This is a genomic window from Bradyrhizobium sp. Ken01 (genome assembly GCF_055807355.1).
This window is the reverse complement of the sequence record NZ_JBVVPC010000025.1, coordinates 1-55323: the sequence shown is the minus strand read 5'-3', so window position 1 is coordinate 55323 and position 55323 is coordinate 1. Positions and strand designations below refer to the sequence as shown.

Genomic DNA, 55323 nt, shown 5'->3' with positions numbered 1-55323 from the left:
CGCCCGAGGCGCCCTCATACATCAGGAACGACGCCGGCCCGTTTGGCCCCGGCAAAAGCCGGCCACCGACGAGCTTCAGTCCACTCGCCTCCAGGTTCGGTGCAAACACGGTCCAGCCGCAGCGTCTGGTCAGCCAGGCCTGGAGGTGGTCGCGCTCGTTGCCGCCGACCTCGACGGGATGGCGAACCTCGACGACGTAGAGGCGGTGGGCGTCGAGCGCGTCGGTCGTAAAGCTCTGGAAGGTCGAGGGCGCGTTGGCGGCACCGTGCGCCAGCCAGCCGGCGGTGCCGCCGGCGACGAAGGCCACCAGCACGGCCGCGGCTGCGCCATACAGCCAGTGCCGCGGGCGGCGCTCCAGCCGTTCGAGCTCGAGCCGCGCCGGCACCGGCTCCTGGGCGACGGAATCGTAGCGGGCGTGCAGCATCTCGGCCATGGCGCGCCAGGACTGCACGCGCTCGGCATCCTCGGGCTGCGCGGCAAGCCATGTCTCGACGTCGGCGCGGCGCTCGGCCGGCAGCTCGCCGTCGACATAGGCGTGCAGTTCGTCCTCGGTCACTGGGATCTTGCGGTCGTTCATATCGATCGTCTCTGGCTCTGCGGCCCAAAATGTTCTTCGTGGTTCAATTGCGCCGCTTCCCATGCCATGCAGGAGAAACGACCGGCGCAATGCATCAATCCTGCCATCATTTCACCCGCCTGAGCGCCGGGCGCTCACCCTCCAGCGAGGCTTTAACGTGGGCGCGGGCGCGTGCCAGGCGCGACATCACGGTGCCGATCGGCACGCCCTGGATGTCGGCGACCTCGCGGTAGCTCATGCCCTCCAGCATCACCAGGAGCAGCACCGAGCGTTGCTCCTCGACGAGCGTCGCCAGCGCCCTCTCGATGTCGCGCCCTTCTGCTTCGGTCCCGCTGGCATCCGGGTTGTTCTCCGTCAGCTGCATGAATTGCGGCCGCCGTGCCAGCGAGCGCCGCCGGTTCTTGTTGAGGTTGGTCAGGATCGTATAGAGCCAGCTCCTGACGTCGCCCCCGAGGAACAGGCGCTCCGAACGCAGCGCCCGCACCAGCGTATCCTGCACCAGATCGTCGGCCGCGTCCGCTTCGCGCGTGAGCGCGCGGGCGTAACGGCGCAACGCCGGGATCATGGCTTCAACGCTCTGGCGAAACGCACTCATTGCGGTCTTGACGTCCTGCTGTTCGGCGCGAGCGCCACAACGATCATAACACCCGACCGGAACGGCTATTCCGGCGCTTGAAACAGCGTTAACGCCGCGTATTAGGACTGTACCGCAACGGAGGGCTGGTGTACCTCCAAACCTTACCGGGAGCTCGACGGGACGTTAGCAAATGGCGCAGAATTCAGGTCTGATGCAGGGCAAGCGGGGCGTGGTCCTCGGCGTTGCCAACAACCGCTCGATCGCCTGGGGCATTGCCAAGGCATGCCACGCGGCCGGCGCCGAGCTCGCCTTCACCTATCAGGGCGATGCGCTGAAGAAGCGCGTCGAGCCGCTCGCCGCCGAGATCGGCGGGCTCGTGCTCGGCCATTGCGACGTCACCGATGCCACGACCATCGACGCCGCCTTCGCGGTGCTGAAGGAGAAGTGGGGCAAGATCGACTTCCTGGTGCATGCGATCGCCTATGGCGAGCAGCTCGACGGCCGCTACGTCGACACAACGCAGGAGAATTTTTCGAAGTCCCTGCTGATCTCCTGCTATTCGTTCACGGCCGTGGCGCAGCGCGCCGAGAAGCTGATGACCGACGGCGGCTCGCTCATCACGCTCAGCTATTACGGCGCCGAGAAGTGGATGCCGCATTACAACGTCATGGGCGTCGCGAAAGCGGCGCTCGAAGCGAGCGTGCGTTACCTCGCCGCCGATCTCGGCGAGAAGAACATCCGCGTCAACGCGATCTCCGCGGGGCCGATCAAGACGCTCGCGGCGTCAGGCATCGGCGATTTCAGATATATCCTGAAGTGGAACGAGGCCAACGCACCGATGCGGCGCAACGTCTCCACGGAAGACGTCGGCGGCAGCGCGCTGTATTTCCTGTCCGACCTCTCGCGCGGTGTCACCGGCGAGGTGCACCACGTCGATTCCGGCTATCATGTGCTCGGCATGAAGCGCCCGGACGCGCCGGACATTTCGTTCGGCGGGAAGGACTAGTTTCTGAATCTGGAATGCCCGTGCCCACGATCTACTATCTGCGCCACGGCGAGACCGAGTGGAATGCGCTCGGCAGGCTTCAGGGCACCAGGGACATTCCGCTGAACGCGCGCGGTCGCGGTCAGGCCGTGCAGGCCGGCGGCATTCTCGCCGATCTGTTCAGGCGCGAGGGCCGCGACAAGGCTGCATTACCCTACGTGTCGAGTCCGCTTGGTCGCGCGCGAGAGACCATGGAACTGGCGCGGAGCAAGCTCGAACTGCCGACTGCGGACTATGCGCTCGACGATCGCCTGCGTGAGATCGGTTACGGCACCTGGGAGGGACTGACGCTGGCCGAGAGCGAGGCCTCCGATCCCGACATCTACGCCCGGCGCCTCGCCGACAAATGGCGGGTAGGCCCCGCGGGCGGGGAGACTTACGCCGATGTGCAGGTCCGCGTGCGCGCCTGGTACGACCAGCTCCGGACCGACACCGTCGCGGTCGCCCATGGTGGGACCTGCCGGGCCCTGATGGTTTCACTCGGCCTGGAGACGCCGGCGAGCGCCGCCGAACTCTTTATCGAGCAGGGCGCCGTCTACGTGTTCCGCGACGGGCGGCTGGAGAAGTTTAGCTAAGCCGGTCTGCCGTCTTGCGTAGCGGCTGCGGGTTTGACCCCCGGGCCCCCGCGCGTTACCACACACGGGAACCGAGCCAGCGAGCAACGATGTCCTTCAACACCTTCGGCCACATGTTCCGGGTCACGACCTTCGGCGAGAGCCATGGGGTGGCGATCGGCTGCGTGGTCGATGGCTGCCCGCCCATGATCCCGCTCGTCGAGGCCGACATCCAGGGTGATCTTGATCGCCGCCGGCCCGGCCAGTCGCGCTTCACGACTCAGCGTCAGGAGCCGGACCAGGTCAAGATCCTCTCCGGCGTGATGGCGCATCCGGAAACCGGCCAACAGGTGACGACGGGCACGCCGATCGGTCTCCTGATCGAGAACACCGACCAGCGCTCAAAGGACTATTCCGAGATCAAGGACAAGTTTCGCCCTGGCCATGCCGACTTCACCTATGAAGCGAAGTACGGCCTGCGCGACTATCGCGGCGGCGGCCGCTCCTCGGCGCGCGAGACCGCAACGCGCGTCGCCGCCGGCGCGATCGCGCGAAAGGTGCTGCCCGACGTCAGGGTGCGCGGCGCGCTGGTGCAGATAGGGCCGCACAAGATCGACCGCGCGAAGTGGGACTGGGACGAGATCGCGAAAAATCCGTTCTTCTGTCCGGACAAAGACAAGGCCGCGTTCTTCGAAACCTATCTCGACGGCATCCGCAAGAGCGGCTCCTCGATCGGCGCGGTGATCGAAGTCGTCGCCGAAGGTGTGCCGGCTGGCCTTGGCGCGCCGATCTACGCCAAGCTGGACGCCGAGCTCGCCTCCGCAATGATGAGCATCAATGCGGTGAAGGGCGTCGAGATCGGCGCCGGCTTTGCTGCGGCCGAACTCACCGGCGAAGAGAACGCCGACGAGATGCGCACGGGCAATGACGGCACGCGTTTTCTGTCCAACAACGCCGGCGGCGTGCTGGGCGGTATCTCCACGGGTCAGCCGGTGGTGGTGCGTTTCGCGGTGAAGCCGACCTCGTCGATCCTGCAGCCGCGTCTCACCGTCGATCGCAACGGCGCCGACACCGAGATCATGACCAAGGGCCGCCACGATCCCTGCGTCGGCATCCGCGCCGTGCCCGTCGGCGAAGCCATGATGGCCTGTGTGTTGGCCGATCACTTCCTGCGCGACCGCGGCCAGGTCGGGCGCTAGCGTTGCGCGAGGCGCTTGTGTCGCGCCACTAGCTCACCGCGCAGCTTGACGATCCCACAACTTCGTCCGCAAATGCGAACATGGAAAGCTCCGAGCTCCAACGTATCACCAGCTGGCTGATCGACGGCGCCTGGTCGTCGAAGGCCCCAGCCGAGATGACGGCGGAAGCCTGCGAACGGATGGTCGCAGCCGGTCTGCCGCTATGGCGGTTCGGCATCTTCATCCGCACGCTGCATCCCGAAATTTTCGGTCGCAACTTCATCTGGCGGGAGGGCGAGGAGGTCGAGATCGGCACGGTCGATTTCGAGATCCTGGAGACGCCGGAATTCGCCAGAAGTCCGCTGCGGGTCGTGTTCGAACAGGGACTTGAGGTGCGGGGACGCATGGACGATCCCGGCAGCAAGCATTTCCCTTTTTTCGACGACATGCGAGCCGAAGGCGTAACCGACTACGTCGCGACGCCAATGCAGTTTCTCGACGGCTCGGTCCACGCGGCGAGCTGGACCACGCGCCATCCAGGCGGCTTCACCGATGAACATATCGCGGCGATTCACGCCATCGTCAAACCGCTCGCGCGCATCACCGAGATCATCAGCCTGCGCCGCACCGCCGAGATGCTGCTCGACACCTATGTCGGCAATCGTGCCGGCGCGCGCATTCTTGGCGGTCAGATCCGCCGCGGCCACAACGACACTATGCAGGCTGCGATCTGGCTCTCCGATCTGCGCGGCTTCACCGCACTGTCGGACCGGCTGCCGGCCGAGACCGTGGTCGAGATCCTCAACCATTATTTCGACTGCCAGGTCGCAGCGATCCGCGGTCATGGCGGCGAGGTGCTGAAATTCATGGGCGACGGCCTGCTCGCGGTATTCCCGATCGACGAATATGTCGGTGATGCCGCGCATGTCTGCACGCGCGTGCTGGAGGCGGCGCGCGAATCCCGTGCCAGCGTCGAGGCGCTTGCGTATCCTGTCGGCGACGTCATCGAGCGCTTCCGCTTCGGTGTCGCGCTCCACGTCGGCAACATCCTCTACGGCAATATCGGCGGCGGCAACCGCCTCGATTTCACCTGCATCGGCCCCGCCGTGAACCTTGCCGCCAGGCTCGAGAAGATCACGGGGCGCCTGGGGCGGACCGTCGTCGCCTCGGAAGGCTTCGCCAATGTCTGCCGCCAGGACTGGCACGAGCTCGGCGAATTCCCGATCGCGGGCTTTTCAAAGGCGCAGCGCGTGTACGGGCTGGCGGAGGAGACGCGGCGCTAGTCGACTGAGCGCTATTCCTCCGGCTCCGTGGTGAACAGCAGGGGATAGCCCTTGGTGCGGCCGGCATCCGTTGCGCGGGTAGCCTTGGTCTCGGCGACGTCCTTGGTGAAAACCGCGACCACGCAGGCGCCGAGCTTGTGGGCGGTGATCATCACCTTGTAGGCCTGATCCTCGGTCATCCGAAACTCGGCCTTGAGGAGCATCGTGACGAACTCGCGGGGCGTAAAGTCGTCGTTGATCAGGATGACCTTATGAAGCTTCGGCCGCTCGACCTTGGTCTTCGTCCTGGTTTTCGGTTTGGCAACGGTATCGTTCATTCCGCCTCCCGGATATGGCGGGCTCCGGTTCCTGCCGGCGCGCTCAGCGCGCGGCCTTCTCACCATATTGCAGGACCTGCACCTTCTCCAAGGTGATCAGGCCGCTCGACATCATGCCATCCAGGATGGGCAGGAATGCATTGATGTTGTCCTCGCTGTCGACGATCTCGACCAGCAGCGGCAGGTCTTCCGAGAGTCGCAGGATTTTGGACGTGTGGAGCCGGCTCGACTTGCCGAAGCCCATCGGGCCGCGCAGCACGGTGGCGCCGGCCAGATGCCGCTCGCGCGCCGTCAACACGATCGCTTCATAGAGCGGCTTGCCGTCGAAATGGTCGCTCTCGCCAATGAAGATCCGGAGCGAAACTGCCTGATTGGGGATTTGCATGGTGTCAGCTCCTTCGCAAGCGGTTGGTGCCGCTGGCCATCATATGGCCTGCCCATACCGACACCAGCCAGCAAATGACGGACGCCGCGATATAGGCGAGCGCCGTGTATTTCATGCCGCCGTGGAACAGGCGGAAGGTCTCGAGGCTGAAGGTCGAAAAGGTCGTGTAGCCGCCGCAGAACCCGGTCATGACGAACTGCCGGTGCTCGGGCCGCGCCAGCACCCGGCCGTCGGGGCCGGTCAGCGTCGCGTAGAAGCCGATGATCAGCGAGCCGGTGGCGTTGATGAACAGCGTCGCGACGGGGAAGCCGGGGCCGGTGTCGAGCGCAAGCCCAACCAGATAGCGCGTCAGCCCGCCGACCATGCTGCCGGCGGCAATCCAGGCATAGAGCGTCGCGGTGCGCCAGCGATCGGCAGAGGAGGAGGACTTCATCTGCCTCTAGCCTCCCAGAGTGTCCGCGAGGAGGAAGCCGCAACTGACTGCCGCGAGGCAGAGCACGACCGAGACCGCGACATTTCCGAGCGCGTGCATCGGCTCGCCGTTGCGCGCCAGCGTCAGCGTTTGCAAGCTGAACGAGGAGACCGTGGTGTAGCAGCCAAGAAAGCCGGTGACCGCGAACAACCATGGATCGGGCGCGGCGAAGGCCGAGCCGGGATGGGTCGCCAATGCGCCAAAAATGCCGATCAGAAAGGCGCCGGTGACGTTGATGGTCACGGTGCCCCACGGAAACGTCTCGCCCAGCCGCCGGGCGATCGCGCCGGAGATGAAATAGCGCGCGCAGCCGCCGAGCACGCTGCCGATCATGATCGCAAGCACTCCGCTCAGCACGGCGAACAGCCCCCCGTCATCGTTTCTCCTCCGTTGCCAGCCCGTCGCCGACGGCGAACAGCCCTATGAGCGCGACGAGGGCGAAGCCGAGCCCGGCCAGGAACGTGCCGGCCGGACCATAGGCATCCCACAAGGCGCCGGCGATCACGCTTGCGGCCAGCATGGCAAGGCCGGTGAACAGGTTGAAATAGCCGAACGCGGTGCCACGCAAGCCCGGTGGCGCTACGTCGGCGACGAGGGCCGAGAGCAGGCCTTGCGTCAATCCCATATGCAGTCCCCACAGCACGACGCCGAGGGCGAGGCCCCCAAGGTTTGGCAGCAGCGCGAGCGCGAGATCGGCGCCGGCGAGGAAGACGAGGCCAAGCGCGAGCAGGCCGGTGCGGTTGATCCGGTCCGAGAGCGCGCCGGCCGGATAGGCCGACAACGCATAGACGATGTTCATCAGCACCAGCACGGCCGGCACCCACATCGCATTGAGCCCGATGTTCTGTGCGCGCAGGATCAGGAAGGCCTCGCTGAAGCGCGCCAGCGTGAACACGACGCCGACCGCGACCACGCGCCAGTACACGGACCCGAGCTGGCGCATCGCGGCGGTATTCAGCGGATTCCTTGACGGCTCTCGGCTTGGGTCCGGCTCCGGCTCGCTCACCGCGAACGCGATCAGTCCGAACGACAGGAAGCCCGGCAGCACGGCCACCCAGAACACCATCGTAAAATTGTCCGCCGTCCACCACATCAGGCCGATCGCCATGAGCGGCCCGACGAACGCACCGATCGTATCGAGCGACTGACGCAGGCCGAAGCTCGCGCCGCGCAAACCGATAGGTGCGATATCGGCGATCAGTGCATCGCGCGGCGCGCCGCGAATGCCCTTGCCGACGCGGTCGATGAAGCGCGCGGCAACCAGCCATCCGACGCTGGGGGCAAGCGGGAATAGCGGTTTTGTCAGCGCGGCGAGCCCGTAGCCGAGCGCGGCGAGAAATTTGCGCCGGCCGAGCCAGTCGGACAACGCGCCGGAGAAGATCTTCGTGATCGAGGCGGTCGCCTCCGCAATGCCCTCGATGAAGCCGACGGTGAGCGTGGAGGCGCCGAGCACGGTGACAAGATAGACCGGCAGCAGTGCGTGGATCATCTCGGAAGAGACGTCCATCAGCATCGAGACGAAACCGAGCACCCAGATTCCCCTGGGCAGCCCCGCACGCGCAGCATTCGGTGTTGTCGTCGTCACGTCCAGGACTTCTCCTCGGCCTCTGCTTGACCTCTGCTCGACCTCTCCTCGGCCTTCGCACCAGGCAACAAAAAACCCGCCAGCGGCGGGTTTGTCCATGCTCCCGCCGAAGACAGAGGCCTGAAAATTGCCCCTCCTCAAGCAGGAGTCACCAGCCCACTACGGTCACAGGCAGCCGGGCGGTTGTCGGGGGACTCCATCCCCATCTGTGTCGTCAGCCTAGCATGGAAATGGCGCCGGACAAGTGGGCGGGGTGCTCTGTCCCGTGGCCCGTTCTTCCGGGAGCGCACGATCGCGCAGTCCGCGGCGCGAGCGCGGCAACATGGCGGCAGCTTTGCGTGATGCTTCGCAATCCCCGACCCGCAAGTCCTAACGCGCAAATCCCTAACTGGAATGTGAAGCGCAAGCGATCTTCGGACTTTGCGGCAAGGCGATTGCATGTCACCATCGCGTCATACGACGGGAGGCTGCGATGCGCTTGCTGTTCTCGATCGGGGCTGTGCTGGTGACCGGCATGTTTGCCGGAGGGGACGTCGCGGGCATCGCGGCACCAGGACCCAAATTCGAGTCGCCTAAAATTCAGCCGCAGCGGCAAGCAGCCGACAGGGACGCACAGACGGTCGATGTCGAGCTGATCCTCGCTGTCGACGTCTCCTACTCCATGGACATGGACGAGCTCGCAATCCAGCGTGAAGGCTATGCGCAGGCGATCCAGTCGAAGGAATTCCTGCAGGCGCTGAAGCTGGGTCCGAACGGCCGCATCGCGGTGACTTATTTCGAATGGGCCGCGTCGACTGACCAGAAGATCATCATTCCCTGGCGCCTGATCGACGGACCGGAGACCGCCGATGCCGTCGCCGCCGAAATCCTGAAGACGCCAATCCGGCGCGCCTCGCGCACCTCGATCTCCGGCGCGATCAGTTTCGCGATGCCGCTGTTCGACGAGGATCCCTATCGGGGCTTGCGTCGTGTGATCGACATTTCCGGTGACGGTCCCAATAACAATGGAACTCCGGTCGCGATTGCGCGCGACGCAGCGATCGAGAAGGGCATCGTGATCAACGGCCTGCCGATCATGGTCAAGGAGCCGTCCTATTCGACCATGGATATCGACAATCTCGATTTCTACTATGAGGATTGCGTCATCGGCGGCCCCGGTTCCTTCGTCATCACGATCAAGGACCGCGACAAGTTCAAGGAAGCCATCCGCACCAAGCTCTTGATGGAGGTTGCGGGCCGTATGCCGGAGCGCCCGGTGATGCGGGTTGCGGAGAAGGACAAGGAGCCGCGTGTGAACTGCATGATCGGCGAGAAGATCTGGTCGGACCGCTGGGGTCGCTGAGCGCTATCTCCGATCACGACATTTGTTGGCTTCGCCCCGCGGTTGAATTTAACCGTTCGTTAATCGGTGGGTGGCCCTAATCCAATTGTTTCCGTCAATGACCTGATATTGCTGGCCGGCGCGCAGACGAAGGCGGGTTTGTCAGACTGGTCCGCCGAGCAACCAATGGCCATCGTCACGCAGAGCACCAGCCAGATTTCTCCTGCCAGCGAGCGGGTCTATCACCAGAGCAACCTGCTCGGTGAATGGAAGGGCAATTGGGCGGGAAACAATCAGGCCGTCGGCTTCAAGGTCGTGAACATCCGCGGCGCCCGCGCGCAGGTGGAATACACCCATAACGGGCACACTGAACGTGGTTTTGGCAAGGTCGACGGTGCAACCATCAGCTTCGGTTCGGTCACGATCGGGACCAAGAACGGCAAGAATGCGGCGCTCGTGTTCTCCGCCGGCGGCGGTCAGGCCAGTGCATCACTTGAAAAACAGGCGCCGCCCGCCTCCGAAAGCCGTCTCATCGGAAGCTGGGGTGGCTATTCGGCCGACAACAACAAGAGCGCGAGCTTCCGGGTCGTCTCCATCACCGGCAACGAGGCGCTGGTCACGACCACCATCGACGGCGTCACCCGGCAGGGCACCGGCATCGTCTACAAGAACGTGGTCATGTTCGGACAAACGCAGATATCGACGGACGACGGAAAGAACGGCAAGGTCATCTTCCAGGTTGGAAACAAATCTTTCCAGGTAGGGGTGACGAAATTACCGCCGTCCGACACGTCGTCCTCGGTGGACAAGACGGCGTAGCCGATCACGGCTGCTGCGCGCTGGACCGCGTCAGCGCCTTCAATTGCCGGTCGATCTGACGCAAGACGTCGCAGGCGGGCGTCAAAGCGCCATTGCCGATCATTTGCGGCGGCCAACTTACGTCGCGGCGCGAGCGAGGCAAGGATGGCGGCGCCAGGCGTGGCTGTAGCATCGGCATGACCATATGCCGCAGCCACGCGCCGGAATGAGGAAGATCAGATCCGCGCCTCCAGAATCAGATTGAAGGGCGTTTCAGCAGCGCGGCGGAAGCGCGTCAGTCCGCCCTCTCGCGCGACGTTGCGCAGCCTTGCCTCGCCCGCTTGGGCGCCCAGTCCGAGGCCCACCTCCTGGTCGAGCGAGGCTGGCGTGCAGATCATGGTCGACGCCGCATAATAGACCCGCCCGACCGGGTTGAGATTGTCCTCGAGGCGGTCGCCTGCGAACGGCTCGACCAGCATGCAGGTGCCGTCCTTTGCCATGGTCTCGCGCACGTGGCCGATGGCGCCGACGGGATCGCCCATGTCATGCAGGCAATCGAAGAAGCAGACGAGATCATAGCCCTCGGCCGGATAGGTCTTGGCGGAATGAACAGCGAAGCTGACCCGGTCGCCCAATCTGGCTTCGGTGGCCGCCTTTCGCGCGGCCTCGATCGAACCCTCGTGATAGTCGAAGCCGTAGAAGCGGGAGTTCGGGAAGGCTTCCGCCATCAGCCGTGTCGAGACGCCGTGCCCGCAGCCGACATCGGCGACCTTGGCGCCGCGCTTCAGCTTGTCCACGACGCCATCGAGCGCAGGCAGCCATTCCTGCACCAGATGGTGCATGTACCCGGTGCGGAAGAAGCGGGCGGTGCCGCAGAACAGGCATTCGCTGCGCCGGTTCCAGCCGACGCCCTTGCCGGATTTGAATGCGTCCGAGACCTTCGGCTCGTCGAGAAACGCCGAGGCAATGACATTGCCGAACGCACCGAGGAACACCGGACTGTCCTCATCGGCAAGCGCCATCGCCTGCTCCGGCAGCATCGAGAATTTTGCCGAAGCGGAATCGTATTCGATGTAGCCGGACGCCGCCTGGCTTGCGAGCCATTCGCGGACGTAGCGCTCCGCCGTCCCGGTGGCGTTTGCGAGCTCGGACGAGTTCATCGGTCCCTTGGCGGCAAGGGTACGGTAGAGACCGAGCTTGTCCCCGAGCAGGACCAGCGACGCATTCATCGCCGCACCGAATTCGGTGACCATCTTGCCCATAAAGGCATTCAACCTGTCGGAATTGACCTCCATGACAGCCTCCGTGCTGACGCGCCCCCTTAGGTGGGTCAATCCGGCATGCGGGAAGTTCAAACTGGCAGGAAAACGTGATCCCGGAACTCAAGGGAAGACTGGTGTCGCTATGCTGGCATTCATGATGTCTGGTGGGTATAATTCGCAAGCTTTTCGACGGTTATTTGGATGTCCAGGCTTACACGCTCTTGCGGTCTCGCGGTTTTTCTTGCCCTGCTCTGCCTCGGCGAAGCGCCGGCTCATGCGCAAGGCGCACCCCTGCAATATTGGATCCCCGGCGGACCTTTCGGCTTCGGCGGCGTCGCCGGCCAGAGCGCCGACAGCTACGGCAATTTCCCGAGCTTCAATGGCGGCGACGCAAGCGGCCGCAGCAATTTTGCGAACGGCTTCTTTGTCGGCAGCCAGCATGGCAATCTCAACTGGAGCGGCCTCAGCCCGGCCGGACTGAGCGGCAATTTCAGCGCGCTCTCCTACGACAGCACGCAGTTCGGCTACAACACCAAGACGGCGGGCGGCATGCCTGTCACGTTCTTTGCCGGTTTCGACACCCTGAAATACGGCAACGGCATCGGCAGCTCGCTTGCGCCGCTCACCTCCAGCGCCTCGCCCGGCTACGGCGCATTTGCGGGTGTCGAGTTCAAGCCGACCTCCAACCTCAGCCTGTCGTTCGGGGCCGGGTTCACCCAGCAGGATTCGGGCCGCATGGATAGCGATCTCAGATCGAACATGCTGCCTGGCGAGTCGCCGGCGTTGAGTGGCCTTCGGCGCTAACTAGTCTAGCGCGTGAACTTCGCAACGAGCTCGACATGCGGCGTGTGGCGGAACTGATCCACCGGCACGACTACGTCGATGTTGTAGCCGCCATCGATCAGCAGCCGCGCGTCGCGGGCAAATGTCCCGACGTTGCAGGAGACCGCGACCACCACAGGCACCTTGCTGGCGGCGAGCTTCAGCGCCTGTGCCTGCGCGCCCTGGCGCGGGGGATCGAACACCACTGCATCGAAATCGCGCAGCTCCTGCGGCACCAGAGGGCGGCGGAACAGGTCGCGCGGCTCGCACCTGATCGGCTTGAGGCCGGGCGTGCGCGCGGCTTTCGCAAGGGTTGCGACCGCACCGGCATCGTTGTCGTAGGCCGTGACGCGCGCCTTCTCTGCAAGCCGCAGAGCGAATGGCCCGACGCCGCAGAAGAGATCGAGCACCTCCTTGGCCTTGCCGATGCGCTCCGCGACGAGCGCGGCCAGCGTCTCTTCGCCAGCAACGGTTGCCTGCAGGAACGAGCCCGGCGGCAGAGTCACTTCAGCACGGCCCATCTTCACGGTCGGCGCCAGGCGTTGCAGCACCAGTTCGCCATGCCGTGTCAGCCGCGCCAGACGGTGCTGCTCGGCGACGCGCGACAGCGCCGTCACGAGCGGGGTTGGCAGCGGACCGGAGCCGCGCACGTCGACGTCGAGACCGTTGGCGGTTGCGGTGACCTGGATGTCCAGCGGTTTCGTTACTGACATTTTGGACGTCAGCAGTTCGGCGAGCGCCCAACCGGCATCGAGTGCACCCTCGAGCCCGGGATCGAGGATCGGGCAGCGATCGATCGGGATGACGTCGTGCGAGCTGGCAGCCGAGAAGCCGACCTTGAGGATGTCATGGGTGCCGAACCGGCCGTGCAGCGTGATGCGCCTGCGCCCCGCACCATGGGCATCGACCAGCGACGCCACCTCGCAGTCGATGCCGGCCTGGGCCAGGATCTCGACCACGATGCCGCGCTTCCAGGCGTGATACGGTTCAGTCGCCCAGTGCTGGATCGCGCAGCCGCCGCAGACGCCGAAATGCGGACAGAACGGCGCGACGCGCTCGGGGCTGGCGACATCCACCGCCAGCAGCTTGCGGCGGTCGGGATGGTTGCCGACGACATGATCGACCTCAACGGTCTCGCCGCCGAGCGTGTAGGGCACATATATGGCGTCGCCGGCGTGGAGCGAGACGCCGTCGCCGCGATGGCCGACGTGATCGATCGTCACGCGCTCAACCACGGCGCGCGCCCAGGAAGAATTCGATGTTGCCGTCGCCGCCGGTGATCGCCGACGGGAACACCTCGATATCGGTGCAGCCTAGCGAGGCAGCAAAGGCTGCGATGTCCTCGCAGATCTCGCGGTGCACGGCGGCGTCGCGGACGATGCCCTTCTTGTTGTGCTTCCGCTCCGCCTCGAATTGCGGCTTGATCAGCGCCAGCAGGCTCATCGGCGCGGCGGCCAGCGACAGCGCCACGGGCAGCACCGTCTTGAGCGAGATGAAGCTGACGTCGATCACGACGACATCGGGCCGCGCCGGCAAACGCTTGCCGTCATAGGCGCGGATGTCGGTCTCTTCCATCGACACGATCTTGGAGTGCCTGCGCAGCGAGGGATGCAATTGGCTGGTGCCGACATCGACGGCAAAGACCAGACTCGCGCCGTTCGCCAGCAGCACCTCGGTGAATCCGCCGGTGGACGCGCCGACGTCGAGGCAGACATGGTCCTCGATCTCGATCGGGTAGCGCTCCAGCGCGCCGGCGAGCTTGACGCCGCCGCGGGAGACGTAGGGGTGCGCGGGCTCGGCCTGGATCACGGCGTCCTCGGCGATGGTCTCCGACGGCTTTGCGACCTGCTTGTCGTCGGCGGTGACGAGCCCGGCCTCGATCGCCGCGCGCGCCCGCGCCCGGCTCTCGAACAGGCCGCGCTCGACCAGCAGAACATCCGCGCGCTTGCGGGCAGGGGACATCATCTCTCCAAAGACGCCTGAGGCGCTTATGTAGCGATCAATCGCGCGGCCGCCATCCGGACGCAAGCCTCGAACGCGGCCAGATCGTGCCAGACGTCGATCGGCATCTGCGCCGGCGTCACCAGCGGGCAGCCATGCAGCTCCAGCGCGTGGATCATCATGAGATTGTCGACGAGGCCAAAATCCTCGACCGTCAGCCCCTGCGCGTCGACCAGCCGTCCCTCCTCGGACGTCACGTCCATGAAGCGACCGACACGATCGGCATAGGCGGCGCCGTCATTGGAATAGGCGAGGCAGAACTTGCGACGGCCGGCCATATAGCCGAGCTCGTAGACGGTGCCGGGATCGGCGCCGGCGCCGCGGAACGGCGTGAGGTTGGCGATGATCGCATCGGCGGCGTCCATCATCGCCTCGTTGCCGCAAAAGATCTGCCGCGAGGCGTCGGGAGCGGCGAGGTCGATCTCGTTGTCGAGCGGATAGAGGCCGGTGAGGCCGTTTGCGGCACAGATGGCACCCTTCTGCCGGCCGATCTCGACCGCATCTGGCAGGAACACGTCGGGGCCTGCCAGATAGATTTTCATCAGAGCTGCTTCGCGGAAGGTCGAAGCTCGCTTTTAGGCGAGCTTGACCGTCTCGGCCTTAACATCCTTGCCGAGCGCCTCGAACACCTTGGCGACGATGCCCTTGGCATCGAGACCGGCACGACCGTACATCGCCGCCGGGGTATCGTGGTCCTGGAACACGTCGGGCAGCACCATGGTGCGGAACCGCACCAGGCCGCTGTCGAGTGCGCCCTGATCGGTCAGGTATTGCGCGACATGCGAGCCGAAACCGCCGACCGAGCCTTCCTCGATCGTGATCAGGATCTCGTGGTCGCGCGCGAGCTTGAGCACCAGCTCGGTGTCCAGCGGCTTCATGAAGCGCGCATCCGCGATCGTGGTCGAAAGGCCGTGGGCTGCGAGCTCGTCGGCGGCCTTCTCGCATTCGGCGAGGCGCGTGCCGAAGGAGAGCAGGGCGATCTTGCTGCCCTGGCGGACGATGCGGCCCTTGCCGATCTCGAGCGGAATGCCGATTTCGGGCATCTCGATGCCGCGGCCTTCACCGCGCGGATAGCGCAGCGAGCTCGGACGATCGTTGATCGCGACCTGGGTCGCGACCATGTGCACCAGCTCGGCTTCGTCGGCCGCGGCCATGATGACCATGTTCGGCAAACAGCCGAGATAGGCGTTGTCGAACGAACCGGCATGGGTGGCGCCGTCGGCGCCGACGAGGCCGGCGCGGTCGATGGCGAAGCGCACCGGCAGGCTCTGGATCGCGACGTCATGCACGATCTGGTCGTAGCCGCGCTGCAGGAAGGTCGAGTAGATCGCGCAGAACGGCTTGTAGCCTTCGGTGGCGAGACCGGCGGCGAACGTCACTGCGTGCTGCTCGGCGATGCCGACGTCGAAGGTGCGGTCCGGGAACGCCTTGTTGAAGATGTCGACGCCGGTGCCGGAGGGCATCGCCGCGGTGATGGCGACGATCTTGTCGTCCTTCTCCGCTTCCTTGACGAGGCTCTGGCCGAACACGTTCTGATAGGCCGGCGCGTTCGGCTTGGACTTGGCCTGGGTGCCGGTCGCGACGTCGAACTTGACCACCGCGTGGTACTTGTCGGCGGAGGCTTCCGCAGGGCCGTAGCCCTTGCCCTTCTGCGTCACGACGTGAACCAGGATCGGGCCGGTCTCCATGTCGCGCACGTTCTTCAGCACGGGCAGGAGATGGTCGAGGTTGTGGCCGTCGATCGGACCCACGTAATAGAAGCCGAGCTCCTCGAACAGCGTGCCGCCGTCCATCATGAAGCCGCGGGAATATTCCTCGACGCGGTTGGCGCGGTTGGCGAGGATCTTGGGCAGGCGCTGGTTGATCTGCTTGGCCACATCGCGCAGCGTGCGATAGGTCTTGCCCGAGTAGAGCCGCGACAGATAGGCGCTCATCGCGCCGACCGGCGGCGCGATCGACATGTCGTTGTCGTTGAGGACGACGATCAGGCGCGAGTTCATCGCGCCCGCATTGTTCATGGCCTCGTAGGCCATGCCCGCCGACATCGCGCCGTCACCGATCACGGCGATAACGTTGTTCTTGCCGCCGGAGAGGTCGCGCGCGACCGCCATGCCGAGGCCGGCGGAGATCGAGGTCGAGGAATGCGCGGCGCCGAACGGATCGTAATCGCTTTCGCTGCGCTTGGTGAAGCCGGAGAGGCCGCCGCCGGTGCGCAGCGTGCGGATGCGATCGCGCCGGCCGGTGAGGATCTTGTGCGGATAGGCCTGGTGGCCGACGTCCCAGATCAGCCGGTCGCGCGGGGTGTCGAAGACGTAATGGATCGCAGTGGTGAGTTCGACCACGCCGAGGCCCGCGCCGAAGTGACCGCCGGTCACCGAGACGGCATCGATGGTCTCCTGACGCAGCTCATCAGCGACCTGGCGAACCTGCTCGATCTTGAGCTTGCGCAGGTCGTCCGGCGTCCGGATGGTGTCGAGAAGCGGCGTTTTACTGTATGCGTTCACGGCGATTTCCAATTTGTCAGCGCCGGAAGGTCATTCCGGTGCGCGATGGGTTTGCACAATATCGGCGCAGCGCGAGTCCTTAAACCGTCGGAGCCACCTGCATGGGGCAAAGCCCCGTCTTCAAGCTTAGGTGAGCTTAAGTGCTCTCCGGTTCAGTCTCTGTGATCCCTGTCACTTAGATCGGCTTCGTCCATCCAGCCAATTGTCAGCAGTTTGAAGCGCTTGTCGTTGGTAATCAGTGCCCACGCAAGGCTTACAAAAAGCCACACTCCGCGCAGCTTTACACCAAAGCTTGGGCCAAAGCCAACCCGCTCCGCCGATTACGGCCATGCACCTGCAACCCGCGGGCCAGAGTGGTTAATCCTGGCGTCAACGGAAGGGTTCCAAGCTTGCCGGTTCCTCGGCAAGGTTTTTGGCGCGGGCAAGCTATTTTTGGACGGATTCAGGAGGGCGAGGGCCCGTGAGGGAGGTTCCGTGACCTTCAGAGCGCCGGTTCCCTGGGATCAGGCAGCAGCGACGCCCGACGGCGGCGTGCGATCATGAGAATTGCCGGTTCCCGCTGCGTGAGAGAGGCGGCTTGGAAGGCGCCCCTTACTGGACGTCGAGCGGCGCGGTGCCGGTGGCCTGGCCGCTGGCATCGGTGGTGATCTTGTCGACGCGCGCCTCGGCCTGGCGCAGCAACTCCTCGCAGCGACGCTTCAGGGCCTCGCCGCGCTCGTAGATTGTCACGGATTCCTCAAGCGGCACCTTGCCGTCCTCGAGCCGCTTCACGATGGTTTCGAGCTCCTCGATGGCACGTTCGAAGGTCAGCCTGGAGATGTCGATTTGGGTATTTTCGGCCATATAAGTTTCCGATTGCCCGATTCGCTTCACGTCGGAGAAAGCAAAGTTTTGCGGGCGCAATGTGGCGGGTGCGTCAGGCGCCCATCAGGGCGCCGACATGCGCCGTAACAGATTCTTTCAATCCTTGCAGGTCGTAGCCGCCCTCAAGCACAGAAACAACGCGTCCCCCGGCGGTCTTGTCGGCGAGGTCCATCAGCTTGCGCGTGACCCAGGCATAATCCTCCGCGCGCAAATTCAGTGACGCCAGCGGATCGCGATAATGCGCGTCGAAGCCTGCAGAGATGACGAGCAGCTCCGGGCTGAATTTTTCGAGCTGCGGCAGGATCAGATTCTCGAACGCGATGCGGAATTCCGGCCCGCCGTCCTCGGAGGCGAGCGGCGCGTTGACGATGGTGTCGTGGTCGCCGCGCTCGCTCTTGGCACCGGTGCCCGGAAACAGCGGCATCTGGTGCGTCGAGCAGTACATCACGGTCGGGTCCGACCAGAAGATGTCCTGCGTGCCGTTGCCGTGATGCACGTCGAAATCGACGATGGCTGCGCGCTTGATGCCGTATTTGCGCTGCGCGTGGCGCGCGGCGATGGCGACGTTGTCGAAGAAGCAGAAGCCCATCGGCTTGCCGATCTCGGCGTGGTGGCCGGGCGGGCGCACCGCGACGAAAGCGTTGCGATGCTCGCCCGCCATCACCGCTTCGGTCGCCGCCACCGCGCCGCCGACGCCGCGCATCACCGCTTCCCACGTGCCAGGCGACATCGAGGTGTCGCCATCGACATAGACCTGTCCGCTGGTCGGCGCGATGTGGCGCAGCTCCGTCACGTAGTGCTCGTTGTGGCAGAGCGTGACGAGGTCGAGATCGCCCTCCGGCGCCTGGTCGCGTACCAGGAACTGGAAGCGCTCATGCGACAGCGCCTCCTCCACCGCGCGCAGGCGGTCCGGCCTTTCAGGGTGTCCAGGCGGCGTGACGTGGTCGAGGCAGGCCTTGTGGGAGAGGAGAAGCGTACTCATCAGTCGGCCTCATGGGATGCGGGCTCTCGACGTCGCTTGGCGCATCCGGCGCCAAAACGCAAATGCAAAACCCAATCTATGCGTTCCCCCGGGAATGGCAAAGGGTGGTCCCGGACCGGCCCGTTTGACCCGGATCAATTCACGCGCAGGATGCGGCTCAGCGGCAGCGGCCCGATCGGTCCGTGCGCCCTGAAGAACGCGAACAGCGCGTCGGCGTCGTAGCCGCCATATTGCGGCCCCGTGCCTTGTTTGGCGACGGTAAAGCCGTCGCCACCGACTGCGAGGTAATCGTTGAGGGTGACGCGGTAGCCGCTTCCGGCTTCGATCGGCCTGCCATTGAGCGTCATTTTCTCGTTGATCACGCGCTCGCCGTATGGCTTCGCCGCATCCCAGGCATAACTGAACCCGTTCGAGACCTGGAGAATCCGCGGCCGCTTCGGGTCGAGCCATTGCTGCTCCAGCATGTCCTTGAGCTGGCTGCCCGTGACCGTCATGGTGACGAGCCGGTTGCGGAACGGCTGGCTGGCGAAAACGTCGCCGAAGGTGATCGCGCCGTTCTCCTTTGGAACGATGTCAGTGCGGATGCCGCCGGGATTGGTGAGCGCGATGACGGCGCCGCCGTCCTTGGCGTCCCTGGTCGCGGCGAGCTGCGCGTCCGCAATGACGTCGCCGAGCGCGCTTTCGCCGGCTTCGTTCGGCACGCGTGACAGCGTCTGTGTCACCGATCCAGCCGGGCGATTGGCGATCGGCGCCGAAAGCTTGTCGTAGGCATCGATCAATGCGGTCTGCTCGGGATCCCTGGGCAGCGAGGCATTGGCGACGATGACGTTCTCGGCTCTGGCGCTGACGATGTCGCGGGTTGCCGGATCGAGCTTGAGGTCGATCGCGGTGACCAGCGTACCGTATTTGTCGCCGCTGGTGACGAGGCGCCCGTCAATATCGCAGACATAAGCACGATGGGTGTGGCCGCTGACGACGACGTCGACGGCGCGATCGAATTTCTTCACGATGTCGACGATTGGCCCGGTGATGGCAGGGCATTCATTGTAGTCGCCGGCCGGCTCGCCGCCCTGGTGGATCAGCACCACGATCGCCTCGACCCCACGCGTCTTCAGCTGCGGCACCAGCGCGTTCACCGTCTCGGCTTCGTCGCGGAATTCGAGGCCCGTGATGCCCGATGGCGAGACGATGCCCGCGGTGTCCTTCAAGGTCAGCCCGATGAAGGCGATGGGGATGCCTTCGAACTCCCTGATCTCGTAAGGCGGCAGCACGCTCTTGCCCGTCGCCGTCTCGATGGTGGACGCCGCGAGATAGCGGAATTTGGCGCCCGTGAAGGGATGCGGCCCCTGGCAGCCGTCGACGGGATGACAGCCCCCGTTCTGCATCCGCAACAGCTCGGTCTTGCCCTCGTCGAATTCGTGATTCCCGACCGAACTGATCGCGAGCCCCATCATCGAGAGCGACTCGATCGAAGGCTCGTCGTGGAACATCGCCGACAGGAACGGGCTTGCGCCGATCAGGTCGCCGGCGGCGACGAAGATCGTGTTCTTGTGTCCTTCGCGCAGCTGCTTCACCAGCGTCGCCATGTATTCGGCACCGCCGGCCGCCACCATCACCTTCCTGGACTTGTCCTCGGGATCGCTGATCCGGATGCCGCCCGGCGGCGGGCGCAGATTGCCGTGGAAATCGTTGATCGCGAGGATGCGCAGCTCGACGGGTGCGGCGGTTTGGGCGGACGCGGGCGGGACGGCGAGCGCGAGCGCGAAGATAGTCAGGCGGAGAACATGTCGCATGGAACCAGACTAGTCGTTCCGCACGAAGATTTCACGAAAGTTATCGCGGCATTCCGGGGCGAGGCGCCGGGCGGCACCCTACTTTTTCTTCTTCCTGTTCGCAAACGCGTTGAAGGCGGCAGTGGCTTCTTCCGACTTCAGCCGCTCACCGAACAAATGGGCCTCCTGATCGATGCGGCGGGTGAGCTCCTCGGATGCCACGCGCAGTAGTTTGCGTGAGGTCGCGACCGCTTCGGCGGGGAGCCTGCAGATATCGCGCGCCACCTTGCGCGCCTCGACCTCGGTATGACCCGGCGAGACCACGGTGTTGACGAAGCCGGCGGCATGCGCTTCCGCGGCCGTAAAAGTCCGCCCCATCACCAGCATGGCGAAGGCGCGCTGATAGCCCATCGTGTTCGGCATCAAGAGGCTGGACGCGCCGACCGGCACGAGCCCGAGATGGATGTAGGGCGCGGAGAACGTCGCCGCGTTCGAGGCCAGCACATAGTCGCAATGGAACAGCATCACGGTGCCCATGCCGATCGACGCGCCGTCCACGGCCGCGATCACCGGCTTGGCGTTGAGGGCGAGCGAATAGAGAAACTTGGCACCGTCGGACAGCGTCTCGGGGCGCGACGTGTCGGCGTGCATGAAATCGTCGATGTCGTCGCCGGCGGTGAACACGCCGGAGCCCCCGGTGATGATCATGCAGCGGATGTCGGGATTGTTCTGCGCGGTGTCGATCGCGCGGCTCATCTCCCGATACATGTCCTGCGTGATCGCGTTCTTCTTGCTCGGGCGACGCAGGGTGATCACGCGCGTTCCGCGCTCTTCGGTGACGACGATATTGCCATTCGGCATGAGGGGCCCCTGCGGTCACCGCGATACTGACATTGGCTAGACTCGCGAAACGTCAGCCTACATCATCTTGCAGGCGTGCCAATGCGCTCGCGCGACCTTTTGGAGAGCGAATCCGCGTGAGAGGGGCGCATCACGCTCCCCGCCGTGCTGCGCGTTGCAACAATCAGCTACCTTTTTCATTTGAAAAACCCCTTGGTTGTGGTGCACGATCGCCTCGCGCCGTTCCATTTGGCGGATTGCCCGATTGATGATTGCCGCCACTCGTGTTGACGAATCCTCGCTGCACTATCGCGGCTGGCGCGTCGTGCTGGCCTGCTTCCTGATGGCTTTCTTCATGTTCGGCTTCGGCCTCTACGGCCAGGGCGTCTATCTCGCCGAACTGCAGCGCGCCCATGGCTGGCCGGGCACGCTGGTCTCCGCGGCCAGCACCTTCTCCTTTCTCCTGACTGCGGTCCTCGTCATCTTCACCGACGATCTGCTCGCCCGCATCGGGCTGCGGTCGCTGATCCTGTGCGGCCTGTCGGCGCTCGGCGCTTCGACGGTGCTGCTGGCGCTGCTGCAGACGCCTTGGCAGCTCTATCTCGCTTACGCGCTGATGTCGGTCGGCTGGACCGGCATGGGCACGGTGGTGATCGCGACCGTGCTGAACTCCTGGTTCGAACGGCGCCGCGGGCTCGCGCTCAGTCTCGCCTACAACGGCGCGACCTGCGGCGGCATCGTCCTCGTGCCGCTGCTGCTGTCGCTGAGCGCCAGCATCGGCTTCCGTTCCGCGATGCTGGCGGCCACGCTCGCGATGGTGGTGCTGGTGCTGCCGGTGGTGGTCATCTTCACCGGCTGGCGAACCGAAATGCCGCCGACATCGGGTGGGGATTCATCCGCTGGCGGCATCGCCGTGCCTGCGGTTCACTCGCGCAAGACGCTGCTCGCCAATCCGGCGTTCTGGACCATGGTGCTGCCGATCGCGGTCGCGCTGCTGGCGCAGATGGGATTCATCATCCACCAGGTGACGTTCCTCGAACCGCTGATCGGCCGCGCCAGTGCGGGCCTTGCCGTCACCATCATGGCGGCGATGGCTGTGGTCGGGCGGCTGTCGCTCGGCCTGTTCGTCGACCGGCTCGATCCGCGGCTCGCCTGCGCGGCATCGATGACGAGCCAGGCGGCGGCTCTGTTCGTGCTTCTGCAAAGCACGAACCCGACCGTGCTGCTCGTGTGCTGCGCCGTCTACGGTTTCTCGATCGGCAACATGATCACGTTCCCGCCCTTGATCATCCAGCGCGAGATCGGCGCGAGCGCCTTCGCCGCCGCGATGGGACTGGGCACGTCGATCAGCGGCATTGTCAGCGCCTTCGGCCCCGGCATCGTCGGCCTCGTGCGCAGCGTCACCGGCAATTACACGAGCGCGTTTGCGATGTGCGTGGTGCTAGATCTGGTGGCGGCGGGCGTGGTGCTGTGGCGGCCGGGGAGACGTACGAAGCTCGCAGCTTCGTAGCCCGGATGGAGCGCAGCGCAATCCGGGATTCGTGCCACGAACGATGACGGCCCTGGATTGCGCTGCGCTCCATCCAGGCTACGCGTCCCAGCTACCCCAACAGCACCGCATCCGCCGCCGCGACCGACTCAGCGCTCTCCGTCACGGTTCGCTCGAGCGCGCCGGCCTGCACGGCGATGTTCTCGGCGAAGAAGCGCGCCAGCGAGACGTAGCGCGCGGCGTCCGTGATGCCATCGGATTTCGCGGCGAGCGCTTCGGACGCCAGCATGCAGCCGCCGAGCGTGGCGCCGAACTGTTGCAGATACGGCGTCGCGCCGGCCAGCGCCTCGTTCGGCGCGGACGCAACCCGCTCCAGCAGCCATTTGCTGGTGCGCGTCAGCGCCTCCAGTGCCTCGCGCAATTTAACGCCCGTGGTGCCGAAGGCGGGATCGTTGGAGGCTTCGACTTGCTTCACGATGGCCGAGAGTTCGTCGAGCAGCGCCCACACCGCTGCGCCGCCGTTGGTCGCGAGTTTTCGCGTGACGAGGTCGATGGCCTGGATGCCGTTGGTGCCCTCGTAGATCGCGGTGATGCGCGCATCGCGATAGTGCTGCGCCGCGCCTGTTTCCTCGATGAAGCCCATGCCGCCATGCACCTGCACGCCGAGATAGGCGACCTCGTTGCCGACATCGGTGGAATAGCCCTTGGCCATCGGCGTCAGCAGTGCCGCGCGCGCGGCAGCGTCGGCGCGGACCTTCGGATCCCTGGCGCGCGTCGAGACGTCGATCGCCACCGCGGTCGCATAGCAAATGGTGCGGGCCGCCGCGGTCTGCGCCCGCATCCGCATCAGCATGCGCTTGACGTCGGGATGCACGAAGATCGCATCGGAGCCGTCACCCTTGTTGCCGAGGGCACGGCCCTGCTTGCGCTCTTGTGCGTACGACAATGCCTGCTGATAGGCGCGGTCGGCGACACCGACGCCTTCGAGGCCGACGCCGAGGCGGGCCTGGTTCATCATCGTGAACATGCAGCGCATGCCCTGGTTCTCTTCGCCGACCAGGAAGCCGATCGCGCCGCCATGATCGCCCATGGTCATGGTGCAGGTGGGCGAGGCGTGCATGCCGAGCTTGTGCTCGACGCCGGAGGCAAAAATGTCGTTGCGCGCACCCAGCGAGCCGTCTTCGTTGACCATGAATTTGGGAACGAGAAACAGCGATATCCCCTTGGTCCCGGCGGGCGCGTCCGGCAGACGCGCCAGCACGAAATGCACGATGTTGTCGGTCATGTCGTGCTCGCCATAGGTGATGAAGATCTTCGTCCCCTTGATGCGATAGGTGCCGTCGACCTGCTTCTCGGCGCGGGTGCGCAGCGCGCCGACATCGGAGCCGGCCTGCGGCTCGGTCAGCTGCATCGTGCCGGTCCATTCGCCGGAGACGAGCTTCTCGAGATAGATTTTCTTCAACGCGTCGCTGCCATGCGCGTCCAGCGCCTCCATCGCCGACGCCGTCAGCAGCGGGCAGAGGCCGAAGGCGACGTTGGCGGCGCTCCAGATCTCGGTGCAGGCGGCGTTGATCGCGAGCGGCAGGCCCTGGCCGCCAAAATCCTCGGGGCCGGAGACCGCGTTCCAGCCGCCCTCGGTCCAGCGCTTGTAGGCATCCGGCCAGCCCGGCGCGGTCGTGACCTTGCCGTCGCTGAGCTTGATGCCGTGCTCGTCGCCCACCTTGTTGAGCGGCGCCAGCACGTCGGTCGCGAACTTGCCGGCTTCCTCCAGCACGGCGCTCACGATATCGCCGTCGAAATCGCCGTAATGGCCGGCCTCCATGGCAGCCTTCAGGCCGGCGCCGTGGGTGAGCGACAGCAGCATGTCAGAGATCGGCGCGCGGTAGGTCATGGCTCACTCCCGTGGACAGTTCTTGGCCGCCGTATTCCCATGAAACGGGGGAGGTCTCAACTGTCAGGAGGGGTGGCGGAACGCCCGTCGGCAACGGGCTGGCGTAGCGCTCATATAAGGCATGACGCGGCGCCACCGGCCCCTGTGGTATTTTGCCCCTCCGGGCGGTTGAAATGCCGCGCCTCTCCCTATAGACCGGCACCACTCGAGGGAATCCGCGGACGCTCCTGTCGCCGCCGTTCCCCAGGGCCTGATGGGGCGTAGCCAAGCGGTAAGGCAGCGGATTTTGATTCCGCCATTCGGAGGTTCGATCCCTCCCGCCCCAGCCAGGTTGTGTAATTATATCAATGCGATATGAAAAGATCCGAAGTGCGATCGCGGGCCGTCCGAAAGGCTCAGTTGCACTCAGGTTCTTCGTGCACATTCTTCTGAGTACAACTGTCCACCTTTTGTATTTTGCGTACCGAAGTCGAGCGATGATAGGCCGACAATCGACTTCAACGTTGCATAGCGCGGACTGTCGACACTGACCTCTTCATTCTGCGTGGCTCGAGGATCATCAGTTGCAAGCTAAGAAGTATCAGGTTTTCGTTTCTTCGACTTACACCGACTTAGTTGAGGAGCGTCGCGAGGCTATCGAAGCTATCCTCGATCTCGATCATATTCCTGCGGGTATGGAGGGTTTACCTGCGATCGACATGGAGCAATTTAAGTACATTCAACGGGTAATAGATCAGTGCGACTATTACGTGTTGTTGGTTGGTGCCCGATATGGCGCCGCTAGATTCTCAGTACGACGTGAAGTTTACTTACTTCGGCCAGCGTGGGGAAACGGTAAATTCGTCAATCAAAATGACGTGGCGAGAGATATTTGTCGGCATCGCCCCAAAGTTGTCGATACCGCAAGTGCCAAAGAACCTCGCGATTTATCTGGAGCGCTATCTCAAGCAATCGGGGCGGTCTAATCGCAGCGGGATCGATCTCAACTCGGTCACCGCAGACCAGATCAGAGTACAGCTTGGAGCGTACGGTCTGATTAAGGAAATTCGTGGAACGAATACGAGTGGTGGTTTGGGCGAATGGCTCCAGCTCACGGAGCTGGATGACCGAATAATGAAAGAAGCGATGGTAGTCAAAGCGAAGGAAGCATGAGTCACTCGCTCGTTTCAGCGGAAACGCCTCAAGTGGCATACTGTCAGCGGCCCGCGGCCAGAAATTTCGTAGCTCGGTCGCACAACCCAGCCCCTATCCCTCGTATTGGTCCGGCTCCATCGCCCAGAACGACTGATCGTGGCCAGCCGCATAGTTCCGGTTGTTGATCGCCGGATTGCGATTGACCATCGGGCGCATGAACATCGGGTGGGTGGCGCTGCGCACTTCGTGCTCGACCGTGAACAGAGGCTTGCCGCTGTCGAGATCGACGATGTCGCAGAAGCGGTACTGGTACTGATTGTCCTCGCGCGAGACCAGATTGCGTGCGAGCAGCTTGCGGTACGGGCCGGAGAAATCGGTGATGTACATCTGCAGATGGTGGCCGTCATAGTCGCCTTGGGGCCGATCGGTCTCGCGGAACAGCAGATGCTGGTCGCGGCCCGTTTTCACGGCGGCGACCGTGCCGTCGCCGTTCCACAGCTCTGATGGCATGCCCATGATCTCGGGGTAGAAGGCACAGATGCGCGCGGCGGATCCCACCGGCACGTCGAACTCGACATAGGGAATGCCGAGCGCGACGCGGCCGAAGCGCGCGGCGTCGGGCTCGTAGCAGCGCAGGCGGTTGCCCCACGGACAAATCGCCTCGACATGGTCGTTGTGCTCGGCGAAGGCGAACGCAGTGCCCTCGAGCTTCTTTGCGACCGACGCCAGCCGGGCGAGCAGCGCCTCGCGGCCCGCGATGACCAGTCCGGTATGGCCGCGCAACACCTGCGGCCTGCCGCTCGGCAAATGAAACTGGCTGCGGCCGGCATTGATCCACATGTTGGTGTCGGACACCATCAGATAGGGATCGCGGGTGAGCCCGAGGCCTGTGACGTAGAACAGCGTGGCGAGGCGCTGGTCCGGGACCTGGATGTTGACGTGCTCGAAATGGATCGCGTTGCCGAGATCTTCTGCGGATCGATTGAATTGTTGCGGCATGGATGAGGCTCTGATGGGGGAGGGACCGATCCATACTAGAGCACAATTTCCGCCAGTCGAAATGATTCGCCGATCACATCTTGAGGGCAGGGCATGGCTTGAGGGAAGGGCGTGGCGTCCGTTGCCACCTTGCCGCAAATGCCAATCCCTGTAAGCTGACGAAAAGCACAAAGGAAAGAGATCGATGGGAGGGGTTCTGGACGGCGTCCGCGTTCTCGATTTCGGGCGCTATATCGCGGGCCCCTATTGCGCGACCTTGCTGGGCGAATTCGGCGCCGAGGTCATTCGCGTGGAGAAGCGCGACGGCAGCGAGGATCGCTTCGTGGCCCCGGTGGGCGAAAATGGCGAAGGCGCGCTGTTCCTTCAGGTCAACCGCAACAAGAAGTGCCTCACGCTCGATCCGATGAAGCCGGAAGGGCAGGAGGTGATGCGCCGGCTGATTGCGACCGCGGACGTGGTCGTCGCCAATCTACCGCCGCAGACCTTGCGCGCGATGAAGCTCGATTACGACTCGCTGAAGGCGATCAAGCCGGACATCATCCTGACGACGGCCACCGCGTTCGGCGGGCCGGGGCCATGGTCCGACCGCGTCGGCTTCGACGGCGTCGGCCAGGTCATGTCGGGCTCGGTGTACATGACGGGCGTAGGCGATCCGCCCTACCGGGCCGCGGTCAACTGGGTTGATTTCGGGACCGCGCTGCATTGCGCGTTCGGCACGCTCGCCGCGCTGATCGAGCGCGGCAAATCCGGGCGCGGGCAGATCGTCGAGGGCGCATTGCTCGCAACCGCCTTGTCCTTCACCAATGCCACGCTGATCGAGCAGGCCATCATCAACGTCAATCGGGTGCCGACAGGCAATCTCGGCCAGACCGCGGCGCCCGCCGACATCTACCGCACCAGGGACGGCTGGGTGCTGTGCCAGGTCACGGGGCATCCGCTGTTCAAGCGCTGGGCGAAACTGATGGGCGAGGAAGAGTTGTGGCTGGGCGATCCGCGCTTTGCCGACGACATCAGCCGCGGCAACAACGGCCCTGTCATCAGCGAGCGGATGGCGCGCTGGTGCGCCGAGCGCACCACGCAGGAAGCGGTCGACACCCTGGGCAAGGCCATGATTCCGACCGGCCCCGTGCTGAGCCCGCAACAAGCGCTGGATCATCCGCACATCCGCGCCGCCGGCTTCATGCAGGACGTCGACTATCCCGGTCTGCCGAAGCCCGCACCAGTGTCGCGGGCCGCCGTCCGCCTCTCGGAAACGCCCGGCGAGATCGCGACGCGTCCGCCGACGCTCGGCGAGCATACCGACCTTATCCTGAGCGAGCTCGGCTACGACAAGGCCGCCATCGCGGCGCTCCGGCAAGGCGGCATCGTCTAGCGGTGAACAAAGGTGTCCGCACGGCGGCTTGCCGTCGTGATCGCCGCGCTTTGCCGCACGTTGAGCAATTGCTGCAACGCCCGGGCATCGGCCGGCGCCGCGCTCTTCTGGTCGTTGTCGAAATAGACATAGACGTCGCAGCCCTGCCGCTTCCAGGACTTGATGCGCCGCGCCCATTGCGCCAGCGCGGGTTTCGTATAGTGCCCGTGATAACGCCCGCTGGGCCCGTGTCCGCGCACATAGACGAAGTCCGCCGTGCGCTTCCATGGCGCGGGCGCATCGTGATGATCGGACAGGCACAGCGACATGTTCTCGTCGGCCAGCATCCGCAAGATGCGCGGCTGATACCAGCTCGGATGACGGAATTCGAAACTGTAACGCCGCTTCCGCGACAACAGCTTGAAGAAACCGGCGAGGCGGTCCGCGTCGGCCTCGAATTGCGGCGGCAGCTGGAACAGGATCGGGCCGGCCTTGCCGCCGAGCCGTGAGATGCGATCCTCGAGCAGTTCGAGGCTGTTCACCGAGCGATCCGACAGGCGCTTCCAATGCGTGATGAATTTCGAGGCCTTCCAGGCAAAGACGAAATCGCGGCCGGTCTGCTCCCGCCACCCCTCGACGGCCTCCGGCGTCGGGGTGCGGTAGAACACCCCGTTCAGCTCGGTGGTGTCGAACTGTCCGGCGTAGTAGCTCAGCTGCTGCTTCAGCGTCACGCCCTCGGGAAAGAACGGGCCTCGCCAGGAGGCGTAATGCCAGCCGGAAGTTCCGATCAGAACGCGCGCCATGTTTGACGTGTCCATCCGTTGCGATTTGCCGGATTGGGAACGTCCGTGCGGCCGATACGTTGCTCGTGAGCTTGATCAACGCAGGACCGGAACCGATGTACGCGCTGTTCGAAGGCAACAAGCAGATCGGCGACCCCTTTCCCTCCGAGAAGGAGGTGTGGGAAGCCGCCTTGATCGAGGGGCTGGTGACCGACGTGCCGGTCGCGGACGAGGAGGGCGGCCGGCTTCTGCCCGCCGGCTATCACGTCGCGCAGGTCGAGGAGACGTTCGAGCCGAAGCCGGGCTGGAAGCTGCCGCGCGAGATTTCTTGAGCGGACCTAGTTCGAGGCCAGTGCTGTCTTGGCGACTTCCGCCATCCAGCCTGATGCCACCGGCAGGATGGCGTCGTTGAAATCATAGCGCGGGCCGTGCAGCTCGGCGCCATCACGCAATTCGCCATTGCCGATCCAGACGAAGGCGCCGGGGCGCCGCGAGAGAAAGTGGGCGAAATCTTCCCCGGCCATGCTGGGCGCGAGGTCGCGCCGCAACTCGGCCCGCACCTTGTCCGCGGCGAGGCGCGCGAGATCTGCCTCGGCCGGCGTGTTGATCACGACGCCGACGCCAATGACGATCTCGGGCGTCACCTTGACGCCGAAGCTCGTGGCAATCCCGGCGCAGATCTGTTCGATCCGCGCCACGACGGTGTCCTTTACCGCATCGCGATGGTAGCGCAGCGTGCCGCCGATCGAGACGCGTCCCGCGATCTGGTTGCGTGCCGTGCCGCCTTCGAGCGTGCAGAGCGAGAGCACGGCGGTGTCGAGCGGATCAACGCTGCGCGAGACGATCGATTGCAGCGCCACGATCAAATGGCCGGCCGCCATCACCGGATCGCGCGTCAGATGCGGCATGCCGGCGTGACCGGCATGGCCATCGATAGTGATGCTGACGCGCCCGCCGGAGGCCATGACGACGCCGTCATGGACCGCGATGGTGCCGGCGGCAAGGCCCGGCCAGTTGTGAAATCCGAACACCCGCTGCATCGGAAAGCGGTCGAACAGCCCGGCCGCGACCATCGTGCGCGAGCCGCCATAACCTTCCTCGGCCGGCTGGAAGATGAAATCGACCGTGCCGCTCCAGCTGGTGTCGGCGGCGAGCAGCGCGGCGGCGCCGAGCAGCGAAGCGGTATGCCCGTCATGGCCGCAGGCATGCATCACACCGGGATTTTGCGAAGCGTAAGCTAGCCCCGTATCTTCGGTGATCGGCAGCGCATCCATGTCGGCGCGCAGGCCGACGCGGCCCTGTGCAGCCCCTCGCGTGAGGGTCGCGACGATGCCGTGACCGCCAACGCCCGACACGAAGGGAATGCCGAGCTCGGTGAGCTTGTCTTGCACGAAAGCGGCGGTGGCTTTCTCCTGGAGGGACAGTTCGGGATGCGCGTGCAAATGCCGGCGCCACGCGGTCAGTTTCTGGTGCAGCTCGGGGCTCAAGGCGGGATTCTCTCGGATTGTGTGTCGGCGTCGACACCATAGCCGAATAACCGCAGCTTGCATCAAGCGTCAGCGAATGCCTCGCGTGCAGCAACGCGTTGGTGATTGCTGGTGCAAACCGACCGCGGTGCGCGCTCCACTTCACCTCTCCCGCTTGCGGGAGAGGCCGGGAGAGGGCTCGATCGTCATTGGGAATCTCACTGTGGAGACACCCTCTCCCCAACCCTCTCCCGCAAGCGTGAGAGGGGGCGCAGCCGCGGCCGCGGATCCGCGCTACGCCGACAGCTTCGCCAGCCCATTCCAGTCGAAGCTGATGCCGTGGCCGATCCGGTCCGGCGCGAGCGCCAGCCCGTCCTGCAGCACCAGCGGATGCTCGATATATTTGTCGAGCCCAAAACCGTGCGCCTCCAGATACGACCGGTTCGGGCAGGCTGCGAGCAGGTGCACGGTGATGTCGTGCGCGCCATGGCTGGTGACGGGCAGGTTGAACGCCTCTGCCAGCCGCGCGATCTTCATGAAGGCGGAGACGCCGCCGCAATTGGTGACGTCAGGCTCGGGATAGGACACTGCGCCTGCGACGATGTAGTTCTTGAACTCCCACAGCGAACGCAAATTCTCGCCCGCCGCGATCGGTACGCCGCCTGCCTGCATGATGCGGGCGTGGCCCGCGACATCGTCGGGAATGATCGGCTCCTCGAGCCAGGTGAGGTCGTAGGGTTGGAACGCGCGGGCGGCGCGGATCGCTTCCTCGACCGTCCATTTCATGTTGGCATCCACCATCAGCGGAAAGCCGTCGCCGAGATGTTGTCGCATCGCAGAGACCTTCGCGACGTCGGTTTTGAGATCGGGCCGGCCGACCTTCATCTTGATAGCGCGAAAGCCTTTGGCGAGATTGCCGTCGGTCTGCTTCAGCAGCGCCTCGACGGAGAGATCGAGGTCGATGCCGCCGGCATAGCATGGCACGCGCGCATCGAAGCCGCCGAGCAATCGATACAGCGGCAATTGCGCGCGCCGCGCCTTCAAATCCCACAGCGCGATGTCGAGTGCCGAGAGCGTCAGCACCGCCGGCCCGCCGCGCCCGCCGTAATGCAACGCCCACCAGACCTGATGCCAGATCGCCTCGGTGTCATCGGCCTCGCGGCCTTCGACCAGCGGCGGGATCTCGCGCTTGAGGATGTCGGCGACGGCACCGCCATTGCGCCCGACCGTGTAGGTGTAGCCGACGCCCTCGGCGCCATCGGCATCGCGGATGCGGCAGGTGATCAGCTCGAACGCCGCGATGTCGCCATGGGTCGAGTCGGAGAGCTTGACGGGGAGGGGGATCCGGTAGAACCCGGTCTCGATGTTTGCAATGCGCGGCATGATTTTCTTCCTGCGTTTTCTTTGCAGGCTAGCCCGAGGTTCGCGCCGCGGCAATGCGGTCGTTGCGACATCGCGGCGCATCTTGGGCAAGATCGCGTTGAGCTATTGCGCCGGCGCGCCGGCGGCCGGTCGCCGCGAAGCGTCCTCGGCAAGCTGCTGACCTTGAGCGAGCCTGCGCTCGATCATGCCCATCACGGTGGTCACGTCTTCGAAGGCGCGCGAATGCGCTTGTCCCCGTAAGCGGGTGATGTCGAACACCAGAATATTGGCCCGCGCCAGCTCGTCCCTGTAAGGCTCTTCCTCCGCGTTGACATCGCCAAGACGGGTGAGGCCGCCCGCGATCGACTTCGACAGCTTCAGCGCACCGTCATCCTGCGACAGGAACAGCGCGAAGCGCGGCCGCGACGATCCCATTTCCTGCATCTGTTCGCGAAACGCTGCGAAGTCGACATCGGGGGCCACCATAGCCACGTTCCTGATCTTGCCGCCGATCTTCCCAGTCCGGCGTGCCCTGGCCTGGAGGGCATTCAGCGTGATCAGGCAGCCCATGGAATGGCAGAGCACGGTGACCTCGCGGATTGCGGGGTTGAGCGCCACCTGCTCGATCAGCCCGTCGAGCGATCCGACGGATTCACGGGCGACCTCGCCGTCGCGCTCATAGGCGCGCAATCCGACCAGGCCTTGCGAGGGCCAAGAGAACAAGATCGGGATCACCGGGGCTCGCGAGTCCTGGACGATTTGCGCAAAGCGATAGACCGCATCGTCGAAGCGGTTGTTGAAGCCGTGAACGAAGATCATCGCCTTGCTGCGGCGGGTCTTCTTGGCGACACTGTTGATGGCGGTATTGAAGCCGGCCCTGTCGAGGTAGTCGGCCGAAACCGTGACGAACTCGCGGCGCGGATCGCCTGGCGGCACCGTCGGCCACTGGATCGCTCCGACCACGCGGGCCTCGTCAGGCGGAATTGAGACAGAGACCATCGCGTAGGACATCGCGGCGGCACGTTCGCGGCTGAACATGTCGCCAGTGTCGACGGCAGCGCGCTCGCGGGTCGTCGCAACAAGCACCGGAACACGCGACGTGCTCTCCGCGGCCTCGACCGGAACGAGCACGCCCTGCAAGGGGCGTCCTGCGCAGGACGCGCACGCCAAAAACACCATCAGGGTGCCCACGACGTGCCAATGGCTGCGGGGGAGGACCTCCGAACTCATACTGCGGCGAAGGATGGCAATGGGCCGTTGCCTCTGGTTTGCAATCTGCCGGCAGAGGATAACCTTCGGGCCCGACCTCGCTTGATCTAGATCAAGCACGGTCCGTGACGAATTGCTTTGGCATCCTACTACCGCATCGTCGCGAGCTGCACAGCCAGCGCGCAGGCGCGGTCATATTCGTCGAGATTGATCCATTCGTCGATCGTGTGCGCCTCGTTCTGGCCGGCGCCGAAGGTGACGGTCGGAACGCCGTGGCGGACCATCCAGTTGGCATCGAGGCCGCCATTGGCGGTGCGCACGTTCGGGGTGCCGCCGACGGCGGACACGGCCTCCACCGCGCGTTTGACGACGGGAAGGTTGTTCTTCATGCGGAACGGGAAATAATCGGTCTCGGCCTTGAACTTGACTTTGCCGGACTTGCCTTGCGCGTTGGTGACCTTCTTGGCCGCCTTCTCGAACGCGGCCTTGTAGGCCTTGGTGATCTCCTTGAAGAACTTTCCGTCGTGGCTGCGGCTTTCGCCGCGCACATGCACGTAGTCGGTGACAACATTGGTGGCGTCGCCCGCAGGCCGCCCCTCGCCGCCGGTGACGGGGCCGACATTGCTGGTTCCTTGTTGCTTGCGCTTGACCACCTTACCGAACCAGCCGCCGGCCTTCACGTCGGCCAGCGCAAGCGCGAGGATCATGGTCGATGAAATGCCGCGCTCCGGCGCGACGCCGGCATGCGAGGCGCGGCCGAAGATTTCGACGGTCCAGCGGTCGGCGCCGACGGCGCCGATGACGACGTTGGAGGCCGAGCCGCCGTCATAGTTGAACGCCATCACCGGCGAGCCGAGCTCGTCGAGCTTGACGTGGCGCGCGCCGTAGAGCCCGCTCTCCTCGCGCACGCAGAACAAAAGCGTGATCGGCGGATGATCGAGCTGCTGCTTCTCGAGCTCAGCGGCCAGCGTCACCAGCACGCCGCAGCCGCAGCGGTTGTCGCCGCCGAGCGCGGTCTTGGCATCATTGACGATCTTGCGGCCCGACTTCTTCGGCCTGGCGCCGGCGCACAGCGGCACGGTGTCCATGTGGGTCATGAACATGATGCGCGGCTGGTTGTGCAGCGCGCCGCGGCCGGGCAGGTCGACGATGAGGTTGCCGGTCTCGGTCGGCACGGGAATGCGGGTATTGGCGTCGTCGAGCCGGATCGCCTTCGCCGGAACGCCGCTCTCCTTCAGCGCAGCCGTGAGCTCACGCCCGATCGCGGCCTCCTGTCCGGTGACGCCCTCGACGGCGAGAAAGCGCATGAGGCGGTCGGTGGCGGCCTTGGTGTCGACAGGCATGAGATGTCCCCTTGATGCAGGGCTCTACTCTATCGCCGGTCTTGGCGAGGTATAGACCAAAAAAATCAGCGCGCCGACGCCAAGCATGGCTGCCATGAACAGCAGCACCGCCGGCAGCCCCGCGAAGGCGGCCACCGCGCCGGTGACCGACTGCATCAGCGCCGCGCCGAGGAAGAAGGCGAGGTTGATCGCCGCGAGCGCCTTGCCCGCGACCTGTGCGTCGACCAGCTGCCGCGACATGCCGAACAGCAGCGGCTGCGCCGAGGTCGCCAAGCCAATGAGCACGAACAGCACGAGGTCGTATTGCGGCGGCATCACGGGAAGGCCGAGCAGCATCGAGACGGCATAGTGCGGCGCCCCTAACGCCATCAGCGCCAGCAGCAATGCGCCGACCAGGTGCGTTCCGGCCACCAGCGCGCGGCGGCGGCCGATCCTGCGGTCGATCATGCCGACGAGAAGCGGACCGGCAATCATCGCGAGCGTGAACGCGCCGAGCTGGTTGCCGGCCTCGACTCGCGACAATCCCTTGACCTGCATCAGCCACGGTCCGCCCCACAGGCCGCGCAGCACCAGCGAGGTCGCGAGCGACACCAGCGCCAGCGCGATCAGGCCGCGCAAGGGCCGCGAGAGTCCGAGCCTGAGCACCTCGATCATCTGCGACAGCGGCGAGGACTCGTCCTTGTGCTCGGCGGGCTGGCTCGGCACCAGCAGGAACACCGCGAGTGCCACGGCGACGCCGCCGAGGCCTGCGATCCAGAACCCGGCGCGCCAGCCGTAGGTGTCGACCACGAAAGCGAGCGGGCTCGACGACAACAGCATGCCGATATTGCCGATCGAGAGGATCGCGCCGGACCACAACCCGAAGCGCGCGGCCGACAATTGCTTGGCCGCCAATGTCATCGGGCACATCAGCATGCCGGAGGTGGCGACGCCCAGCAGCACCTGTCCGACCGCGAAGCTTTCGGGTCCCGTCGCGAACCCCGACGCGATGGCGCCGACCACGGTTCCCGCGAGCAGGCTCAGCGACACCGGCCGCACGCCAAAGCGGTCCATCGCCGCGCCGACCGGGATCTGCGCGGCCGCAAACGCGAACGGGTAGACCGAGGTGAGGCTCGCCAGCGCCTGCGGTTCGATGCCGAAATCCGCCGCCATCAGGTCGAGGCTGACCGCCGGAATGGTGCGCAGCAAGGTCGAGAGCATGTGCCCGCAGGCGAGCGCGAGCAACGCAAGGATCAGCGCGCGGGTGGCTCCCGCGTCGTTGGTGGCGGCGGTGGTCATGGGCGTTCCGTCCCGGCAAGGTTTCGGGTGGGGTTACATGATTGGCGGGTGCATGCCAACATCGGGACCGCCATGGCCGCAATGTCGTGGATGCACAAGGCAACGGACGCGCAAGATCCTAAACGTGCAAGGCCAGTGACATCATGTATCTCGGCATCGACCTCGGCACCTCCGCCGTCAAAATCGTTCTGGTCGACGACGCGCAGCGCGTGGTGGCGAGCCGCAGCCGGTCGCTGACGGTCTCTTCGCCGCGTCCCGGCCATTGCGAGCAGGACCCGGCGCAGTGGATCGAAGCCACCTTCGCGACGCTGGACGCCTTGACGGCAGATCACGCGCGCGAACTGGCCGCGGTCGAGGGCATCGGCCTGTCCGGCCAGATGCACGGCGCGACGCTGCTCGACGCCGGTCACACGCCATTGCGGCCCTGCATTCTCTGGAATGACGGACGGTCCTTTGCGGAATGCGCCGAGCTGGAGCGGCGCTGGCCCGCCTTGCGGACGACGACAGGCAACAAGGCGATGCCGGGATTCACGGCGCCCAAACTGCTGTGGGTCGCCACGCACGAGCCGGAGATCTTCGCGGCGACAAAACTCGTGCTGCAACCCAAGGCCTATCTGCGCCTGGTGCTGACGGGCGAGGCGATCGAGGATGTCTCGGACGCCTCGGGTTCGCTGTGGCTCGATGTTGTCAGCCGCGATTGGTCGGATGAGGGGCTCGCCGCGACCGCGCTGTCGCGCCGGCAGATGCCGCGTCTGGTCGAGGGCTGCGCGCCGGCGTCACGGCTGCGGAGCGAGTTGGCGCAGCGCTGGGGCATGACCAGGCGGCCGATGATCGCCGGCGGGGCCGGCGACAATCCGGCAGGAGCCGTCGGCATCGGCGCCATCAATCCCGGCGCAGCCTTCATTTCGCTCGGAACCTCCGGCGCATTGCTGGTGCCGACCGAGACGATCGCGGCCAACCCGGAGCGGGTCGTGCACACGTTCTGTCACGCCGTCCCGGATAGATGGATTCAAGCCGGCGCGATCCTGTCTGCGGCTTCGTGCCTGGCCTGGATCGCGCGGCTGTTGGGGACCTCTGAGGCCGACCTGCTGGCGCCGCTCGGGTTGCGCCCGAGCGCGCCGTCGCCGGTCAGCTTCCTGCCGTATCTCTCCGGCGAACGCACCCCGCACGATGACCCGGATGTGCGCGGCATGCTCGATGGCCTCAGTCACGCCACCGATCGTGACGCGATCGTGCAGGCCGTGCTCGAAGGCGTCGCCTTCGCGCTTGCCGATTGCCGGGACGTTCTCGCCGAGACTGGACTGGTGATCGCGGAGGCCGATGTCATCGGCGGCGGTTCGCGGTCGCGGTTCTGGTTGTCGGTGCTGGCCAATGTCCTGAACATGCCGGTGCATCGCTTTGCCGACGGCGAGACGGGCGCGGCGTTTGGTGCGGCGCGGCTCGGCCGCCTCGCCGTCACCGGGGAGGCGATCGATGCCGTCTGCACCGCGCCACGGCGCGTCGAGACGTTCGAGCCCGACCGCGCGCTTGCACAAGCCTATGCCGAACGGCTTCCGCAATGGCGTCGCCTGTACCGGCCGCGGCGCTGATCGCGATACGCGATGATGTGGCGAAGAAAAGGCATCACGCGCGAGATCGGTTCCGTCTGCAAAAGATAAAAGCAGCGCCGGACCGTGCATCGGCGTGCGGGAGGTATTGCCCTGCGCCACAACCTTTTGTTTAATGCTTGCACCCGCGCCAGGGACCAACGAGACGCGGGTGAGATTGCGATGCCGCCGTCGGCGCGTCGGGGAGGTGTGATGAGCGAGCCCATCCTCGAGATGCGCCGGGTCTCCAAATCGTTCTTCAGCATCAAGGCGCTGCGCGACGTCGACCTCACCGTCTACGCGGGCGAGATCCACGCATTGATGGGCGAGAACGGCGCCGGCAAATCCACCCTGATGAAGATCCTGTCGGGCGCCTACCGGCCGGACCCGGGCAGCGAAATCCGCATCGACGGCCAGCCCGTGCAGATCAGTGGTCCGCTCGGTGGCCGCGCGGCCGGCATCGCGATCATCTATCAGGAGCTCTCGCTCGCCCCCAATCTGAACGTCGCCGAGAACATCTATCTCGGTCGCGAGGTCTCGCGCGGCGGCTTGCTGGCGCGCGAGGCGATGCAGGCCGACGTCGGTCCGATCCTGGCGCGGCTCGGCGCGGATTTCACGCCGCAGACTCTGGTCGCCAATCTCTCGATGGGCCAGCGCCAACTGGTCGAGATCGCGCGCGCGCTGCACGCCCGCTCCAGGATCCTGATCATGGACGAGCCGACCACCGCGCTGTCGGCCGGTGAGAGCGAAAGGCTGTTCGCGCTGATCCGCCAGCTGCGCGCCGAAGGTCTCGCCATCATCTACATTTCCCATCGCATGGACGAGGTCTACGCGCTCGGCGATCGGGTCACCGTGCTGCGCGACGGCACGCTGGTCGGTTCGCTCGACAAGGGCGACATCCGCGCCGACACCATCGTCCGGATGATGGTGGGACGCGACGTCTCCTCCTTCTACAAGAAGGAGCATGATCCCAGGAATGAGGCGCGGTCGGGAGCTCCGGTGCTCGCGGCCGTCGACATCGCCGACGGCAGGCGCGTCAAGGGATGTTCGCTGACGGTGCATGCGGGCGAGGTCGTCGGCCTTGCCGGCCTGGTCGGCGCCGGCCGCACCGAGCTTGCACACCTCATCATCGGCGCCGCGCCGATGGTCTCGGGCCATGTCGAGATCGACGGGCGCGCGGTCTCCATCCGCACGCCCGGCGAGGCGCTGGACGCCGGCATTGCCTATCTCACCGAGGACAGGAAGGCGCTCGGCCTGTTCCTCGACATGTCCTGCCTCGACAACATCAATCTCGCGGTGCTCGGCCGCGATGCGAAATTCGGCGGCATCCTCGACCGCGACAAGGCCCGCGACCGCGCCAAGCGCGCGTTCGCGGGGCTCGGCATCCGTGCTGCGAATGTCGGTGTTCCCGCCGGCGGGCTTTCCGGCGGCAACCAGCAGAAAGTGCTGCTGTCGCGGCTGCTCGCGATCGGCCCGAAAATCCTGATCCTCGACGAGCCGACGCGCGGCGTCGACGTCGGCGCCAAGTCCGAGATCTATTCGATCATCGACAATCTCGCGAAGTCGGGCACCGCGGTTCTCGTCATCTCGTCCGACCTGCCCGAGATCATCGGCATCTGCGACCGCGTCGTCGTGATGCGCGCAGGACATATCGCCGGACAGATCCGGCGCGACGCGACATCGCCGCTCAGTCAGGAGGACATCATGGCTCTCGCCACCGGAACGGAGCAGCTCGATGCCTGAGAACGGCGCTTCCGCGAAAGCGGCCCCCGTGGCGTCCGGTCTTGCCGCCGCGCAGGAGACGAAGCGGCAGCGGACGCGGATGATCATTCGCGCGGTCGGCATGCTGCCGGTGCTGCTGTTGCTGTGCATCGGCTTTCACTTGCTGTCGGACGGACGCTTCTTCACCGGCCAGAACATCGGCATCGTGGTGCAGCAGTCCGCGGTCAATACCGTGCTGGCCGCGGGCATGACCTTCGTCATCCTCACCGGCGGCATCGACCTGTCGGTCGGCTCCATCCTGGCGGCGTCAGCGATGGCCGGGCTGATCATCTCCAAATTCCCGGATCTCGGGGCGCTGTGGTTGCCGGCCGCGGTGCTCACCGGAGCCGCCTTCGGCATTCTCAATGGCGGCTTGATCGCGCTGTTACGCCTGCCGCCGTTCATCGTCACGCTGGGGTCGTTGACCGCCGTGCGCGGCGCGGCGCGGCTGCTCGGCGCCGACACCACGGTGTTCAATCCGTCGATCCCCTATGCCTTCATCGGCAACGGCGCCTTGACCCTCATCCCCGGCGTATTGTCGATTCCCTGGCTCTGGGTGATCGCGTTGCTGGTCATCCTGGTGTCGTGGCTGGTGCTCAAGCGCACCGTGCTCGGGGTCCACATCTACGCGGTCGGCGGCAATGAGAGCGCGGCGCGGCTCGCCGGCATCAAGGTCTGGGCCGTGCTGATCTTCGTCTATGGCGTGTCCGGCCTGCTTGCGGGCCTCGGCGGCGCGATGCAGGCGGCGCGGCTCTATGCGGCCAATGGCCTGCAGCTCGGCCAGTCCTACGAGCTCGACGCCATCACTGCCGTGATCCTGGGCGGCACCTCTTTTGTCGGCGGCATCGGCTCGATCTGGGGAACGCTGGTCGGCGCGCTGATCATTGCCGTGTTGTCGAACGGCCTGATCCTGATCGGCGTGTCCGACGTCTGGCAATATGTGATCAAGGGCCTGGTGATCATCGGCGCGGTGGCGCTGGACCGCTATCGGCTGCAGGGCTCGGCCCGGACTTGAGAGCAAGAAATGCAGCGGGCGCTGCGCCGTCATGTTCATTCCGTCACGGCAACTGGTCGCCGTACCGGAGATTCAATAGACCAGGGAGGAAGCCAATGTTGAAGTCGATCTCGTTTGCCGGCGCCGCGATGGCGCTCGTCCTGAGCTCCGCGCCGTCCGGTGCCAAGGAGCTCAAGTCGATCGGCGTTTCGCTGGGCTCGCTCGGCAATCCGTTCTTCGTCGCGTTGTCGAAGGGTGCCGAGTTCGAGGCCAAGAAGACCAACCCCAACGTAAAGATCACGACCGTCGGCTTCGAATATGATCTCGGCAAGCAGGTCACCCAGATCGACAATTTCATCGCCGCTGGCGTCGACCTGATCCTGCTCAACCCCGGCGATCCCAAGGCTGTTGGCCCGGCGATCAAGAAGGCGCAGGCCGCCGGCATCGTCGTCGTTGCCGTCGACACCGCGGCCGAAGGCGCCGACGCCACCGTGACCACCAACAACGTCCAGGCCGGCGAGATCTCCTGCCAGTACATCGTCGACAAGCTCGGCGGCAAAGGCGACGTCATCATCGAGAACGGCCCGCAAGTTTCCGCGGTGATCGACCGCGTCGTCGGCTGCAAGAACGTGCTCGGCAAGAATCCCGGCATCAAGGTCCTGTCCAACGACCAGGACGGCAAGGGCTCGCGCGAAGGTGGCCTCACGGTGGCGCAGGGTTATCTGACCCGCTTCCCCAAGATCGACGCCATCTTCGCCATCAACGATCCGCAGGCGATTGGCACCGACCTTGCGGCGCGCCAGCAGCAGCGCACCGGCATCATCATCACCGCGGTCGACGGCGCACCCGACATCGAAGCCGCCCTCAAGGACCCGCAGGCGACGCAGATCCAGGCCTCCGCCTCGCAGGACCCGTTCTTCATGGCCCGCCGCGCCGTGCAGGTCGGCGTCAACATCCTCAACGGCCAGAAGCCGGCCTCCACAGTCGAGCTGCTGCCGTCGAAACTGGTGACGCGCGACAATGTCAAAGACTACAAGGGCTGGACCTCGGATCGGTCGCAGTAACGGGCGGGAGACGGCCGGCGCCGTGCGCGGCGCCCGTCGGCTTGCGTGGTGCGGTGTTAGCTGGGCGTGCAGCGATTGACCAAGGCTGGGTCGGCCGCGCTCTCGTTAAGCTCGTGATCTTGAGGTCAGAGACTCAATCTCGTCTCTCATCATATTCGGGGGCTGGACCAGCCGACGTCTGCTTTTCGACACCGAGCGGACCCCTGACTTTCAATACAGCTTGTGACCAACTACCGATGTCCGGCGACTGCACAACGATAAACCGAATAAGCTCTGCTCACCTACCCCATGGTCCGAACCTGAAATTCACGCCAACCATGGCCGTATCTATCCGGCGGCTAACTCGAATAGGCTCGATGAAACCAAACGCATCCTGTGTGTTGAGCGTCTGCGTACCGAAATCCATGTGGTCGTACTCCACGAAGACCGACCAGTTCGGCGCGAACAGATATTCGAGACCGCCTCCGACAATCCAGCCGGACCGGGTCTCGGCACCTGTGTAATTTGCGACGCCCATTCCAGTGATCGTGTAGTCAAGCTTTCCATGCGTCCAGGCCGCACCGCCCTTGGCGTAAAGAAGCGCCTGCGGAACGACCGCATAGCCAACCCGCAGCGTTGCGGTCGTAATCCAGGAGGTCCTCGCACTTAGGTCAAAGATGTTCGGGAATTGAGGGTCGGCTGGTCCTGGCACCACGTGGTTGCTGCCGCGGAGATCAGCAGCCTGGAACATGCCTTGCGCGCCGATCACCCAAGATCCCGCCTGATAATCGCAACCAAGCTGACCGCCACCGAGCACGCCCGAATTGCGCTCAGACCCTAGATCGAAATTTGGCAATCGTTGCGGGTTGACGTTGGTGTAACCTTGGCGGTCCCAGCCACCGCCGATATTTCCGCCGATGAAGCAACTCGTCCAGCTATAGATCGGAGCCGCCGCGGCCGGAGCTTTGGTGTAGGGGCGCGTGCCCAGATCAGCAGCCTGCGCTGTCGTTGCGGATACCGCGAGCGCAGCCAGCGCAATCCCCAAGAAATTCCGAAAAGACATCGCTGCCCCCAATCATCAAAGCAGAGTTTTTATCAAACATAGACGACCTGTATAACAAGCCCGCCGCGCATGTGTCGGTTTCCAAAGTGTCTGCTGCGCTTTTAGTTGGAGCTATGTTGCTTTGACGCGACACTGGTTTACGGCGCCATTGAGAGGACTATGCGGACAGCATCGTAGGGACCAAGCCGCTGATGGCCGCGATCGTGGCCTGAGACCGAACCGTCCTGGCTCCTCACCGCCCTCCCGGGGAAAGGTGTTTTTACACAGCCAAGACCATTAGCGGACCTCGCGCCGCTTTGGCTCAGGTGCGGACATCAAGTTGTCGTCGGACAATCCCAACGGGTCCCGCAGCGGCATCGTGTGTTGGTGGGTTGCGCCGCCGCGTCAATGCGTTACCACGATGAAGTCCGTGTCTTTTCCCGTCTCCTGGCTAATTCCGTTGTCGGAAACAATCAACGAAGAAGCCGGCGTCAGGAGTTCAGAGATCTTCTCAACCGTATCCTGGGGCATTTCGATACGGTTGAGCGCAGCGTTGGCTTTGTCGGGTAACGGTTCCGGCGCGGTTTGCTTCGCGGGCGCTTCTCGCCGTTTCGTGGCAGCTTCGGACATACGGGGCAATTCCTCCGGCATCGACACGACGCTCCAGCGAATAGCCGTTCCCTCGTTCTGGAATTCCATTGCGGTAAACACGTGCGTTCCCAGCGGCTCCTCCGGATTTTCGATCTTGACCGGGACATCAAACAACGGCGTGAAGCCCTGACGTACGAACAGCTTGCTCAACTTGCGAGTGACGAAGATGGAGATCGGGACGATCTTTTTAGGCCCGCTTGCAGCGGGAGCCGAGCCTGGCTCCTGGAGACTGGCGGCTTCTGGAGTCTCGGCGTTTGACACCAGTGATCCCTGCGTTGCCGCGGCTGCATCGATGCTCTTGGTTGCGACGGTGGCACTCTGGAATTCGGACGAACCGGACGCGGCTTTCGGTTGAAAAAGATGCGGATTGGCTATCTCGACCGGCTGGACATCACCATGCGCAATGATCACCCGCGTGCCGCGCTTCGTGAGATGCCAGAGTCGAACGGCAAAATCATTTTTCAAACGGATGCAGCCGTGTGACGCTGGATGCCCGGGCACGACACCGGCGTGCAACGCTATCCCTGACCAGGTGATGCGTTGCATGTAGGGCATGGGGGCGGCGCTATAAATATTTGAACGGTGCCATCGTTCTTTGCTGATGACGCTGAACACGCCGAGGGGCGTCGGATGCCCCTCCATTCCCGTGGACACCGAAGAGCGTGCAATCAGCGCCCCGTTGTCAAAAAGCGAGACCCGTTGGTCTGCGATCGAGATGATGATCTGGAGCGGGCCCTTCGGAAGGGGCTCCGGCCGAACGCTCTTCGCCGTTTCAGAGCTTGTCTGCCGGTGGTGGTGCTTGTCCTTGTACGGAGCGTATTGGCTTCGCCAGAACGTGTGTTGGGGTCCAAACAGAAATTGAGCGTGTGCGATCCCCGCAGGGAGCATGAAAATGGCGAATACAGCGGTGGTTATCGCGCGCTGCATTGCTGGTAATTCCTTAACGAACATCGCCCGGTCCCGTAGGCGCGACTCCATCGTTTCGAGACGATGCGCGAAGCCGAAGCCTGATGCGTCATCCTGACGGCGCGCCAAGCCTCTCCTCCAAATCTGGTCGCAGTGGGTCGAAAATTGGACGGTACTCACAATTACCGTGCGAGTTGCCGCTGAGACGGGCGCAATGGCTTGTGATCGACGCGTTGCAATCGGGCAACACGCTTCGGAAAAATTGACGAGCGGCGGTTCGCGCCATTGCGCGGCCCACATTGATCCCAAGGATGAGCCTCTTCGCATGCTTGGCTTTTCTACACGCTCCGGTGGAGCCTATGGGGGCGACGGCATCATGAACCCGCGGCGATTTGCGATAGTGGCGCCGACATTTTGCGGAACGGTCGTTCTCGCGGGGTGGATCGCTGGCTGGCTGGCTGGCTTCGGTCCGGCCGGCACCGAAAACTCCCGCGCGGTGACAATCCAGCAGCGCACAGCATCCCTCGCCGCCAGCGCGAGGCTCGCGGATGAACCGCAGGCAATCGCAATGGGCAACACCGGGCCCGCGAACGCCGCTGTTGCTAGCGCCGAAGTGGCGACGGCCGCTGAGCCCGCGGCAGGGACGGCCACCGACACGACGGTGGCCTCGGACAAATCGGAATCGATCGTCGTGGCCGCGTTGCCCGATCCGTCGCAAACGCTGTCGGCCGATTTACCGCCTGCGCAGGACACGGTGGACCTGGGCCACCACGATGTCGCCCAGCCGGCGCCGACCACGTGCGGTGCATCCGGCGGTGCCTCCAGCACGGGGCCGCAGGATTTCCGGTATCTCATTTGTTATGTCTGGTCCGAACTGCCGCCTGCCGAGAAGCCGGCGGCGATCGTCTTGCGTTCGTTCAAGGACATCCCGGTCGGAACGCCGGTGGAAGAGATCAAGCGCGCGTCCGACGCTTTCGGTCTGGATTTCAATTTCATGAAGGCCGTGGCCAAGGTCGAGTCCGGTTTCGATCCCAAGCAGCGCACCGGGTCGTATATCGGGCTGTTCCAGCTGAGCAAATACGAGTTCAGAAAATTCGGCGCCGGAGACATTCTTAATCCCCGCGACAATGCCGTCGCGGCAGCCTACAAGGTCATCACGGAAGGCATTCTATTCCAGTGGGTGACGCGCAGGAAGCCGGACTTGAACGATCTTTACCTGATCCATCAGCAGGGCTGGGAAGGCGCCGCGGAGCACCTCAGCCAACCCAATCGCATCGCCTGGAAATCGATGTGCGCCACCGGCGAAGGCAGGGAGAAGGGCGAAAAATGGTGCAGGCGCGCGATCTGGGGCAATACGCTTCCGGCCGTCAAAGAGGCGTGGAAATCCGTGGACAAGCTGACGTCGGAGGCGTTCGTCGGAATGTGGCGCGAGCGGGTTGCTCATTTCCAATCGAAATACATGGGCACCGCGACCGCCGACGCCGAGCGGGCGCAGGCACCAGTGAATATCCGTTGAGTGGCTAGCAGGCGTTGCCGCACCCGCGGGCGAACGGGGTTTCACCGTCGCCGGTCGCGCGGATGCACTTTACATCGTCAACGACGCGCTCGGGTCGTTCCTGCTGCTAGCGAGGCGATCGATCGGGTGCCGATGTCTGCTTGTGGTCCGAAAGCGAAGTGTCCGGCACGCCGGCAGCTAGGGCCATAGCGGACATCGAGAATACGCGGGCAAATCGACGCGAGTGACCCGAAGCGGAGCATTTGAAAGTGAAGTCAAGTCATGATTCCAGGCATGAAGCACCGGACGCGCGGATGGCCGTCTATGTAATGCCTCCAGACCATTGTACGGCCGAAGCGGTTTGGTTCTGTGACAACCGCACCGTCAGGTACGAGCACCCATTCGCCGTCGATGAGGACGCGGTAACGGCCCCGACTGGACTCCCAATCGGCATCGGACACGATGTATCCATCGGCATCGGTACAGCACTTTCCAAATTCGCTCTGCAAGCTTTCAAACCACGACTTCAGCGGAGAGTGGTCGTATCGGCCATCGTCGCGTGCAAGTACCGGCGTCAGTAGCAACGCTGAACCCAGCAACGATGCCGCAAGTTTCGCTGGAAACATCTGTTTGCCTCCGCGATATTCGCCGGCCGATCCGCTGGCTTGGTGCGGCTTAGGCTGGCAACCCGGAAACCAAGTCCGTTGCAACTGCCGCTGACGAGTGTCGATAGCTACAATCGCTCGATGCTGTGATGGGACAGTTCATTCCCATCGCCTACTGACGTGAGTCCGGCCATTCGAGCGAAGGTTCAAATACGCCAACGCTTCAACTAAAGGTCAGTGCAGCTGCTTCTTTGGCCTAGCTTGCACCTTGGCCGACCTCCAGGCTGGCGCCGGGCTTGTCCGCTCAGGACGGCGCAGCCGACCAAAGCCATCACAGACTTATGGAAACGACCCGCGGTGCAAGTCTGCAGGGCATCTGTTGCGGGTCTCAGCAAGCGTGTTCGTCAACAACGATTGCGGTCTTCGCTGGTTCGCCTTCAAGGTCTATCCGGCAACTCACGACAGCTCCCCAAGTAGCTTCAACGCATCATTCAGCAGCTCCCGGTCCTGCCTTCGTTCAGCGGCCGCATCACGCGTGAAGGCACCATGCGTCCGCGCATTCTGATTTCCCCTCGGCGCGCCCGATCTGCGTGCGCCGCCGTGCATGCGGCAGCGAGACTTGCCATGCACTGCGGGTGAGCGGCAGGTCGTGCCGTTTCGCGTTTCGGCGCCACAGCGCGGGCTCGTCCACATCGCGCTCGTGTTGCGGACGTGATTGCCGCTCATGCGTCGGCGCCTTGCCTCGATTCGGCCCTTTTGCATTCGCCGGCCTCGCGCGGCGGGACCGTTCCAGCGGCCGTCGCAAGGTTCGGCTCCGCGACGATCATGCTGGCATGTTGCGTGACGTTGCCCACGATCGCCCTGCCGCCATCCTGCACCGACAAATTCCGGACCGTGATCGCACGCTCGCCGTTGTTGCGGTGGCGGCTGAGTGCCTCGATCTGGCTTGCGAAGGTGCGGGCCAGCCGGGTCAGCGCGCGTGTGAGGTTCTCCTGCTGCGGGATGTCATCGGTGAGGGCGAGACGGCACGCGGAGCGCATCGCGGCGGCGTGAACGGACACCATCTGTACCGCGAGCATGGCCTCGATCGAGTCCTTCGGCGCGATGCTCTTCACCAGCGAGATCATGAAGGCGAGATTGGCTTCATCGGGCTTCCGTCCGGTCATGCTGGCCTTCACCAATTGCCTGAGCAGACCATGCAGCGCGTCGCAGTCGGCGGCACCGAGCGCCTCGGCGAGCAACCGTTCGCCGGCTTGCGGATCGGCATGGAGGATCGCAATCCGACGTTTGTAGAGCTTGACCCGCGGGCTCGCGGCGGGGCCGCTGCGATCGTTTGCCGCAACCGGCAGCGTGCTCTGGCGTTTCGAAGATGTCGTCATGTGCTGTGTCCTTTGCCCGCACGGGCGCGTTGCGCGCGACATCGATCGCTCGCCTGCTGCGCGCCTGTGAGATTTTCGAGATGTTGATGAAGGGCTTACGCGCAATCGCCACGCGACGCCCGTGGTCGGGCGGCGTGGAGGCTGACGATTGTTGCGATGATGGCATTCTGCCGGTGTTTTGCCCGACGAGTCAAACGAAGATTGCGAAGCGCGCAATCCTCGTTCGTCCAAGTCCCCGTTCGTGCAAGTGCTTGATCTCGCAAGCGTCGGCTACTGTGCATGGGGTTGTTTTTGCGTTTTTTGTTTTGAAGCGGCCCTGACCTGCCGCGCGACGGAATGCCAGCCTGCAAACGCGATTGCGAAATCCGGCGCCGCCGCTCATCATGATCCGCGAATCCGCTGCGTCATGGCAAAGCGGCGCGGTTCGTCTGGGGAGAGAACGAATGCAACGAACGCTTCGCCTGCTGGCGATCGTCGCCGGATTGTGCGTGACGACCGAAGCCCTCGCGCAAAAATATCCGGTGCGGCCGGTCAAGATCATGGTCGGCTTCAGCGCGGGCGGCCCGGTCGACGTCGTCGCGCGCATCGTCGCCGATCGGCTGAGCAACAAGCTCGGACAAGCTTTCGTGGTCGAGAACCGCGCCGGCGCCAACGGCATGATCGCAGCCGAAGGCGTCGCCCGTGCAGAAGGCGACGGCTACACGATGCTGGCCTGCAACTCCTCCACGATCACGCTCAACAAGACGCTGTTCAGGGATATCCGCTACGACCCGGACAAAGACTTCGCGCCGCTGACCACCGTCGTGTCGGCGCCGCTCGTGCTTGTGGTCAATCCGGAGAATCCCAAGACGGCCAACATCAACACGGTCGCCGATCTCGTCGCCGCGGCAAAGGCCGCGCCCGGCGCGCTTGCCTACGGCTCCGGCGGCAACGGCAATCTCGCCCATCTCGCCATGGAGCTGCTCAGCCAGAAGGCCGGCGTCAGGATGATCCACGTGCCCTATCGCGGTGGCGCTGCGTCCGAGGTCGGTATCCTCGCGCAGGAGGTGCTGGCGGTGTTCGATCCCTTGTCCGCCGTGCCGCTCGTGAAGGCCGGCAAGCTGCGCGCGCTCGCGGTGTCCTCAGCCGAGCGGCTGCCGGCGCTGCCGGATGTGCCGACCGTCGCGGAAGCCGGCTATCCCGGCTTCGACATCTCGTTCTGGGTCGGCTTCTTCATGCCGAAGACAACGCCCGCGCCGACGCTGGAGATGCTGCACCGGGAGATCATCGCGGCGGCGGCTGATCCGATGTTGAAAGAGCGGCTGGAGACGCAGGGCGTCGTGAGTGTGCTCAGCCCGGCCGAGTATTCCGTCAAGATCGCGAAGGAGACCAGGGAGCTCGCCGAAGTCGTGGCGGCCGCGAACATCAAGGCGGAGTAGGGCGTCTGCTTCGTGTGATGCCGACCACCTCAGCCAGCCGCTCGAGCAGCGGGCGCTGTCCCGCGTTGATCTTCTCGTGCGCTTCTGCGAGCGTGAACCATTCGGCACGATCGACCTCCGGGAAGGTCTGACGTTTGCCGCTGCGCGGCGGCCATTCCATTTCGAAATTGTTGCTGCGAATGCTGCGCACGTCGAGGTCGAACTCGGCCCCGAACGCGGTGACGATCTTGCCGCCGCGCTGCTTGATCTGACCAAGCGAAGTCAGCGGCGTGGATAGCTCAAATCCAAGCTCCTCGGCAAATTCCCGTTGTGCGGCGATGTCTGCGTCTTCTCCGTCGGCGTATTCGCCCTTCGGGATCGACCAGGCGCCGAGGTCCTTGTTGCGCCAGAACGGTCCGCCGGGATGAACGAGGAGAACCTCGATTCCCCGGCGCTTCCGATAGGCAATGATCCCGGCGCTCTTCGATGGCATCGCAGGTTCCGTGCAGGCGGCGCATAGCGTAGGTCAATTGGCCAGCGTTTCAACTGTCCACGGCCGCCAGAAGCCGCTCCATCGAGCGGCTTCCGGATTTCGCATCAGCCCGAAGATCGTTCGCGCGCTGCAACACGGATGGCGCGGGCCTTCGCGCTCTTTCCCGCCGCGCGCGCCGCGATCATGCTGCGTGCCTTGCCGTGGGTGCCGTTCCGGATCAGGGACGCGAGCCGCTTGCGTGCGCGGCTGGTCGTCAACCGGGCCGCCAGTTGCTCGGCCTTGCGAATGATGGTCGTGACAGAGGGCGTCAGGTTCACCGGAACCCAGGCGACGTCTTTCGTCTTGGACAGGCTGCCGATGCCCTCGCATGGAGCTTCGCGCGGCAGGTCGATCCGGATCGCGAGGGCTTCCGTGCGCTCGGTCCAGTCTTCGGCTTTGGTGCCGGTGATGATGCGGACATAGTCGCGGGTCTCACGCGGCAGCTCGGTCTCTTTGGCGAGCCATTTCTGGATCCGGCCGGGACCTGCGTTGTAGGCGGCTGCGGCAAGGCCGAGATTGCCGAAATCGTCGCGCAGCTTGCGCAGGAATTTGGCCGATGCCGGCAGCGCCTTCATCGCGTCGAACGGATCATCCAGCCCGACCTCCGCTGCGGTTTCCGGCATGAACTGTGCGACGCCCTGCGCGCCGGCCTGGCTGACCTCGTTCGACTTGAAACGGCTCTCCTGCCAGATCAGGCGTGCGAAGAACGGCACCGGAATGCCGCTGGCTTCGGCTGCGCCACGAAGCGCGTGGCAGAAGCGCTCCGTCGGCGAAACTGGCGCCTGCGCGACGGGTGCGACCGTATCCGGCGGCTCGGGTATCTCCTCATAGGCCGCACGTGCATTGGCAAGCTCGAGCGCCTGCACGCTTGCGAGGAACAGCTCGACCACCGGAACAAGTGGCGCGGCCTGAGTGTTTTGAAGAACGGTGTGGTCGAAAGCCGATGTTTGGCGGGACGCCGACGGATCGAAGTCGCACATCAGAATCATGAACGCGGCGCAAGCCGCGACGACAAATCGCATTTGCTGGAGCAACCTCGAACTGTGGGTGAACTGCCAGCGGTGCGCCGGCGATAAAGAGTTATTAACCGAGCGATTGCGGCAAAGCTGCGGTCTCGTCGGTTCCGCCGGTGTTACTACGGTGTTCCCGCCGGGAAACTCTTTTATCCGCGAAGTTGCGGGCATTGGCAAATTGGGACGAGCGAGATGATGCGATGGATGCTTGGCGCGGTGATTTCGCTGTCGGTGATCGCTCCGGCGCTTGCGGGCAATCTCGATGCAGCAGCGGTGAACGACGCTGCGCGTCCCGCAAAGCAAATTGCCAGCGACAAGCTCAACGCATCGATCGTGAAGCTTCAGATTCTGCTCGACCGGGCCCGGTTCTCGCCCGGGGAGATCGACGGCAAGCTCGGGGAGAACGCGCAGAAGGCGCTGAAGGCATTCGCCGAGCAGAACGGCGTTGCGTCCGACAAAACGATCGCACCGGAGCTTTGGGACAAGTTGAACGCCGCGAGCGAAGGCCCCGTCGTCGTCGAATACAAAATCACGGATGCGGATGTGAAGGGCCCGTTTCTGAAGGAGCTGCCCGGCAAGCTTGATGACATGAAGCCGTTGAAGGCGCTGAGCTACACCAGTCCGCTCGAAGGTCTTGCCGAGAAATTCCACATGAGCGCGGATCTGCTCAGGGCGCTCAACCCGGACAAGGCCTTCGACAAGTTGGGAGCGACCATCGTCGTTGCAAACGTTCCAGCCCGGCGAGAGCTTCCGCACATCGCGCGGCTCGACATCGACAAGAAGGACGGCACGCTGAAAGCATTCGACGATGGCGGCACCCTGATCGCGTTCTATCCCGCGTCAATCGGAAGTCCGGATCGTCCCACGCCGAGCGGTACGCTCAAGGTCACCAGCACCCATGAGAATCCGGTCTATCACTACAACCCTGACTACAAGTTCAGAAGCGTCAAATCGAAAAAGCCGTTCGACGTTCAGCCGGGCCCGAACAATCCGGTGGGAGCATACTGGATCGGGTTGTCCGCGCAGGGTTACGGCATCCACGGAACGGCGGAGCCCGACAGGGTCAGCAAGTCCGCGTCGCATGGCTGCGTCAGGCTGACCAATTGGGACGTGCGCGCGCTGGGCGAGCACGTCAAGCGCGGCACACGGGTGGTCTTCCTGGATGCGCCGACGGACTCCTCGTCCAGGCAGCAGGTGAAGTCCGCCGGCAAGCGCGCCTCGAACTAGTCTTTGGGAAAGTCCTTGCGCATCGCGATCTCGGCGGCATCGCCGGGCGATAGCACGGTCTGGTCGAACGCTGCTTGCGGCCTCGTCATGATATCGTAAAGCGAGATGCCTTTGATCGGCTTGCCCATGAGCTCGCGGACGCAATCGGCGAGCGTGCCGTTGTAGACGAGATAGGGCGGACCTCGATCCTTCTGCCTCTCGCCTTTCAGTGACGGCCACTTTTTCAGTTCGGCCGGCGCGTCATAGGCGATCGGCGATTTCTCTTTAAACATGCGCTTGGCCCCTGAAGGCGCGGGTAGCCCAGAAGCCTAGGGCGGCCCGGTAAAACGCTTGTTAAAGAATTAGTTCAAATCAGCCGGCAACAAAGGCGAGCAGGGTGCCGTTCGCCTTGGCCGGCGGTACGCAGATCGCAGACCCGCTGCGCACCGCTGCCGAACCGAGCGCCTTCTCGGTGGCCGCGAGATCGCCGCTCACGAGCACCAGGGCCGCGCCACCGCGTTCGGAAAGACCCGCGAGCGGCACGCCGGGACAGCGTTTGCCGAGCTGCTCCAGCGTCAAATAGACAAAGTGGGCACGATCGCCACCGGAGGCCACGGTCACCGCGCCGTCGGCCTCGGCCTTCGGCTCGCGGTCGATCAGCCGCCCCAGATGCGCGGCTTCCTTCGCAGGCTCGGGCGCAGCGATCAATGTCTGCTTGATGCGCTTTGCCGCATTGGCGTGCTTCATCAGCTCGGGAATCCACACCGTCTCACGCGTCTTGTGCTGGCAGGCGAAAATGCGCACGCCGCCGGGCGCTTCCGCGGTCGGCCACATGAAGGTGCGGAATTTCGCCGCCGAGATCGTGCCGTCAGGCAGCGTCACGGGCCGCTCGAAATCGGTCGGGCCGATCGGCTCCAGGCCGCGCGCGCGGATTTCCTCCGCGCCGGCGGTGGAATCGACCGCGGTGAAGGCGATGCGCTCGATGCCTTCGCGGCTGTCCAGGAAGGCACGCGCCGGCGCGTTGTGCTCGGTCGCCGCGAGCACGCCGAGCAGCTCCATATAATCCGGGTCGAACATGATGGTGTAGTTGCCGGTGCCCATATGTGCGCTGTGGGTGCCGCGGGGCGAGATGGTGAAGCCGAGCTGCCGGTAATTCTCGGCGGCTTTGTCGAGGTCCTGAACCATGACCACGGCGTGGTCGATACCGATGACGTTCTTGAGGGCCACTGTTCTCATCCCCGAATGCAAACTGACTTCAGGCCGCGCCGGGCCGCTGCTTCTGTCTACGCCGGATAGGCGGTCAAGTCATTTTCAAATCGGCCGGGAAGGGCAGAATTTCATTCCGCGAAACGCGATATCGATGCGCGATGGCGTCAGCGCGCCTGCTCGATATAGGCGGCGAGGGTGGCGCGCTCCTCGCTGGTCATTTCGGTGATGTTGCCCGGCGGCATCGCATTGGACCAGGCGGCGACGCGGCCGATCAGGCGGATGTTGCGATGGATGTGCTCGGGCGCGTCGAGCAATATGCCCTTCGGCGCGGTGATGATGCCGGCCCAGACCGGCTCGGCGGCGTGGCACATGCTGCAGCGGGACATCACGATCTCCTCGACATTGGCAAGCGTCGGCTGCGCTGACATCGCGCTTGCCTTGACCTCGCGCGGGCCGGCCGCCGAGAGAAAGAGAATTGCGATCACGCCGACCGCTGCGATGCCCCACACCCACCACGGCGATCTGCGCCCGGCATGCCCCTCGTTGAAGAAGTGCCGGATCACAGGCCCGAGCGCCAGGATGATCGCGACGATGATCCAGTTGAAGCGGGTGGCGTAGAGCAGGGGGTAGTGGTTGCTGATCATCAGCACGACGACAGGCAGCGTCAGATAGTTGTTGTGAACCGAGCGCTCCTTGCTGGTCTTGCCGAGCTTTGGATCGGGCGCCTGGCCCGCGATCAAGGCGGCTGCGATCTTCTTCTGGTTCGGGATGATCAGCGTGAAGACGTTGGCGACCATGATGGTGCCGATGATCGCCCCGATCTGATTGAACGCGCCGCGGCCGCTCAGCACATGGGTGAAGGCGTAGGTCAATCCGACCAGGAACAGATAGCCGCCGATCGCGAAGGGCAGCTCGCGCTGCGCGAGCCCGGTACGGCAGGCCCCTTCATAGAGCAGCCATGCCAGCGCGAGGCTGCAGAGGCTGAACAGGCCGGCCTGGAATGGCGTGAGGTCGAGGATCGACCTGTCGACCAGGAACAAATCGGCCTCGAGATAATATACCACTACCATCAGCGCGAAGCCGGACAGCCATGTTGTGTAGGCCTCCCATTTGAACCAGGTCAGCTCGTCCGGCATCTGGGCGGGTGCGACCAGATATTTCATGATCCAGTAGAAGCCGCCGCCATGGACCTGCCAGGCTTCGCCCTGCACGCCGTCCGGGAGATCGCTCCTGGGCTTGAGGCTGAGGTCGAGGGCGATGAAATAGAAGGAGCTGCCGATCCAGGCCATCGCGGCGACCACGTGCAGCCAGCGGAGCAGCAGGCTCGCCCATTCCGATATGATGGATCCCCACATGATCACCCCGACAGATGCGACCCCAATGCCACAGCTTTGATGACCGCAACCCGCGGCCCTGCCCTTACAATGTGTCGCACCGATCAGCCGCATTTTCCAGTACGATGGGCTGCGGCTGTTGCACATCGTGCGGGCATGAGCTGACGTGGGATTCGGCAGGCATTTGACCTGTCGCAGAACGCTTGCGTGTCGATCGGCGTTGATGCGCCAGACGCGACGGCCGGGAGGAGACGATTTGAAGAACAGGATTTCGTTCGTGGCGATATCCGCGGGGTGGCTGGTCGCGGTCGCGACCTGCGCACAGGCTGAGCCGGTGCTGCAGGGCAAGGAGGCCTACGGCGATTGGCAGGCCGACAAGCCCGGCACGGTCAGGTTGATCCGGCCGCAGGATCTGGTCAGGCCCGGCGCCACGCGGTCGGTTGCGAGTTCGTCGCGCGTGGTGCCGCGCCCGCCGGAGGCGGCGCTTCAGGTCCCGGCCGGCTTCAAGATCGAGCTGTTCGCCGAGGGTCTGCGCGCCCCGCGCATCGTGCGCGTGGCGCCGAACGGAGATGTCTTCGTCGCCGAGACGCGCGCGGGCAACATCCGCGTGTTGCGCGCCGGCGAAGGCGGCAAGGCCGCGACCAACGAGGTGTTCGCTGCCGGACTGAGGCAGCCGTTCGGCATCGCCTTCTTTCCGAACGGCGACAATCCGCGGTGGGTCTATGTCGCCAACACCGACAGCGTCGTCCGTTTTCCCTATCAGGCCGGCGATCTCAAGGCGCGTGGCAAGGCGGAGACGATCGTGGCGAGCCTGCCCCACGATGGCGGTCATTCCACCCGCGACATCATCTTCACGCCTGACAACAAGCGCATGCTGGTGTCGGTCGGCTCGCTCAGCAACGTCGCCGAGGGCATGGGCACGCCGCCGGGCGGCGTGGAAGCCTGGTCGAAAGCGCAACCGCTTGGTGCGGCCTGGGCCAGCGAGACCGAACGCGCCACCGTGCTCGCCTTTACCCCCGAGGGCAAGGAGCGGAAGATCTACGCCACCGGCATCCGCAACTGCGTCGGTCTTGCGATCCAGCCGCAGACCGGGCTGCCCTGGTGCTCGACCAACGAGCGCGACGGCCTCGGCGACGATCTCGTGCCTGACTATGTGACGAGCGTGAAGGAAGGCGCGTTCTACGGCTGGCCGTGGTTCTATATCGGCGGCAACGAAGACCCGCGCCACGCCGGCGCGCGGCCGGACCTCAAGGACAAGGTGACGATACCCGACGTGCTGGTGCAGCCGCACTCGGCCTCACTTGGCATGACCTTCTATCAGGGCACGCAGTTTCCATCAGAGTATCACGGCGACGCCTTCGCCGCCGAGCACGGCTCCTGGAACCGGTCGAAGCGCACCGGCTACAAGGTGATCCGGATCCGGATGAAGGACGGCAAGCCGACCGGCGAGTACGAGGATTTCGTCACGGGATTCGTCGTGAGCGATACCGAGGTGTGGGGGCGGCCGGTCGGTGTCGCCGTGGCGAAGGATGGATCGCTGCTGGTGTCCGAGGATGGCAACGGGACGATCTGGCGGGTGACAAGCGTGCCGCGATGAACGTGTACCCTCGCCCCTTGTGGGAGAGGGTGGCTCGCCGCGCAGCGGCGAGGCGGGTGAGCGACTATCTCTGTTGTCAAGTTGCATTGGCGTAGGCGGTGCGCGCATCGCGTGCCTTGGCGTTGAGGCG

The 55323-nt window shown here is 64.5% G+C and carries 53 protein-coding genes, 1 tRNA gene, 1 pseudogene and 1 riboswitch (1 of these 56 only partly in view); of the genes and pseudogenes, 21 read left to right on the top strand and 34 right to left on the bottom strand.

The window, feature by feature from the left end:
* Together AC0L3S_RS22900 and AC0L3S_RS22895 are read right to left on the bottom strand one after the other, a co-directional pair.
* Positions 1-577, bottom strand: partial view of an anti-sigma factor family protein gene (locus AC0L3S_RS22900; RefSeq protein ID WP_473281432.1) — the 5' portion only. Its footprint begins 194 nt before the window's first position; the window shows 577 of its 771 coding nt (coding positions 1-577); it begins with the start codon at positions 575-577; the stop codon falls past the left edge of the window.
* A 106-nt stretch (positions 578-683) separates the two neighbouring features.
* The gene (locus AC0L3S_RS22895; RefSeq protein WP_007594679.1) at positions 684-1172 is read right to left on the bottom strand and encodes a sigma-70 family RNA polymerase sigma factor; all 489 of its coding nucleotides are present in this window, start codon (positions 1170-1172) and stop codon (positions 684-686) included.
* A gap of 172 nt (positions 1173-1344) precedes the next feature.
* On the opposite strand from AC0L3S_RS22895, the gene fabI reads away from it, so the two are divergent.
* The 4 genes from fabI to AC0L3S_RS22875 all read left to right on the top strand — a co-directional run bounded on the left by fabI (position 1345) and on the right by AC0L3S_RS22875 (position 5214).
* Complete coding sequence (gene fabI, locus AC0L3S_RS22890) at positions 1345-2160, top strand: enoyl-ACP reductase FabI (RefSeq protein WP_473281430.1); 816 nt, start codon at positions 1345-1347, stop codon at positions 2158-2160.
* A 14-nt stretch (positions 2161-2174) separates the two neighbouring features.
* On the top strand, positions 2175-2774 hold the full coding sequence (locus AC0L3S_RS22885) for a histidine phosphatase family protein (protein ID WP_473281428.1): 600 nt from the start codon (positions 2175-2177) through the stop codon (positions 2772-2774).
* A gap of 89 nt (positions 2775-2863) precedes the next feature.
* Complete coding sequence (gene aroC, locus AC0L3S_RS22880; RefSeq protein ID WP_473281425.1) at positions 2864-3952, top strand: chorismate synthase; 1089 nt, start codon at positions 2864-2866, stop codon at positions 3950-3952.
* An 80-nt stretch (positions 3953-4032) separates the two neighbouring features.
* On the top strand, positions 4033-5214 hold the full coding sequence (locus AC0L3S_RS22875; RefSeq protein ID WP_473281422.1) for an adenylate/guanylate cyclase domain-containing protein: 1182 nt from the start codon (positions 4033-4035) through the stop codon (positions 5212-5214).
* An 11-nt stretch (positions 5215-5225) separates the two neighbouring features.
* Here AC0L3S_RS22875 and clpS read toward each other — a convergent pair whose 3' ends face one another.
* The 5 genes from clpS to AC0L3S_RS22850 are packed head-to-tail and all read right to left on the bottom strand — an operon-like array spanning position 5226 to position 7973.
* Positions 5226-5531 (bottom strand): ATP-dependent Clp protease adapter ClpS, encoded by a 306-nt coding sequence (clpS, locus tag AC0L3S_RS22870; protein WP_473281420.1) that lies wholly within the window; start codon positions 5529-5531, stop codon positions 5226-5228.
* Positions 5532-5574: 43 nt separating this feature from the next.
* The gene (locus AC0L3S_RS22865; protein ID WP_063993368.1) at positions 5575-5916 is read right to left on the bottom strand and encodes a DUF190 domain-containing protein; all 342 of its coding nucleotides are present in this window, start codon (positions 5914-5916) and stop codon (positions 5575-5577) included.
* Between the two features lie 4 nt (positions 5917-5920).
* Positions 5921-6349 carry a fluoride efflux transporter CrcB gene (gene crcB, locus AC0L3S_RS22860; protein WP_007607392.1) on the bottom strand — a complete coding sequence of 143 codons (429 nt, stop codon included), beginning with the start codon at positions 6347-6349 and terminating at the stop codon, positions 5921-5923.
* Between the two features lie 6 nt (positions 6350-6355).
* Positions 6356-6745 carry a fluoride efflux transporter CrcB gene (gene crcB, locus AC0L3S_RS22855; protein ID WP_473281417.1) on the bottom strand — a complete coding sequence of 130 codons (390 nt, stop codon included), beginning with the start codon at positions 6743-6745 and terminating at the stop codon, positions 6356-6358.
* 16 nt (positions 6746-6761) lie between these two features.
* On the bottom strand, positions 6762-7973 hold the full coding sequence (locus AC0L3S_RS22850) for an MFS transporter (protein ID WP_473281414.1): 1212 nt from the start codon (positions 7971-7973) through the stop codon (positions 6762-6764).
* 135 nt (positions 7974-8108) lie between these two features.
* Positions 8109-8186, bottom strand: a riboswitch (Fluoride riboswitch).
* Positions 8187-8445: 259 nt separating this feature from the next.
* Here AC0L3S_RS22850 and AC0L3S_RS22845 point away from each other — a divergent pair.
* Together AC0L3S_RS22845 and AC0L3S_RS22840 are read left to right on the top strand one after the other, a co-directional pair.
* The gene (locus AC0L3S_RS22845; RefSeq protein WP_473265184.1) at positions 8446-9315 is read left to right on the top strand and encodes a DUF1194 domain-containing protein; all 870 of its coding nucleotides are present in this window, start codon (positions 8446-8448) and stop codon (positions 9313-9315) included.
* A gap of 165 nt (positions 9316-9480) precedes the next feature.
* A complete protein-coding gene (locus tag AC0L3S_RS22840) occupies positions 9481-10113 on the top strand; it encodes a hypothetical protein (protein ID WP_473265208.1) in 633 nt (210 codons plus the stop codon).
* Positions 10114-10328: 215 nt separating this feature from the next.
* On the opposite strand, the gene AC0L3S_RS22835 is transcribed toward AC0L3S_RS22840, so the two are convergent.
* A complete protein-coding gene (locus AC0L3S_RS22835; RefSeq protein WP_473281411.1) occupies positions 10329-11387 on the bottom strand; it encodes a class I SAM-dependent methyltransferase in 1059 nt (352 codons plus the stop codon).
* A 168-nt stretch (positions 11388-11555) separates the two neighbouring features.
* Between AC0L3S_RS22835 and AC0L3S_RS22830 the strand changes: the two genes are divergently transcribed.
* Positions 11556-12158: a hypothetical protein gene (locus AC0L3S_RS22830; protein WP_473265187.1), complete on the top strand. Its 603-nt coding sequence runs from the start codon at positions 11556-11558 to the stop codon at positions 12156-12158.
* Positions 12159-12163: 5 nt separating this feature from the next.
* On the opposite strand, the gene AC0L3S_RS22825 is transcribed toward AC0L3S_RS22830, so the two are convergent.
* The 8 genes from AC0L3S_RS22825 to AC0L3S_RS22790 all read right to left on the bottom strand — a co-directional run bounded on the left by AC0L3S_RS22825 (position 12164) and on the right by AC0L3S_RS22790 (position 21160).
* Complete coding sequence (locus AC0L3S_RS22825; protein ID WP_473281409.1) at positions 12164-13411, bottom strand: class I SAM-dependent RNA methyltransferase; 1248 nt, start codon at positions 13409-13411, stop codon at positions 12164-12166.
* Complete coding sequence (locus AC0L3S_RS22820; RefSeq protein ID WP_473265189.1) at positions 13404-14138, bottom strand: TlyA family RNA methyltransferase; 735 nt, start codon at positions 14136-14138, stop codon at positions 13404-13406. The genes AC0L3S_RS22825 and AC0L3S_RS22820 overlap by 8 nt, the downstream gene beginning before the upstream one ends.
* Before the next feature lie 26 nt (positions 14139-14164).
* The gene (locus AC0L3S_RS22815) at positions 14165-14719 is read right to left on the bottom strand and encodes a nucleoside 2-deoxyribosyltransferase (RefSeq protein WP_473281406.1); all 555 of its coding nucleotides are present in this window, start codon (positions 14717-14719) and stop codon (positions 14165-14167) included.
* A gap of 33 nt (positions 14720-14752) precedes the next feature.
* A complete protein-coding gene (dxs, locus tag AC0L3S_RS22810; protein WP_473265191.1) occupies positions 14753-16681 on the bottom strand; it encodes a 1-deoxy-D-xylulose-5-phosphate synthase in 1929 nt (642 codons plus the stop codon).
* 591 nt (positions 16682-17272) lie between these two features.
* Positions 17273-17524, bottom strand: a complete 252-nt coding sequence (locus tag AC0L3S_RS22805) for an exodeoxyribonuclease VII small subunit (RefSeq protein ID WP_007594646.1) — start codon at positions 17522-17524, stop codon at positions 17273-17275.
* Positions 17525-17597: 73 nt separating this feature from the next.
* Positions 17598-18527 (bottom strand): histone deacetylase family protein, encoded by a 930-nt coding sequence (locus tag AC0L3S_RS22800; protein ID WP_473281404.1) that lies wholly within the window; start codon positions 18525-18527, stop codon positions 17598-17600.
* A 134-nt stretch (positions 18528-18661) separates the two neighbouring features.
* The gene (locus AC0L3S_RS22795) at positions 18662-20320 is read right to left on the bottom strand and encodes a bifunctional metallophosphatase/5'-nucleotidase (protein WP_473265193.1); all 1659 of its coding nucleotides are present in this window, start codon (positions 20318-20320) and stop codon (positions 18662-18664) included.
* 78 nt (positions 20321-20398) lie between these two features.
* The gene (locus tag AC0L3S_RS22790; RefSeq protein ID WP_473265194.1) at positions 20399-21160 is read right to left on the bottom strand and encodes an enoyl-CoA hydratase-related protein; all 762 of its coding nucleotides are present in this window, start codon (positions 21158-21160) and stop codon (positions 20399-20401) included.
* A 247-nt stretch (positions 21161-21407) separates the two neighbouring features.
* Between AC0L3S_RS22790 and AC0L3S_RS22785 the strand changes: the two genes are divergently transcribed.
* Positions 21408-22649, top strand: a complete 1242-nt coding sequence (locus tag AC0L3S_RS22785) for an MFS transporter (RefSeq protein WP_473281402.1) — start codon at positions 21408-21410, stop codon at positions 22647-22649.
* A 91-nt stretch (positions 22650-22740) separates the two neighbouring features.
* On the opposite strand, the gene AC0L3S_RS22780 is transcribed toward AC0L3S_RS22785, so the two are convergent.
* Entirely contained in the window at positions 22741-24519 is a 1779-nt protein-coding gene (locus AC0L3S_RS22780; RefSeq protein ID WP_473281400.1) for an acyl-CoA dehydrogenase, read from the bottom strand.
* 254 nt (positions 24520-24773) lie between these two features.
* On the opposite strand from AC0L3S_RS22780, the gene AC0L3S_RS22775 reads away from it, so the two are divergent.
* From AC0L3S_RS22775 to AC0L3S_RS22765, 3 genes and pseudogenes are all read left to right on the top strand, one after another.
* Positions 24774-24848 (top strand) — tRNA-Gln (locus AC0L3S_RS22775).
* 234 nt (positions 24849-25082) lie between these two features.
* Positions 25083-25241: pseudogene (locus AC0L3S_RS22770) on the top strand (DUF4062 domain-containing protein); the annotation flags it as partial.
* Between the two features lie 49 nt (positions 25242-25290).
* Complete coding sequence (locus AC0L3S_RS22765; RefSeq protein ID WP_473281524.1) at positions 25291-25671, top strand: hypothetical protein; 381 nt, start codon at positions 25291-25293, stop codon at positions 25669-25671.
* A gap of 93 nt (positions 25672-25764) precedes the next feature.
* Here the strand turns inward: AC0L3S_RS22765 and AC0L3S_RS22760 are convergent, their stop codons facing one another.
* The gene (locus AC0L3S_RS22760) at positions 25765-26652 is read right to left on the bottom strand and encodes a hypothetical protein (RefSeq protein ID WP_473281397.1); all 888 of its coding nucleotides are present in this window, start codon (positions 26650-26652) and stop codon (positions 25765-25767) included.
* A 184-nt stretch (positions 26653-26836) separates the two neighbouring features.
* On the opposite strand from AC0L3S_RS22760, the gene AC0L3S_RS22755 reads away from it, so the two are divergent.
* Positions 26837-28024 (top strand): CaiB/BaiF CoA transferase family protein, encoded by a 1188-nt coding sequence (locus AC0L3S_RS22755; RefSeq protein WP_473281394.1) that lies wholly within the window; start codon positions 26837-26839, stop codon positions 28022-28024.
* Here AC0L3S_RS22755 and AC0L3S_RS22750 read toward each other — a convergent pair.
* Positions 28021-28806 (bottom strand): DUF72 domain-containing protein, encoded by a 786-nt coding sequence (locus AC0L3S_RS22750; RefSeq protein ID WP_473265200.1) that lies wholly within the window; start codon positions 28804-28806, stop codon positions 28021-28023. The two genes, AC0L3S_RS22755 and AC0L3S_RS22750, sit on opposite strands and share 4 nt — an antisense overlap.
* Before the next feature lie 65 nt (positions 28807-28871).
* On the opposite strand from AC0L3S_RS22750, the gene AC0L3S_RS22745 reads away from it, so the two are divergent.
* Entirely contained in the window at positions 28872-29117 is a 246-nt protein-coding gene (locus AC0L3S_RS22745) for a hypothetical protein (protein WP_247496821.1), read from the top strand.
* Between the two features lie 6 nt (positions 29118-29123).
* On the opposite strand, the gene AC0L3S_RS22740 is transcribed toward AC0L3S_RS22745, so the two are convergent.
* The 5 genes from AC0L3S_RS22740 to AC0L3S_RS22720 all read right to left on the bottom strand — a co-directional run bounded on the left by AC0L3S_RS22740 (position 29124) and on the right by AC0L3S_RS22720 (position 35443).
* Positions 29124-30272: an amidohydrolase gene (locus AC0L3S_RS22740; RefSeq protein ID WP_473281390.1), complete on the bottom strand. Its 1149-nt coding sequence runs from the start codon at positions 30270-30272 to the stop codon at positions 29124-29126.
* Between the two features lie 273 nt (positions 30273-30545).
* Positions 30546-31634 (bottom strand): mandelate racemase/muconate lactonizing enzyme family protein, encoded by a 1089-nt coding sequence (locus tag AC0L3S_RS22735; RefSeq protein WP_473281387.1) that lies wholly within the window; start codon positions 31632-31634, stop codon positions 30546-30548.
* 102 nt (positions 31635-31736) lie between these two features.
* Entirely contained in the window at positions 31737-32744 is a 1008-nt protein-coding gene (locus tag AC0L3S_RS22730) for an alpha/beta hydrolase (RefSeq protein WP_473281522.1), read from the bottom strand.
* Positions 32745-32971: 227 nt separating this feature from the next.
* Positions 32972-34165 (bottom strand): M20/M25/M40 family metallo-hydrolase, encoded by a 1194-nt coding sequence (locus tag AC0L3S_RS22725; RefSeq protein WP_473281385.1) that lies wholly within the window; start codon positions 34163-34165, stop codon positions 32972-32974.
* Between the two features lie 24 nt (positions 34166-34189).
* Positions 34190-35443 carry an MFS transporter gene (locus AC0L3S_RS22720; RefSeq protein WP_473281383.1) on the bottom strand — a complete coding sequence of 418 codons (1254 nt, stop codon included), beginning with the start codon at positions 35441-35443 and terminating at the stop codon, positions 34190-34192.
* Between the two features lie 143 nt (positions 35444-35586).
* Here AC0L3S_RS22720 and xylB point away from each other — a divergent pair, with 143 nt between their 5' ends.
* The 4 genes from xylB (at position 35587) to AC0L3S_RS22700 (ending at position 40848) form a co-directional block, all read left to right on the top strand.
* A complete protein-coding gene (xylB, locus tag AC0L3S_RS22715; RefSeq protein WP_473281381.1) occupies positions 35587-37032 on the top strand; it encodes a xylulokinase in 1446 nt (481 codons plus the stop codon).
* 210 nt (positions 37033-37242) lie between these two features.
* The gene (locus AC0L3S_RS22710; RefSeq protein ID WP_473281379.1) at positions 37243-38772 is read left to right on the top strand and encodes a sugar ABC transporter ATP-binding protein; all 1530 of its coding nucleotides are present in this window, start codon (positions 37243-37245) and stop codon (positions 38770-38772) included.
* Entirely contained in the window at positions 38765-39805 is a 1041-nt protein-coding gene (locus AC0L3S_RS22705; RefSeq protein WP_473281377.1) for an ABC transporter permease subunit, read from the top strand. The genes AC0L3S_RS22710 and AC0L3S_RS22705 overlap by 8 nt, the downstream gene beginning before the upstream one ends.
* Before the next feature lie 95 nt (positions 39806-39900).
* A complete protein-coding gene (locus AC0L3S_RS22700; protein ID WP_473281375.1) occupies positions 39901-40848 on the top strand; it encodes an ABC transporter substrate-binding protein in 948 nt (315 codons plus the stop codon).
* A gap of 277 nt (positions 40849-41125) precedes the next feature.
* Here the strand turns inward: AC0L3S_RS22700 and AC0L3S_RS22695 are convergent, their stop codons facing one another.
* Together AC0L3S_RS22695 and AC0L3S_RS22690 are read right to left on the bottom strand one after the other, a co-directional pair.
* The gene (locus AC0L3S_RS22695; protein WP_007607557.1) at positions 41126-41890 is read right to left on the bottom strand and encodes an outer membrane protein; all 765 of its coding nucleotides are present in this window, start codon (positions 41888-41890) and stop codon (positions 41126-41128) included.
* A 384-nt stretch (positions 41891-42274) separates the two neighbouring features.
* Positions 42275-43555: a L,D-transpeptidase gene (locus AC0L3S_RS22690; RefSeq protein ID WP_473281370.1), complete on the bottom strand. Its 1281-nt coding sequence runs from the start codon at positions 43553-43555 to the stop codon at positions 42275-42277.
* 247 nt (positions 43556-43802) lie between these two features.
* Between AC0L3S_RS22690 and AC0L3S_RS22685 the strand changes: the two genes are divergently transcribed.
* The gene (locus AC0L3S_RS22685) at positions 43803-44942 is read left to right on the top strand and encodes a lysozyme family protein (RefSeq protein WP_473281366.1); all 1140 of its coding nucleotides are present in this window, start codon (positions 43803-43805) and stop codon (positions 44940-44942) included.
* 254 nt (positions 44943-45196) lie between these two features.
* Here the strand turns inward: AC0L3S_RS22685 and AC0L3S_RS22680 are convergent, their stop codons facing one another.
* From AC0L3S_RS22680 to AC0L3S_RS22670, 3 genes are all read right to left on the bottom strand, one after another.
* Positions 45197-45547, bottom strand: coding sequence for a hypothetical protein (locus tag AC0L3S_RS22680; RefSeq protein WP_081747933.1), 351 nt, complete (start codon positions 45545-45547; stop codon positions 45197-45199).
* A 435-nt stretch (positions 45548-45982) separates the two neighbouring features.
* Positions 45983-46219, bottom strand: a complete 237-nt coding sequence (locus AC0L3S_RS22675) for an HGGxSTG domain-containing protein (protein ID WP_473281520.1) — start codon at positions 46217-46219, stop codon at positions 45983-45985.
* A gap of 29 nt (positions 46220-46248) precedes the next feature.
* Positions 46249-46905: a hypothetical protein gene (locus tag AC0L3S_RS22670; protein ID WP_473281364.1), complete on the bottom strand. Its 657-nt coding sequence runs from the start codon at positions 46903-46905 to the stop codon at positions 46249-46251.
* 443 nt (positions 46906-47348) lie between these two features.
* On the opposite strand from AC0L3S_RS22670, the gene AC0L3S_RS22665 reads away from it, so the two are divergent.
* Positions 47349-48323 (top strand): Bug family tripartite tricarboxylate transporter substrate binding protein, encoded by a 975-nt coding sequence (locus AC0L3S_RS22665; RefSeq protein ID WP_473281362.1) that lies wholly within the window; start codon positions 47349-47351, stop codon positions 48321-48323.
* On the opposite strand, the gene AC0L3S_RS22660 is transcribed toward AC0L3S_RS22665, so the two are convergent.
* Both AC0L3S_RS22660 and AC0L3S_RS22655 read right to left on the bottom strand, forming a co-directional pair.
* Entirely contained in the window at positions 48310-48795 is a 486-nt protein-coding gene (locus AC0L3S_RS22660; RefSeq protein ID WP_473281360.1) for an NUDIX hydrolase, read from the bottom strand. The genes AC0L3S_RS22665 and AC0L3S_RS22660 overlap by 14 nt on opposite strands.
* 104 nt (positions 48796-48899) lie before the next feature.
* Positions 48900-49856 (bottom strand): lytic transglycosylase domain-containing protein, encoded by a 957-nt coding sequence (locus AC0L3S_RS22655; RefSeq protein WP_473263411.1) that lies wholly within the window; start codon positions 49854-49856, stop codon positions 48900-48902.
* A gap of 183 nt (positions 49857-50039) precedes the next feature.
* On the opposite strand from AC0L3S_RS22655, the gene AC0L3S_RS22650 reads away from it, so the two are divergent.
* Positions 50040-51074, top strand: coding sequence for a L,D-transpeptidase family protein (locus AC0L3S_RS22650; protein ID WP_473281358.1), 1035 nt, complete (start codon positions 50040-50042; stop codon positions 51072-51074).
* Here AC0L3S_RS22650 and AC0L3S_RS22645 read toward each other — a convergent pair.
* The 3 genes from AC0L3S_RS22645 to AC0L3S_RS22635 form a co-directional block, all read right to left on the bottom strand.
* A complete protein-coding gene (locus tag AC0L3S_RS22645; RefSeq protein ID WP_027516602.1) occupies positions 51071-51346 on the bottom strand; it encodes a hypothetical protein in 276 nt (91 codons plus the stop codon). The genes AC0L3S_RS22650 and AC0L3S_RS22645 overlap by 4 nt on opposite strands.
* 79 nt (positions 51347-51425) lie before the next feature.
* Entirely contained in the window at positions 51426-52280 is an 855-nt protein-coding gene (locus AC0L3S_RS22640) for a VOC family protein (protein WP_473281355.1), read from the bottom strand.
* 146 nt (positions 52281-52426) lie between these two features.
* Positions 52427-53617: a urate hydroxylase PuuD gene (locus AC0L3S_RS22635; RefSeq protein ID WP_473281352.1), complete on the bottom strand. Its 1191-nt coding sequence runs from the start codon at positions 53615-53617 to the stop codon at positions 52427-52429.
* 235 nt (positions 53618-53852) lie between these two features.
* Between AC0L3S_RS22635 and AC0L3S_RS22630 the strand changes: the two genes are divergently transcribed.
* Entirely contained in the window at positions 53853-55193 is a 1341-nt protein-coding gene (locus tag AC0L3S_RS22630) for a PQQ-dependent sugar dehydrogenase (RefSeq protein ID WP_473281349.1), read from the top strand.
* Positions 55194-55323 lie beyond the last annotated feature (130 nt).

What these genes read in the sequence shown, in the direction of transcription:
- AC0L3S_RS22875 (WP_473281422.1), top strand. Translation starts at nt 4,033, where the DNA reads ATGGAAAGCTCCGAGCTCCAACGTATCACCAGCTGGCTGATCGACGGC.
- AC0L3S_RS22800 (WP_473281404.1), bottom strand. Translation starts at nt 18,527, where the DNA reads ATGAGTACGCTTCTCCTCTCCCACAAGGCCTGCCTCGACCACGTCACG.
- AC0L3S_RS22650 (WP_473281358.1), top strand. Translation starts at nt 50,040, where the DNA reads ATGATGCGATGGATGCTTGGCGCGGTGATTTCGCTGTCGGTGATCGCT.
- AC0L3S_RS22680 (WP_081747933.1), bottom strand. Translation starts at nt 45,547, where the DNA reads ATGTTTCCAGCGAAACTTGCGGCATCGTTGCTGGGTTCAGCGTTGCTA.
- AC0L3S_RS22845 (WP_473265184.1), top strand. Translation starts at nt 8,446, where the DNA reads ATGCGCTTGCTGTTCTCGATCGGGGCTGTGCTGGTGACCGGCATGTTT.
- AC0L3S_RS22750 (WP_473265200.1), bottom strand. Translation starts at nt 28,806, where the DNA reads ATGGCGCGCGTTCTGATCGGAACTTCCGGCTGGCATTACGCCTCCTGG.
- AC0L3S_RS22665 (WP_473281362.1), top strand. Translation starts at nt 47,349, where the DNA reads ATGCAACGAACGCTTCGCCTGCTGGCGATCGTCGCCGGATTGTGCGTG.
- AC0L3S_RS22720 (WP_473281383.1), bottom strand. Translation starts at nt 35,443, where the DNA reads ATGACCACCGCCGCCACCAACGACGCGGGAGCCACCCGCGCGCTGATC.
- AC0L3S_RS22655 (WP_473263411.1), bottom strand. Translation starts at nt 49,856, where the DNA reads ATGCGATTTGTCGTCGCGGCTTGCGCCGCGTTCATGATTCTGATGTGC.
- clpS (WP_473281420.1), bottom strand. Translation starts at nt 5,531, where the DNA reads ATGAACGATACCGTTGCCAAACCGAAAACCAGGACGAAGACCAAGGTC.
- AC0L3S_RS22790 (WP_473265194.1), bottom strand. Translation starts at nt 21,160, where the DNA reads ATGCCGAATGGCAATATCGTCGTCACCGAAGAGCGCGGAACGCGCGTG.
- AC0L3S_RS22780 (WP_473281400.1), bottom strand. Translation starts at nt 24,519, where the DNA reads ATGACCTACCGCGCGCCGATCTCTGACATGCTGCTGTCGCTCACCCAC.
- AC0L3S_RS22635 (WP_473281352.1), bottom strand. Translation starts at nt 53,617, where the DNA reads ATGTGGGGATCCATCATATCGGAATGGGCGAGCCTGCTGCTCCGCTGG.
- AC0L3S_RS22835 (WP_473281411.1), bottom strand. Translation starts at nt 11,387, where the DNA reads ATGGAGGTCAATTCCGACAGGTTGAATGCCTTTATGGGCAAGATGGTC.
- xylB (WP_473281381.1), top strand. Translation starts at nt 35,587, where the DNA reads ATGTATCTCGGCATCGACCTCGGCACCTCCGCCGTCAAAATCGTTCTG.
- AC0L3S_RS22840 (WP_473265208.1), top strand. Translation starts at nt 9,481, where the DNA reads ATGGCCATCGTCACGCAGAGCACCAGCCAGATTTCTCCTGCCAGCGAG.
- crcB (WP_007607392.1), bottom strand. Translation starts at nt 6,349, where the DNA reads ATGAAGTCCTCCTCCTCTGCCGATCGCTGGCGCACCGCGACGCTCTAT.
- AC0L3S_RS22670 (WP_473281364.1), bottom strand. Translation starts at nt 46,905, where the DNA reads ATGACGACATCTTCGAAACGCCAGAGCACGCTGCCGGTTGCGGCAAAC.
- AC0L3S_RS22725 (WP_473281385.1), bottom strand. Translation starts at nt 34,165, where the DNA reads ATGCCTGTCGACACCAAGGCCGCCACCGACCGCCTCATGCGCTTTCTC.
- AC0L3S_RS22645 (WP_027516602.1), bottom strand. Translation starts at nt 51,346, where the DNA reads ATGTTTAAAGAGAAATCGCCGATCGCCTATGACGCGCCGGCCGAACTG.
- AC0L3S_RS22685 (WP_473281366.1), top strand. Translation starts at nt 43,803, where the DNA reads ATGAACCCGCGGCGATTTGCGATAGTGGCGCCGACATTTTGCGGAACG.
- AC0L3S_RS22805 (WP_007594646.1), bottom strand. Translation starts at nt 17,524, where the DNA reads ATGGCCGAAAATACCCAAATCGACATCTCCAGGCTGACCTTCGAACGT.
- AC0L3S_RS22695 (WP_007607557.1), bottom strand. Translation starts at nt 41,890, where the DNA reads ATGTCTTTTCGGAATTTCTTGGGGATTGCGCTGGCTGCGCTCGCGGTA.
- AC0L3S_RS22865 (WP_063993368.1), bottom strand. Translation starts at nt 5,916, where the DNA reads ATGCAAATCCCCAATCAGGCAGTTTCGCTCCGGATCTTCATTGGCGAG.
- aroC (WP_473281425.1), top strand. Translation starts at nt 2,864, where the DNA reads ATGTCCTTCAACACCTTCGGCCACATGTTCCGGGTCACGACCTTCGGC.
- fabI (WP_473281430.1), top strand. Translation starts at nt 1,345, where the DNA reads ATGGCGCAGAATTCAGGTCTGATGCAGGGCAAGCGGGGCGTGGTCCTC.
- AC0L3S_RS22895 (WP_007594679.1), bottom strand. Translation starts at nt 1,172, where the DNA reads ATGAGTGCGTTTCGCCAGAGCGTTGAAGCCATGATCCCGGCGTTGCGC.
- AC0L3S_RS22830 (WP_473265187.1), top strand. Translation starts at nt 11,556, where the DNA reads ATGTCCAGGCTTACACGCTCTTGCGGTCTCGCGGTTTTTCTTGCCCTG.
- AC0L3S_RS22700 (WP_473281375.1), top strand. Translation starts at nt 39,901, where the DNA reads ATGTTGAAGTCGATCTCGTTTGCCGGCGCCGCGATGGCGCTCGTCCTG.
- AC0L3S_RS22795 (WP_473265193.1), bottom strand. Translation starts at nt 20,320, where the DNA reads ATGCGACATGTTCTCCGCCTGACTATCTTCGCGCTCGCGCTCGCCGTC.
- AC0L3S_RS22815 (WP_473281406.1), bottom strand. Translation starts at nt 14,719, where the DNA reads ATGAAAATCTATCTGGCAGGCCCCGACGTGTTCCTGCCAGATGCGGTC.
- AC0L3S_RS22755 (WP_473281394.1), top strand. Translation starts at nt 26,837, where the DNA reads ATGGGAGGGGTTCTGGACGGCGTCCGCGTTCTCGATTTCGGGCGCTAT.
- AC0L3S_RS22785 (WP_473281402.1), top strand. Translation starts at nt 21,408, where the DNA reads ATGATTGCCGCCACTCGTGTTGACGAATCCTCGCTGCACTATCGCGGC.
- AC0L3S_RS22820 (WP_473265189.1), bottom strand. Translation starts at nt 14,138, where the DNA reads ATGTCCCCTGCCCGCAAGCGCGCGGATGTTCTGCTGGTCGAGCGCGGC.
- AC0L3S_RS22660 (WP_473281360.1), bottom strand. Translation starts at nt 48,795, where the DNA reads ATGCCATCGAAGAGCGCCGGGATCATTGCCTATCGGAAGCGCCGGGGA.
- AC0L3S_RS22735 (WP_473281387.1), bottom strand. Translation starts at nt 31,634, where the DNA reads ATGCCGCGCATTGCAAACATCGAGACCGGGTTCTACCGGATCCCCCTC.
- AC0L3S_RS22705 (WP_473281377.1), top strand. Translation starts at nt 38,765, where the DNA reads ATGCCTGAGAACGGCGCTTCCGCGAAAGCGGCCCCCGTGGCGTCCGGT.
- AC0L3S_RS22760 (WP_473281397.1), bottom strand. Translation starts at nt 26,652, where the DNA reads ATGCCGCAACAATTCAATCGATCCGCAGAAGATCTCGGCAACGCGATC.
- AC0L3S_RS22710 (WP_473281379.1), top strand. Translation starts at nt 37,243, where the DNA reads ATGAGCGAGCCCATCCTCGAGATGCGCCGGGTCTCCAAATCGTTCTTC.
- AC0L3S_RS22885 (WP_473281428.1), top strand. Translation starts at nt 2,175, where the DNA reads ATGCCCGTGCCCACGATCTACTATCTGCGCCACGGCGAGACCGAGTGG.
- AC0L3S_RS22675 (WP_473281520.1), bottom strand. Translation starts at nt 46,219, where the DNA reads ATGTGGACGAGCCCGCGCTGTGGCGCCGAAACGCGAAACGGCACGACC.
- AC0L3S_RS22765 (WP_473281524.1), top strand. Translation starts at nt 25,291, where the DNA reads ATGGCGCCGCTAGATTCTCAGTACGACGTGAAGTTTACTTACTTCGGC.